The organism is Ralstonia sp. RL (assembly GCF_001683835.1).
GTDB classification, from domain to species: domain Bacteria; phylum Pseudomonadota; class Gammaproteobacteria; order Burkholderiales; family Burkholderiaceae; genus Ralstonia; species Ralstonia mannitolilytica.
The window spans coordinates 1-57671 of the sequence record NZ_LWRX01000169.1; the positions used below are offsets into that span (position 1 = coordinate 1).

Annotated in this window: 45 protein-coding genes and 1 pseudogene (1 of these 46 running past the window's edge); 24 read left to right on the top strand and 22 right to left on the bottom strand. The window is 67.6% G+C overall.

Annotated elements, in window-relative coordinates:
- Positions 1-2818, bottom strand: a 2818-nt coding sequence (locus tag A6M56_RS16285) for a diguanylate cyclase domain-containing protein (protein ID WP_286758245.1), incomplete at its 3' end; no start/stop codon positions are given.
- Positions 2819-3111: 293 nt separating this feature from the next.
- A complete protein-coding gene (locus A6M56_RS16290; RefSeq protein ID WP_157774024.1) occupies positions 3112-3258 on the bottom strand; it encodes a hypothetical protein in 147 nt (48 codons plus the stop codon).
- A gap of 79 nt (positions 3259-3337) precedes the next feature.
- Between A6M56_RS16290 and A6M56_RS16295 the strand changes: the two genes are divergently transcribed.
- The 5 genes from A6M56_RS16295 to A6M56_RS16315 all read left to right on the top strand — a co-directional run bounded on the left by A6M56_RS16295 (position 3338) and on the right by A6M56_RS16315 (position 8528).
- Positions 3338-5194, top strand: coding sequence for an ABC transporter ATP-binding protein (locus A6M56_RS16295; protein WP_062738762.1), 1857 nt, complete (start codon positions 3338-3340; stop codon positions 5192-5194).
- 381 nt (positions 5195-5575) lie between these two features.
- Positions 5576-5887 (top strand): FeoA family protein, encoded by a 312-nt coding sequence (locus A6M56_RS16300; protein WP_045219442.1) that lies wholly within the window; start codon positions 5576-5578, stop codon positions 5885-5887.
- A 44-nt stretch (positions 5888-5931) separates the two neighbouring features.
- Complete coding sequence (feoB, locus tag A6M56_RS16305) at positions 5932-7797, top strand: ferrous iron transport protein B (protein ID WP_102079101.1); 1866 nt, start codon at positions 5932-5934, stop codon at positions 7795-7797.
- Positions 7794-8114, top strand: a complete 321-nt coding sequence (locus tag A6M56_RS16310; protein WP_102079102.1) for a DUF6587 family protein — start codon at positions 7794-7796, stop codon at positions 8112-8114. The genes feoB and A6M56_RS16310 overlap by 4 nt, the downstream gene beginning before the upstream one ends.
- Positions 8115-8222: 108 nt before the next feature.
- Positions 8223-8528 carry a hypothetical protein gene (locus A6M56_RS16315; protein ID WP_063394073.1) on the top strand — a complete coding sequence of 102 codons (306 nt, stop codon included), beginning with the start codon at positions 8223-8225 and terminating at the stop codon, positions 8526-8528.
- Between the two features lie 4 nt (positions 8529-8532).
- Here the strand turns inward: A6M56_RS16315 and A6M56_RS16320 are convergent, their stop codons facing one another.
- The 5 genes and pseudogenes from A6M56_RS16320 to A6M56_RS16340 form a co-directional block, all read right to left on the bottom strand.
- Positions 8533-8778, bottom strand: coding sequence for a hypothetical protein (locus A6M56_RS16320; protein WP_045219434.1), 246 nt, complete (start codon positions 8776-8778; stop codon positions 8533-8535).
- 98 nt (positions 8779-8876) lie between these two features.
- Positions 8877-9314: a ferric iron uptake transcriptional regulator gene (gene fur / locus A6M56_RS16325; protein WP_045219432.1), complete on the bottom strand. Its 438-nt coding sequence runs from the start codon at positions 9312-9314 to the stop codon at positions 8877-8879.
- Positions 9315-9755: 441 nt separating this feature from the next.
- Complete coding sequence (locus A6M56_RS16330) at positions 9756-10982, bottom strand: CynX/NimT family MFS transporter (RefSeq protein ID WP_102079103.1); 1227 nt, start codon at positions 10980-10982, stop codon at positions 9756-9758.
- Entirely contained in the window at positions 10979-11512 is a 534-nt protein-coding gene (locus tag A6M56_RS16335) for a nucleoside deaminase (protein ID WP_308304159.1), read from the bottom strand. The genes A6M56_RS16330 and A6M56_RS16335 overlap by 4 nt, the downstream gene beginning before the upstream one ends.
- A pseudogene (locus tag A6M56_RS16340) lies at positions 11451-12115 on the bottom strand (ankyrin repeat domain-containing protein). Before A6M56_RS16340 ends, A6M56_RS16335 begins: the two are co-directional and overlap by 62 nt.
- Before the next feature lie 99 nt (positions 12116-12214).
- Here A6M56_RS16340 and A6M56_RS16345 point away from each other — a divergent pair.
- Entirely contained in the window at positions 12215-13102 is an 888-nt protein-coding gene (locus tag A6M56_RS16345) for a LysR family transcriptional regulator (RefSeq protein ID WP_045219425.1), read from the top strand.
- A gap of 64 nt (positions 13103-13166) precedes the next feature.
- Here A6M56_RS16345 and ahpF read toward each other — a convergent pair whose 3' ends face one another.
- Both ahpF and ahpC read right to left on the bottom strand, forming a co-directional pair.
- Positions 13167-14741 carry an alkyl hydroperoxide reductase subunit F gene (ahpF, locus tag A6M56_RS16350; protein ID WP_102079105.1) on the bottom strand — a complete coding sequence of 525 codons (1575 nt, stop codon included), beginning with the start codon at positions 14739-14741 and terminating at the stop codon, positions 13167-13169.
- 124 nt (positions 14742-14865) lie between these two features.
- On the bottom strand, positions 14866-15429 hold the full coding sequence (ahpC, locus tag A6M56_RS16355) for an alkyl hydroperoxide reductase subunit C (RefSeq protein ID WP_045219422.1): 564 nt from the start codon (positions 15427-15429) through the stop codon (positions 14866-14868).
- A 400-nt stretch (positions 15430-15829) separates the two neighbouring features.
- Between ahpC and glgA the strand changes: the two genes are divergently transcribed.
- From glgA to A6M56_RS16415, 12 genes are all read left to right on the top strand, one after another.
- The gene (gene glgA / locus A6M56_RS16360; protein WP_102079106.1) at positions 15830-17461 is read left to right on the top strand and encodes a glycogen synthase GlgA; all 1632 of its coding nucleotides are present in this window, start codon (positions 15830-15832) and stop codon (positions 17459-17461) included.
- A gap of 30 nt (positions 17462-17491) precedes the next feature.
- Positions 17492-21070 carry a maltotransferase domain-containing protein gene (locus A6M56_RS16365; protein ID WP_102079107.1) on the top strand — a complete coding sequence of 1193 codons (3579 nt, stop codon included), beginning with the start codon at positions 17492-17494 and terminating at the stop codon, positions 21068-21070.
- Positions 21067-24552, top strand: coding sequence for a maltose alpha-D-glucosyltransferase (gene treS, locus A6M56_RS16370; RefSeq protein WP_045219418.1), 3486 nt, complete (start codon positions 21067-21069; stop codon positions 24550-24552). Before A6M56_RS16365 ends, treS begins: the two co-directional genes overlap by 4 nt.
- Positions 24549-26852: a 1,4-alpha-glucan branching protein GlgB gene (gene glgB / locus A6M56_RS16375; RefSeq protein ID WP_102079108.1), complete on the top strand. Its 2304-nt coding sequence runs from the start codon at positions 24549-24551 to the stop codon at positions 26850-26852. The genes treS and glgB overlap by 4 nt, the downstream gene beginning before the upstream one ends.
- Positions 26853-27128: 276 nt before the next feature.
- Entirely contained in the window at positions 27129-29414 is a 2286-nt protein-coding gene (gene glgX, locus A6M56_RS16380) for a glycogen debranching protein GlgX (RefSeq protein WP_102079109.1), read from the top strand.
- On the top strand, positions 29411-31252 hold the full coding sequence (gene treZ / locus A6M56_RS16385; protein ID WP_102079110.1) for a malto-oligosyltrehalose trehalohydrolase: 1842 nt from the start codon (positions 29411-29413) through the stop codon (positions 31250-31252). Before glgX ends, treZ begins: the two co-directional genes overlap by 4 nt.
- Positions 31253-31268: 16 nt before the next feature.
- Positions 31269-33554 carry a 4-alpha-glucanotransferase gene (malQ, locus tag A6M56_RS16390; protein WP_102079111.1) on the top strand — a complete coding sequence of 762 codons (2286 nt, stop codon included), beginning with the start codon at positions 31269-31271 and terminating at the stop codon, positions 33552-33554.
- Positions 33551-36364 carry a malto-oligosyltrehalose synthase gene (treY, locus tag A6M56_RS16395; protein ID WP_102079112.1) on the top strand — a complete coding sequence of 938 codons (2814 nt, stop codon included), beginning with the start codon at positions 33551-33553 and terminating at the stop codon, positions 36362-36364. The genes malQ and treY overlap by 4 nt, the downstream gene beginning before the upstream one ends.
- Before the next feature lie 131 nt (positions 36365-36495).
- Positions 36496-37743: an MFS transporter gene (locus A6M56_RS16400; RefSeq protein ID WP_045219404.1), complete on the top strand. Its 1248-nt coding sequence runs from the start codon at positions 36496-36498 to the stop codon at positions 37741-37743.
- A 55-nt stretch (positions 37744-37798) separates the two neighbouring features.
- Positions 37799-38704 carry an amidohydrolase family protein gene (locus A6M56_RS16405; protein ID WP_102079113.1) on the top strand — a complete coding sequence of 302 codons (906 nt, stop codon included), beginning with the start codon at positions 37799-37801 and terminating at the stop codon, positions 38702-38704.
- Between the two features lie 97 nt (positions 38705-38801).
- Positions 38802-39554, top strand: coding sequence for a class I SAM-dependent methyltransferase (locus A6M56_RS16410; protein WP_045219400.1), 753 nt, complete (start codon positions 38802-38804; stop codon positions 39552-39554).
- A 206-nt stretch (positions 39555-39760) separates the two neighbouring features.
- A complete protein-coding gene (locus A6M56_RS16415; RefSeq protein ID WP_045219397.1) occupies positions 39761-41152 on the top strand; it encodes a sensor histidine kinase in 1392 nt (463 codons plus the stop codon).
- A 6-nt stretch (positions 41153-41158) separates the two neighbouring features.
- Here the strand turns inward: A6M56_RS16415 and A6M56_RS16420 are convergent, their stop codons facing one another.
- Complete coding sequence (locus A6M56_RS16420; RefSeq protein WP_082062937.1) at positions 41159-41614, bottom strand: acyl-CoA thioesterase; 456 nt, start codon at positions 41612-41614, stop codon at positions 41159-41161.
- A gap of 171 nt (positions 41615-41785) precedes the next feature.
- Positions 41786-43435, bottom strand: coding sequence for a diguanylate cyclase domain-containing protein (locus A6M56_RS16425; RefSeq protein ID WP_102079114.1), 1650 nt, complete (start codon positions 43433-43435; stop codon positions 41786-41788).
- 360 nt (positions 43436-43795) lie between these two features.
- Between A6M56_RS16425 and A6M56_RS16430 the strand changes: the two genes are divergently transcribed.
- The 5 genes from A6M56_RS16430 to A6M56_RS16450 are packed head-to-tail and all read left to right on the top strand — an operon-like array spanning position 43796 to position 49251.
- The gene (locus A6M56_RS16430) at positions 43796-44602 is read left to right on the top strand and encodes an ABC transporter substrate-binding protein (protein ID WP_373271729.1); all 807 of its coding nucleotides are present in this window, start codon (positions 43796-43798) and stop codon (positions 44600-44602) included.
- Between the two features lie 53 nt (positions 44603-44655).
- Entirely contained in the window at positions 44656-45366 is a 711-nt protein-coding gene (locus tag A6M56_RS16435) for an amino acid ABC transporter permease (protein ID WP_082076382.1), read from the top strand.
- Positions 45363-46136 (top strand): ABC transporter permease subunit, encoded by a 774-nt coding sequence (locus A6M56_RS16440; RefSeq protein ID WP_102079447.1) that lies wholly within the window; start codon positions 45363-45365, stop codon positions 46134-46136. The genes A6M56_RS16435 and A6M56_RS16440 overlap by 4 nt, the downstream gene beginning before the upstream one ends.
- A 46-nt stretch (positions 46137-46182) precedes the next feature.
- Entirely contained in the window at positions 46183-47661 is a 1479-nt protein-coding gene (locus tag A6M56_RS16445; protein WP_045219389.1) for an AMP nucleosidase, read from the top strand.
- A gap of 21 nt (positions 47662-47682) precedes the next feature.
- On the top strand, positions 47683-49251 hold the full coding sequence (locus A6M56_RS16450) for a M20/M25/M40 family metallo-hydrolase (protein WP_102079115.1): 1569 nt from the start codon (positions 47683-47685) through the stop codon (positions 49249-49251).
- A 150-nt stretch (positions 49252-49401) separates the two neighbouring features.
- On the opposite strand, the gene A6M56_RS16455 is transcribed toward A6M56_RS16450, so the two are convergent.
- The 8 genes from A6M56_RS16455 to A6M56_RS16490 form a co-directional block, all read right to left on the bottom strand.
- Positions 49402-49623, bottom strand: coding sequence for a hypothetical protein (locus A6M56_RS16455; RefSeq protein WP_045219387.1), 222 nt, complete (start codon positions 49621-49623; stop codon positions 49402-49404).
- A 118-nt stretch (positions 49624-49741) separates the two neighbouring features.
- On the bottom strand, positions 49742-50533 hold the full coding sequence (locus A6M56_RS16460; protein ID WP_045220397.1) for a phytanoyl-CoA dioxygenase family protein: 792 nt from the start codon (positions 50531-50533) through the stop codon (positions 49742-49744).
- 129 nt (positions 50534-50662) lie between these two features.
- Positions 50663-50989 (bottom strand): copper-binding protein, encoded by a 327-nt coding sequence (locus tag A6M56_RS16465; protein ID WP_102079116.1) that lies wholly within the window; start codon positions 50987-50989, stop codon positions 50663-50665.
- A gap of 35 nt (positions 50990-51024) precedes the next feature.
- Positions 51025-51513: a cupredoxin domain-containing protein gene (locus A6M56_RS16470; protein ID WP_102079117.1), complete on the bottom strand. Its 489-nt coding sequence runs from the start codon at positions 51511-51513 to the stop codon at positions 51025-51027.
- 47 nt (positions 51514-51560) lie between these two features.
- Positions 51561-52859 carry a copper oxidase gene (locus A6M56_RS16475; protein WP_102079118.1) on the bottom strand — a complete coding sequence of 433 codons (1299 nt, stop codon included), beginning with the start codon at positions 52857-52859 and terminating at the stop codon, positions 51561-51563.
- A gap of 2 nt (positions 52860-52861) precedes the next feature.
- Positions 52862-54271, bottom strand: coding sequence for a TolC family protein (locus A6M56_RS16480; protein WP_102079119.1), 1410 nt, complete (start codon positions 54269-54271; stop codon positions 52862-52864).
- A gap of 9 nt (positions 54272-54280) precedes the next feature.
- Positions 54281-54622 carry a hypothetical protein gene (locus A6M56_RS16485; protein ID WP_102079120.1) on the bottom strand — a complete coding sequence of 114 codons (342 nt, stop codon included), beginning with the start codon at positions 54620-54622 and terminating at the stop codon, positions 54281-54283.
- Positions 54623-54718: 96 nt separating this feature from the next.
- Positions 54719-55102, bottom strand: a complete 384-nt coding sequence (locus A6M56_RS16490; RefSeq protein WP_102079121.1) for a hypothetical protein — start codon at positions 55100-55102, stop codon at positions 54719-54721.
- Positions 55103-55271: 169 nt separating this feature from the next.
- Between A6M56_RS16490 and A6M56_RS16495 the strand changes: the two genes are divergently transcribed.
- Positions 55272-55784 carry an acyl-CoA thioesterase gene (locus A6M56_RS16495; RefSeq protein WP_045220394.1) on the top strand — a complete coding sequence of 171 codons (513 nt, stop codon included), beginning with the start codon at positions 55272-55274 and terminating at the stop codon, positions 55782-55784.
- A 155-nt stretch (positions 55785-55939) separates the two neighbouring features.
- Here A6M56_RS16495 and A6M56_RS16500 read toward each other — a convergent pair whose 3' ends face one another.
- The 3 genes from A6M56_RS16500 to A6M56_RS16510 form a co-directional block, all read right to left on the bottom strand.
- A complete protein-coding gene (locus A6M56_RS16500) occupies positions 55940-56344 on the bottom strand; it encodes a carboxymuconolactone decarboxylase family protein (protein ID WP_045220392.1) in 405 nt (134 codons plus the stop codon).
- A gap of 29 nt (positions 56345-56373) precedes the next feature.
- On the bottom strand, positions 56374-57159 hold the full coding sequence (locus tag A6M56_RS16505) for a sulfite exporter TauE/SafE family protein (protein WP_102079122.1): 786 nt from the start codon (positions 57157-57159) through the stop codon (positions 56374-56376).
- Positions 57160-57253: 94 nt separating this feature from the next.
- On the bottom strand, positions 57254-57671 hold the 3' portion of the coding sequence (locus A6M56_RS16510; RefSeq protein WP_102079123.1) for an NAD(P)H-dependent oxidoreductase. It continues 359 nt past the right edge of the window; 418 of the gene's 777 nt are visible here — the last part of the coding sequence; the start codon falls outside the window, past its right edge; it ends in the stop codon at positions 57254-57256.

Consider the following 57671-nt stretch of genomic DNA (forward strand, 5'->3'; position numbering starts at 1 on the left):
ACAGCAGCCGGAACTGGCCGTGCTCCAGTGCGGCCCGGATCTGGTGCTCGAGGTTCAGGCGGTACGACACGCCAATGTCCATCTCGGGCGCGAAGAACTCCAGCCGGTTGCGACCGTTCTGCTTGGCCGCGTACATCGCCATTTCTGCGTGGCGGATCAGCGTGTCGGCATCGGGGCCGTGGGCAGGATATTCCGCCACCCCGATACTGGCGGTGACGAACACCTCGTGGCCTTCCGCCCGGATGGGTTCGGCAAACAGGTCGAAGCCGAAATCCACGCCGCGCGAACCGGCATGCGAAATCACCAGCGCAAAGACATCGCCGCCAAAGCGCGCGACGGTGTCCACCGAATCGGCGGCGTCGCGCAGGCGCTCGGCCACGCGGCGCAGGACTTCGTCGCCCAGCAGGTGGCCCAGGCTGTCATTGACAACCTTGAAGCGGTCGATGTTGACGAGCGCCACGTAGAACCGGCTGCGCTGGCGCGCCGCCATCTCGACCGCCTGCTGCACGCGGTCGGCCAGCAACGTGCGGTTGGGCAGGCCGGTGAGCGGATCGATCGTGGCGTGCTGCGCAAGGCGCGCGCGCGTCATCTCCTGCTCGGTCACGTCGTCCTGAATGCCGACGTAGTGCGTCACCACACCCTGCGTATCACGCACGGGCGAGAGCAGGAAATTGTTCAGGAACGCGTGCCCGTCCTTGCGGAAGTTGCGCAGCAGCACGCGGATCTCGCTGGCGTCGCGCAACGCCGCGCGGACTTCATTGAGCGCCGGCTGCCCTGGCTCGGACGAATGCAGGAAGCGGCAATTGCGGCCGAGCACCTCTTCAGCGCGATAGCCGGTCATCCGCTCGAAGCCCGGGTTCACATAGACGACGGGAAGGTCCGGCTGCTGGGCATCGGCCACGGTGATGCCGGACGGCACCGATTCGACCACACGGCGCAGCAGACGCAGCTGCTCGTCGGATTCGCGTCGCTCGGTGATGTCCTGCATGGTGCCGAACAGCGCGACGACTTCGCCCTGCTCGTTGCGCTCGATGTTGCCTCGCGAGAGCACCCAGCGGCGCTCGCCATCGCGGCGGATCATCTCCAGTTCCAGCGAGTACGGCTGGCCTTCGGTAACGGCGCGGCTCGCGGCCTCGCGCAGGCGGTGGTAGCTGTCTGCGGTGAAAAACTGCGCCTGCTGCGCAAAGGTCGGGGGTGCGCCAGGCGGGGTTCCCGTCAGCACGTACATGCCTGAAGACCACGTGGTGGAGTCGCGCAGCACGTCCCAGCGCCAGCTGCCGAGCTGGGCGATCTGCTCGGCCACGCGCAGGTTCGCCTCGCTTGCGCGCAGCTCCTGCTCGATGGCGGAGCGCTGCGAGATGTCCGTCACGCCGCCCACCATGCGCAGGGCGCGGCCATCTTCTGCGCGATACAGGCTCGCCCGAATTTCCACCGTGCGCGTGGTGCGATTGGCGTCGATCACTCGGCAGACCTGGTGCCAGCTGTCGCGATCGGAATTCAGTGCCGCGCGCAGTGCAGCGCCAAACGCCTCGACATCGTCCGGATGCACGAACTGCTGGAACGTCAGCGTGCGCGAAACGCCGTCCCCCTCGCTGGGCCCGAGCAGCGCATCGCTGCCGAGCAGGCGGTGCAGGCTGGCATTGGCCCACGACTCTCCGGTGGCGATATCCCAGTCGAAGATCCAGTCGTTGGTGGCGCGCGCCACGCGCTGGAAGCGCTCGGTCAGGCGGTGGACCGTGGCGTCATGGCGCGCGATGGCAGCGCGCATCTCGTTGAAGGTGCGCTCGAGCAGCGAGAGCTCATCGCGCGCATCGCCATGCTCGGTGACCCGCGCCGAGAAGTCGCCGCGCGTGTAATGGCGCGCCGCGTCGACGAGCGCATCGATGCGGGGCATCACGAGCCGGCGCATCGCGCCCTGGATCAGCGCAAGCAGCAGCGCCACCATCAGCAGGATCGCGCCGCCGCCGGCCAGCGTGATGTTGCGCTGCTGGCGGACGATATCGCTGGCATCCAACCCGCGCACGACGTGCAGGCGGCCGGCGGCTGCGTGCGGCGGCACCGCCATGGCGGCATAGGCGCGCGGCACACCGTCGGCGTCGTTGGTCAGCAGGGGCCGGCCGGCTGGACCAGGCATGACGGACAGCGCCTCGCGCACAACCGGCGGCATGCCCGCGCGCGCGGGTTCGCCCAGGTGCGAGAGCACGTTGCCGGCTGCATCGACGAGGTAGACCGGTGCGCCCGGCTCGCCGTCCACGGCGGCGGCCATCAGTGCACGCTGGTGCACCGCCGCGTAGGCCACGCCACGTACCTTGCCGTCGCTTCCGACCAGCGCACGGGCGGTGACCAGAACGGGCTGGTGCGATACATGCCCCGTCACAAACGGCGACAGCGCCGGCTTGCCGCTGGCCAGCACGTCTCGCACGTACTGGCGGTCGGACACATCGAGACCAAGCCTGGACGCATCGGGCGCGCAAACGACCTTGCCGTTCGCATCGACGATGCCCAGTCCGGCGAGCGTGTCCTGATTGCGGAAGACGCGGCTGACGAAGCGGCTGCATTCCGTGGCTTCCATGCGCAGCGCCGAATCGTCGGCCACCAGCACGGAAAGCAGCGCGTCGGCATTGGACAGCACCATGCCTACACGCGCGGCGGCGGCTTCGGTCTCGTGGGTCAGGCGCTGGGCGAGATGGTCATTGAGCCGGTCACGGTAGAGCGCCACGCCGGCCGTCGCCACGATGATGGCCGGCAATGCGGCCACCGCGGCCAGAGCGAGCAAGCGGCCGCGCAGCGTGGTGGGAAAAAAAGCGTGCTTCGGCACTTGAATGACCGGTAGAGCCTGATATGGAGAGAGTGTGCACCCTGCATTGGCACGATGCGCGGCTCAACGACCGTTCGAGCGCACGATGCCGATGCGGCATCGTGCCGAAAAACGTTTGACGCAGTGCGGAGGCATTTTGCTTGCAATTCCTATCGCACGCAACTTGTGGATAGCCAGCACACAACTGTGCCCCAGCGCCGCAAGGCGGGGCCAAACAAGCCCCGTGCCCGTACCGCCGGCAGCCAGGCCCTGTACTGGGCAGCGGCGGCATCAGGCGGCTGGCCGCAGAATCGTTAAAACCGTGCGGCGACCGATGGGTCAACGTGCGCGTCGATGGCCCACCGGATCTTGAACACGATGCGCTCGGCGGTCGATGCGGCGCCTGCGACAGCCTCGCTGGCGGCCGTGCTGACGGGCGGCTGCCGAGCAGCGTCCGACACGGAAACCGGGAACGAGTTACCCTTTCCCCCGATCTCCGGCACAGTCTGCCGCGTTTTTCCCCTGCCTTCGGAGGCTCCTTTGCTCCGCGCGTTCGAACACCTGCTCGACCCCTTCCCGCCCGATGAGCCGCCGCTGCCGCCCAAGGGCCTGGCCGCCTTCCTGTGGGCCTGCACCCGCGGCACGCGCCGCTACATCGCGGCACTGGCGTTGCTCAGTGCCGGCGTGTCGGTCTATGAGGCGTGGCTGTTTTCGTTTCTTGGGCAGGTGGTCGACCTGCTGTCGGCATGGCAGGCCGGGCACGAAGCCGCCGCGCAGGCGCAGCGCGTGCTGTGGGGCATCGGCATCGTGCTGGTGGTCAGCGTCGGCCTGGTGGCGCTGCGCACGATGGTGCAGCATCAGGTGCTGGCCATCAATCTTCCGCTGCGGCTGCGGTGGGATTTCCACCGCCTCATGCTCCGCCAGAGCCTGTCGTTCTTTTCGGACGAGTTTGCCGGGCGGGTGACCACCAAGGTCATGCAGACGGCGCTGGCCGTGCGCGAGGTGCTGTTCACCTTCATCGAGATCGTGCTCGCCATCGGCGTGTACTTCATCACCATCATTGCGCTGGCGGGCGGTTTCGATCTGCGCCTGATGCTGCCGTTCATCGCCTGGGTGGTGCTGTTCGGGCTGGCCATGCGCTACTTCGTGCCGCGTCTTGGCAAGGTCGGGCAGGAGCAGGCCCATGCGCGCTCGTCCATGACCGGGCGCGTGACCGACGCCTACACCAACATCACCACCGTCAAGCTGTTCTCGCACACGCGCCGCGAAGCCCATTTCGCCCGAGCGGCCATGGAGGATTTCAAGGACACCGGTTTTCGCCAGATGCGGCTGGTGAGCCAGTTCGAGATCGTCAACCAGACGCTCGTGGTGGCGCTGATCGCGGCGGCGGGCGGTTATGCGCTGTGGCTCTGGCGGGCGGGCGAAGTCGGCACCGGCGCGGTGGCGGCCGTGACGGCCATGGCCCTGCGGGTCAACGGCATGTCGCACTGGATCATGTGGCAAATGGCTTCGTTGTTCGAGAACATCGGTACTGTGCAGGACGGCATGGCCACCCTCACGCGCGTGGCAAAGGTGCAGGACGCACCCGGCGCGCCCGCGCTCCATGTCACGCGCGGCGAGGTGGAATTCGACAACGTCAGCTTCAACTACAACGGCGAACGCCAGGTGATCGACGGCCTGAGCCTGAAGGTGCGCCCCGGCGAGAAGATCGGCCTGGTCGGCCGCTCGGGCGCCGGCAAATCGACGCTGATCAACCTGCTGCTGCGCTTCTACGACGTCGACAGCGGCCACATCCGCATCGACGGCCAGGACATCGCCCAGGTGACGCAGGACAGCCTGCGCAGCGCGATCGGCATGGTCACGCAGGACACATCGCTGCTGCATCGGTCCATCCGCGACAACATCGCCTACGGCCGGCCGGACGCCACCGACGCGGAGATCCGCAACGCCGCCATCCACGCGCAGGCCGAGGAGTTCATCCGCCAGCTCAGCGACCCGCACGGCCGGACGGGTTACGACACTCTGGTCGGCGAGCGCGGTGTGAAGCTCTCGGGCGGCCAGCGCCAACGCATCGCCATCGCGCGCGTCATGCTGAAGAACGCGCCGATCCTGCTGCTCGACGAAGCCACCAGCGCGCTGGATTCGGAAGTCGAGGCCGCCATCCAGGAAAGCCTGGACGCGATGATGGAGGGCAAGACGGTGATCGCCATCGCGCACCGGCTGTCGACCATCGCTGCCATGGACAGGCTGATCGTCATGGACCAGGGGCGCATCATCGAAGAGGGCACGCACGCTGCCCTGCTGGCCCGGAACGGCACCTACGCGCGGCTCTGGCGCCACCAGAGCGGCGGCTTCCTCGGCGAGGAGCAGGATGAGATGTCCGACGCCATCCAGTAGCGCGCGGCCAATATGACGGCGGCGAGCCGGGCCAAGCGGCAGCGGCCATGAAAAAAGCCACCGGATAGCGGTATCCGGTGGCCTCAAGAATACGCTTTGAACGGGGAAGTTCAGCGCGTTTGAAGCATAGGCAATGGCCCTCACCCGCGCCAATACCTAGGATTGGGTAATTTGGAAAAAACCCTGCCTGCGCAGCGGTTTTGCGCCACACATCGGTCCGTGTGTGTGCCTTCGGCGCAACGCCGCCACCCCACGTGGATATCCACCCCGGCGACCGGGTGCCGCAGTCCCGCCACAGTCCGGTTGCGATATAATGAAAACGATTCGCATTTACGTGGCTCTCGCAGCTGCCTTCCAGTTATCACGTTAACGATACGCACGATGCGGCTTTCCGAGCTCTCCCGCCGGGCGACGGCGGTGGTGGATCACGTTGAAGACCGTGAGCCCGCCGATCCCATCAGCCAACGCCTGCGCGAACTCGGCTTCGTGACGGGCGAACCGGTGCGCGTGGTGGCCGTGGGACCGTTCGGCGGCGACCCGCTGGTCGTGCAGGTCGGCTTCACGCGTTTTGCGCTGCGCCGCCAGGAGGCCGATCGCGTGCGCCTGCGCACCGAGGCCGCCGCGCAGCCCGCCACCCCATCGATCACCGCCGCCGAGACGGCGCCGCCCGCCAAGGTGCGCGAGGCGGCCTGAGCCGCCCACGACTGGCCGCGCCCGCCGCCGGCTTATCCGGCTTCATGCAGATGCACGCTTCCTCCTCCTCTTCTTCCTCGACCGCATTGCGCGTTGCGCTGGTGGGCAACCCGAATTGCGGCAAGACCGCGCTGTTCAACCTGCTGACGGGCAGCCGCCAGAAGGTGGCCAACTACGCGGGCGTGACGGTCGAGCGAAAGGAAGGCCGCTTCACCGCGCCCTCGGGCAGGCACGTGCAGATTCTCGATCTGCCGGGGGCCTACAGCCTGGTCGCCACCAGCCCGGATGAGGCCATCACGCGCGACATCTGTCTGGGCACGTTCCGCGGTGAAGCGCGCCCCGATCTGCTGGTCTGCGTGGTCGACGCCACGAACCTCCGTCTGCACCTGCGCTTCGTGCTGGAACTGCAGCGCCTTGGCCTGCCGATGGTGCTGGCCCTGAACATGGTGGATGCGGCGGAGCGCCGCGGCATCCGCATCGACCGCGCCAGGCTGGAAGCGGCGCTCGGTGTGCCCGTCGTGCAGACGGTGGCCATCAAGCGCAATGGCGCGGCCGAACTCGTCGCGCACATCGATCAGGAGCAGTTGCCGGCGGCGCCGGTGGGGCTGCCCGCCGACGCCGACCCGCACGTCGAGGTCAAGCGCCTGCTGGACGCCGCCGTCAGCATGCCGCGCAGCACGGCCGAGCTGGACGACCGGCTCGACCGCATCGTGCTGCATCCGGTGCTGGGCCTGGCGCTGCTCGCCGTGCTGATGTTCCTCATGTTCCAGGCGGTGTTCTCGTGGGCACAACCGCTCATGGAAGGCATCCAGCGCGCGGTGGAAGCCGTGGGCGCGTGGGTCGGCACGGTCATGCCAGACGGCATGCTCAAGAGCCTGCTCGTCGACGGCATCATCGCCGGCACGGGCAGCGTGCTGGTATTCCTGCCGCAGATCCTGATCCTGTTCCTCTTCATCCTGTCGCTCGAGGAATCGGGCTACCTGCCGCGGGCTGCATTTCTGCTCGATCGGCTGATGGCGGGCGCGGGATTGTCGGGCCGGTCGTTCATTCCCCTGCTCTCGAGCTTTGCATGCGCGATCCCGGGGGTGATGGCGACACGGACGATACAGGACCCGCGCGACCGTCTGGTGACGATCCTCGTCGCGCCACTGATGACGTGCTCGGCCCGGCTGCCGGTGTATGCACTGCTGATTGGCGCGTTCATTCCGGTGCGCCAGGTGTGGGGCGTGTTCAACCTGCAGGGGCTGGTGCTGTTCGGGCTGTACATGGCCGGCATCGTCTCGGCGCTGATCGTCGCCTACGTGCTGAAGTACCTCAAGCGCGACCGCAGCGAGCATCCGCTCATTCTTGAGCTGCCGTCCTACCGGCTGCCCAGCGTGCGCAACCTGGCGGTGGGGCTGATCGAGCGTGCGCGCATCTTCCTGCGCCGCATCGGCACGGTCATCCTCAAGATGATGGTGCTGCTGTGGTTCCTGTCCACGTTCCCGTCGCCGCCGGCCGGCGCAACGGGTCCGGCCATCGACTACAGCTTTGCCGGCTACATCGGCCGCGCGATGGAAGTCGTGTTCGCGCCGATCGGCTTTACGTGGGAGATGTGCATCGCGCTCATTCCCGGCATGGCCGCGCGCGAAGTTGCCGTGAGCGCCCTGGCGACGGTGTACTCGCTGTCGGCCACGCACGAAGATGCGGCCGCGCAGCTGGCCCCGGTCATCGCGCAGCAATGGTCGCTGGCCACGGCGCTGGCGTTCCTCGCGTGGTTCGTCTACGCGCCGCAGTGCATCTCGACGCTGGCCACCATCCGCCGCGAGACCAACTCCTGGAAGGTGATGGCGGGCACGGCGGGCTATCTGTTTGCGCTGGCCTATCTGGCCGCGTTTGCCACCTACCAGATCGCACGGGTGCTGACATGAGCGTGTATCACGTGGTCGAAACCGGCGTCGTCGCCACCGTCGTGGCGCTCAGTGCGCTGTCATTGACGGGCCGATATGCGGCGGACATGCGTGCCCGCACGATGGCGCGTATGGCTGGCTGGTGTGACCGTCCGTCGAGGCCGGCATGGATGCGTGCGTTCGGCCAGCGCTTGCTGACCCCCGGCGAGGCACCATCGTGCCATTCGGACCCGCTCTCGGGCAGCGCGTGCGGCAGTGGCTGCAGCGGCTGTGCCTCGGGCGAATCATCATCGCATGCCACCGTCGAACAGCCGATCCGCTTCGTACGCCGCAAATAGCTGGCGTCGACGCCACATCACAACACAACGGGCCCGAATCACGCGGGCCCGTTGTGTTTTTGGAAAGCGCAGGCGTAGACTGGTCCAAACCTGAACGGGGGACGCGTCATGACCGAAGAACTGCTGGTCCAGTTGATTGCGGAAGTCGAGAAGGAAGACCCGGTGGATTTTGCCAACCTGCCCTTCGACGAGCAGATGTTGCGCAACCTGGTCTGCAAGCTGGTGTCGCGCCAGCTGACGCAAATGGAAGATGCCCACTTCAGCCAGGACGAGGTGATCGTCTCGCTCACGGCCAGCATCGCCAAGCTTGTGCTGGAAAACCTCGTGTTGAATGCGCGCCTGCTGGCACAGCAGGGTCACACCGAGACCGCGCGCGAACTGCTCGACCGGATCGCCCGGCAGGCAAGGGGATAGCGGTTCAGCGCGCGACGTTGTACTGCGTGCGCGCCCGCATCAGCAAGCGCTTGGCAACGGACAGGCCGCGGATAGCCGCTTCATCGTCGTCGGTGCGGACATCGAACTCGGCGCTCCAGTTGCAGCCGGTATGGTCGGGGCGATGGATGCACATCGCGCGCAACTCGCATTGCGCGCATTCCGGATGTTGCTGAACGCAGCGGGCCAGCAAGGTCTTGAGTTCGTCTTCGGACTTCAAACGGCGTCGCATCGGCATCTCCTGGGTAACACGGTCTGTTGGAACCGCTGCCGCCAGATGAGTTTCGCCACGATCGCCCCGATGATGTTTCAGGGCGTTACCGCGTCACATCAGTGTGAAGTGCCTGCCGGCGGCTGGCAGGCCGGACACACGCCATACAGCGCCAGCGCGTGGTCGCGCAGCACGAAGCCGCGCTCGTTGGCGACGCGCTCTTGCCGGGCCTCGATGGCATCGTCGTGAAACTCCTCGACACGGCCGCACGACATGCAGATGAGGTGGTCGTGATGCGCGCCCTCATTGACTTCGTAGACCGCATGACCCGCCTCGAACGTGTGGCGCAGCAGCACGCCGGCATCCACCAGCTGGTTGAGCACGCGATACACGGTCGAGATACCGATGTCGAGCTCCGATGTGAGCAACTGGCGGTAGACATCTTCCGCGCTCAGGTGGCGGCCGTGCTCCGTACCGGCAGCGAGGATTTCCAGGATCTTGACGCGCGGCGACGTGGCTTTGAGCCCGGCCCGGCGCAGGTCGGTCGAGTTTGGCATGGCGTTGGGGGCGTGAATGAGGTACGACCGAGGGGGCGGTACTGCAGGCAGAACCAGAAACGGCGGGATCGCAATCCTTCACGCGCAGTCGCTGCGTTCTGAAAAAAAACGGCATGGCTGGCAGCCCGGGAAAGACGCAGTCGGGAAAGCGGGGTCTGAGTGCTTTCCCGACTGTCGGGCGGCTTGCTACGGCCAAACGCTCTGTGTGTCAGAGCGGTCCCCACAAAAGATCGGTTGCCGGGTGCGCCCACCTGATGGAGCACGGCGCACGCGGCGGAATTCGGCTCGACGCGCCGTGCGATGGAGAGGCCGTAGAGACGTTTCCACCGACTGCAGCGCCGTCGATGGACACACTATAAATGCGAATGATTCGCATTTCAAGAATTTCTTGGTGGCCGCGGAAGACCATGCGCCGGGTGGGGTCACCCGGTCGCGCGCAAGTTACACCGGCCCGATTGCGCGGGCATAGCCTGTCGGCGAGAAGCGCAGCGTGGTGGCCATCGACACGACGATGACGCCGATCAGCAGCAGCCACGGCGTCTGGAAGCTTCCCGTAGCCGCGCGCAGCCAGCCGACGACGTAAGGAATGATGCCCGTGATGATGAAGCCGATGCCCTGCACGAACGCGGCGAGGTAGCCGGCGGCACGCGCGTCGGGCAGATGATCGAGCGTGAGCGCCAGGCACAGCGAGAACATCGAGCCCAGCCCGCCCCCGATGAGCGCCACCCACAGCGTGGTCCCCGCCGTTGGAGCGAGCAGCAAGCCCAGCATCCCCCCAAGTTGCAGGACCAGCATCGCCAACAGCCACGGGCGGCGGTCTGGCCAGCGCCGCGCCAGCACCGGCGCCGTGAAGGCACCCAACACCCGGAACATCGTCATCACGCCGATCAGGCCGCCGGCATCCTGCGCGCTCCAGCCCAGTTGACGATAGAACATCGGCAGCCACGCGATCATGCTGGTGTAGCCGCCGTTGGTCACGCCAAAGTAGACGGCCAGCAGCCATGCGCGGCGATTGCCGAAGAAGTTCAGCACCGGCCCGCGCTGCACGGCGGCAGCTGCCTCGCGGGGCCGCGCCGTCGTCCACAGCATCAAGGCGGCCAGCGCAGGCACGGCCCACACCCCCAAACCGACGTGCCAGTCGGCAAGGTGGGCGATGCGCGGGCTCAGCGTGGCGGCAAGACCGCCGCCGGCCATCAGCGACGCGGAATACAAACCCAGCGCCATCGGCACGCGCCGCGGGAACCATCGTTTGACGATGCCGGGCACGAGGGCCTGCACGATGGCGACGCCGGTGCCGGCCAGCGCTGCGCTGGCGATCAGCGACAGGCCATCACCCGCCCACAGGCGCCACGCGCATGCGCCTGCAATGGCGAGCAGGCTGCATGCCACGCCGCGATGTTCGGGCAGCCAGCGCGCGAGCCACGGCAGGAACAACGCCACGCTGCCCATGCACAGCACCGGGATCACGGTCAGCAGCGACGCACCCTGCAGGCCGAGGCCCGTGCCTGAGCGAATCTCCGCCAGCAGCGGCCCGATGGTCGTGAGGATCGGCCGCAGGTTCAGCCCGAGCGCAATCACCACCGCCATGCCGATCCATCCGGCATCGGCCCACGCGGATGGCGCGGCCGATGCGGCCGAGGCCGCGCCCCGTACGGCCGCGTCACTCATGCCTGGCGCGCCTGCCACGCGTCGTAAAGCCCGTGCTCACCCGCAGGTTTCAGCGGGCGCAACTGCAGCTCGCCTGCTTCCGGGGCACGGCGGATCTCGGCGTACATGGCGGCGGTCGACATGCCGAACGCCTCGCCGTCTTCGTTCGAGTACGCAAAGTACGCCGCGCGGATACCGCAGCGGTGCATGGCCGCAAAGCACATCGGGCACGGATGGCCGCTTGCGTACATCACCGCGCCAGTCAGGTCGGACGTGGCCAGCGCGTGGCTGCCCTGGCGAATCGCCTGCATTTCGGCATGCGCGGTTGGGTCGTTGGTCGTGTGCACCTCGTTGACGGCGCGCGCGACGATCTCGCCGTTGCGTACCAGCACCGCGCCAAACGGCAGGCCACCTTCGTTGACGTTGGCGCGGGCCAGCGCGACGGCCTCGCGCATGTGTTGTTCATGGGTCATGGGTTTCTCCAAAAAGTCATCGGGCGCTGGCAGGGACCAGCATGTCGGCGATCGCCTTCTGGCCGCGCGCGCGTGCATGCTCCAGGGGGTCACGCCCCGGCCGTCGGCAAGGTTGACGTTGGCGCCGCGCTCGAACAGCAGACGCACGATTTGCTGATGACGCGGGCCGCCGTCGCCGAACAGGATGGCTTCGAGCAGGCCCGTCCAGCCAAGGTTGTCGACGTGGTTCACGTCGATGCCGGCGTCGAGCAGCGCCCTGACGACCGCCACGTGGCCGCGCTCGCACGCCGGGATCAGTGCGGTGCCGCCGTAGCGGTTGGTGCTCTTGAGGTTGGCGCCGTGTGCGAGCGTCATGCGCAGGATGTCGAGCCGCCCTTCCGCGCCAGCCAGCAAATAGGCGCTATCGAGCCGCGTGTTCTGCGCGTTGACGTTGGCGCCGGCGTCGATCAGCACGCGCGCCGTGTCGACGTGGTTGCCTTGCGTGGCCAGCAGCAGCGTGTTGCCGCCACCGTCGCGCACGTCCACGGGCACGCCCTGCTTCAATTGCTCGAGCACCTTGGCAGTGTCGCCCTGTGCCGCGGCCTTGAGCAGCCATGCGGGCTCGCCGGCTGCCGCGCCGCCTGCGGCCGCGCCCCATGCGCAAGCCAGGACGATCCATCGCTTCCAGACATGCAACGCCATGCTGCAGCCTCGCGCATGTAGTCAACAAGCGGACGATTATGGTTGCGCCCCTACATATGTTCAAATTAAATAGTTGAATCGCACCCAGTGGGTTTCCAAATGATCGATCTGGTCTTGCTGCGCAGCTTTGTCACCGTGGTGGATACGGGCAACTTCACGCGCGCAGCCGAACACCTGCACCTGACGCAGTCGACCGTCAGCCAGCAGATCCTGCGGCTCGAGCAGCAACTGGACTGCCGCCTGCTGGACCGCAGCCAACGCCAGGTGCTGCCCACGGAAGAGGGCGACCGCCTGCTCGGCTACGCCCGGCGGCTGCTGCGGCTGGCCGACGAAGCCAGTGAGGCGCTGAGCCCCGAGCACACCGAGGGGGTGCTGCGCCTGGGCGTGCCGGAAGACCTCGGCAGCGGTGCGTTGATGCCGCTGATTGCCAGCTTTGCGCGCGAACGCCCGCGGCTGCGCCTCGAAGTGGAAAGCGGCCTCTCGCATCACCTGCTGCGCCAGTACCGCAATGGCGATCTGGACTTGCTGCTCGTCAAGCAATGGGGCACCGACAGCGACTGCCATGCACGCTGGGCCGAGCCGATCTGCTGGATTGACAGCGCCGAGCGGCCGCACATGCTGCTGCCCGGGCCATCGCAACCGTCGCTGCCGCTGGTGGCGTTTCCGGTAGGCGCGCTGTATCGGCAGGAGATGCTGCACGCGCTGGAATCGATCGGGCAGGCGTGGCGCATCACGTATTCGAGCCCGAGCCTGGCAAGCCTGTGCGCGGCCGTCAGCGCGGGCCTGGGCGTAAGCCTGCTGCCGGCCAGCTGCGTGCAGCCCGGGCACCGCGTGCTCGGTGCGGCGGATGGCTTTCCGGAAATCGGCGGGCTGGAACTTGCGCTGTTTGCGCGGCCCGACCTCGACAGCGCGGGCCGCGTGCTGCGCGATCGCCTGGTCGACATGTGCAGCGCACGCGCACAGGCGTTGCTCTGCGCCGCAGGCTGAACGCCAAAGAAAAAGCCGGACCCGCTTGTCGCAAGGTCCGGCTTCGTACGGCTTGGGCGCAGGCTTATGCCGCCTCGGCCAGCGGCACGCGGATGAGGTGGTCGAATGCCGACAGCGCGGCCTTCGCACCATCGCCGGTGGCGATGATGATCTGCTTGTACGGCGTCGTGGTCGCATCGCCTGCGGCAAACACGCCTTCCGCGCTGGTCTGGCCGCGCGCATCGACGACGATCTCGCCAAAGCGGTTGCGCTCCACCGCGCCATCCAGCCATTCGGTGTTGGGCACCAGGCCGATCTGCACGAACACGCCTTCGAGCGCGATCTCATGCTCGGCGCCGTCCACGCGGCTCTTGTAACGCAGGCCGTTGACCTTCTGGCCGTCACCCGTGATCTCGGTGGTCTGCGCGTTGGTGACGATGGTCGCGTTCGGCAGGCTTTGCAGCTTGCGCACCAGCACGGCGTCCGCCTTCAGCTCGCCGGCAAACTCGAGCAGCGTGACGTGGCTGACCAGGCCGGCCAGGTCGATGGCCGCCTCCACGCCGGAGTTACCGCCGCCGATGACGGCCACGCGCTTGCCCTTGAACAGCGGGCCATCGCAGTGTGGGCAGTACGCCACGCCCTTGTTCTTGTATTCCTGCTCGCCCGGCACGTTGACGTTGCGCCAGCGCGCGCCGGTCGACAGGATGACCGAACGGCCCTTGAGCACCGCACCGTTGGCCAGCGTCACCTTGGCAAAGCCGCCCGGCTTGTCCGCAGGGGTCAGCTTGACCGCGCGTTGTGCGTTCATGATGTCGACCTCGTACTGACGCACGTGCTGCTCCAGCGCGGCGGCAAACTTCGGCCCTTCGGTCTCCTGCACGGAGATGAAGTTCTCGATGCCCAGCGTGTCGAGCACCTGGCCGCCAAAGCGCTCGGCCACCACACCGGTGCGCACGCCCTTGCGCGCCGCATACACGGCCGCAGCGGCACCGGCCGGGCCACCGCCGACGATCAGCACGTCAAACGCTTCCTTGGCAGCCAGCTTCTCAGCGTCACGCGCGGCGGCGCCGGTGTCGATCTTGGCCAGGATCTCTTCCACGCCCATGCGGCCCGTGCCGAACATCTCGCCGTTCAGGAACACGGTCGGCACGGCCATGATCTGGCGCGCCTCGATCTCGCCCTGATACAGCGCGCCGTCGATGGCGACGTGCTGGATGCGCGGGTTGATGACCGACATCACGTTCAGCGCCTGGACCACGTCCGGGCAGTTCTGGCACGTGAGCGACATGTACGTCTCGAAGCGGAAATCGCCTTCGATGTTGCGGATCTGCTCGATGACGTCGGCATCGAGCTTGGGCGCATAGCCTCCCACCTGCAGCAGCGCCAGCACGAGCGAGGTGAACTCGTGGCCAGTCGGCACGGCCGCAAAGCGCACGCTCACGTCGGCGCCGGTGCGGCGGATCAGGAACGACGGCGCGCGCTCGGCGGCATCGCGTTGTTCGGTGAGCGAGATCATGCCGGACTGCTCGGCCACGTCGCGCAGCAGCTCCATCATGTCGCGGGAGCCCTCGCTGTCATCGACGTTGGCGACCAGCTCAATGGGCTGCACGAGGCGTTCGAGGTAGGCCTTCAGTTGGGCCTTGACATCAGCATCCAGCATGACGACTTCCTTTTTGTTCGTTGAATCCGTGACAGGGCGCGGCACATGCCTGCGCCCTTAAGCAAACGGCCGGCAGAGCCGGCCGTTTTTTCTGCTGCATTCCTGCAGCAAACAGCCTCACAACTCAGATCTTGCCGACCAGGTCCAGCGACGGCTTGATCGTCTTCGCGCCTTCGTTCCACTTGGCCGGGCACACTTCGCCCGGGTGGCTGGCGACGAACTGGGCAGCCTTGAGCTTGCGCAGGGTTTCCTTCACGTCGCGGGCGATGGCGTTGTCATGCACTTCCATCGTCTTGATCACGCCTTGCGGGTCGATCACGAAGGTGCCGCGCAGGGCCAGGCCTTCTTCGGGGATGTGCACGCCGAAGGCGTTGGTCAGTTGGTGCGTCGGGTCGCCCACCAGCGGGAACTGAGCCTTACCCACGGCCGGCGAGGTTTCGTGCCACACCTTGTGCGAGAAATGCGTGTCGGTCGTCACGATGTAGACCTCGGCGCCGGCCTTCTGGAACTCGGCGTAGTTGTCGGCGGCGTCTTCCACTTCGGTCGGGCAGTTGAAGGTGAATGCGGCCGGCATGAAGATCAGCACGGACCACTTGCCCTTGAGCGACTCTTCCGTGACTTCGATGAACTTGCCGTTGTGGAACGCTTGGGCCTTGAACGGTTGGACTTGAGTATTGATCAGCGACATAGTGGTTTCAGTAGGTTGCTTGGTTGACAACGGGAGTGATCGTATCGCCGTTCCGTCAATTGCACAAGTTGATTGATCTTATTTTTCTGATTGTTTTTTTCTATCAAAAGACAACCGTGGCACCCGGACTCGTTGGCCCTCCGCGCCCAAGCGCGGTTGCCATGGCATGGAGGAAATTACACAACGCATACCCAGGTTGCACACGCTGCACGTGCCGGCTCCGCGGCACGTTTCATGCAGCCGCAAGGCGCCGCGCGGAGCGGATCGCAGCCTTGTCAGCGTCTGTCTGACTGGCATAGGTCTTGCGCGAAGGGGGAGATCGCAAACCTCCGTCACGCACCGGAGCCGTGCCATTGCTCATGCAGTTGGCCGATCCGGCGATGGCGGTTCCCCCGGGAGCATGACCTTGTCGCTGAACGTCCTTTTTGTCGCTTCGGAAGCTGTGCCGCTGGCCAAGACCGGCGGGCTTGCAGATATGGTCGGCGCATGCGCCGTCGCGCTGCGCCGGGCCGGTCTGCAGGTGACCGCGATGCTGCCGGGCTATCCCAACGCCATCGCCCAACTGCAGCAACCCCGCACGCTATGTGAATGGACCGACCTGCCCGGGGGGCCCGCGCGGCTGCTCAGCGGGCACGTGGGTCCGCATGCGATTCCGGTGCTGCTGTTCGATGCGCCGGCGCTGTTCGGGCGGCTGGGCAATCCGTATCTGGACCACCACGGCGAGCCGTACGACGACAACGCCTTGCGCTTTGCTGCATTCAGCCATGCAGCAGCGCGGGTGGCCGCGGGCGTGCAGGGCGCGGGGCGCTTCGACGTCGTGCAGGCGCACGACTGGCATACCGGGCTCGTGCCGCTGCTCGTCAAGCGCGCGGGCGCGCGGGCCAGGACGGTCTTTACCGTGCACAACCTGGCCTTCCAGGGCAATTTCCCGATGAGCGTGGTGCCGCAGATCGGCGTGCCGGCCGATGCGGCGCACGAGGCCGAGTTCTGGGGACAGTTCAGCTTCCTGAAGGCGGGCCTGCTGTGGGCCGACCGCATCACCACCGTAAGCCACGCCTATGCGCGCGAAATCCTGACCGAGGCGGCCGGCTGCGGCATGGAAGACCTGCTGCGCGCGCGCCAGCAAGACCTCGTCGCCATCCTCAACGGCATCGACAACGAGGTGTGGAACCCGTCGAAGGACCCCCTGCTGCCGCAGCCGTTCGCGGCATCGAACCTCACCGGCAAGCACACCGCCAAGCGCGTGCTGCAGCAGCGCTTCGGCTTGCCGGAGGATGCGCAGGCGCCCCTGCTCGCCGTGGGCAGCCGCCTGACGCATCAGAAGATGGCCGATGTGACGCTCCAGGCGTTGCCGCAGCTGCTCGAATCGAACCCGCGCCTGCAGGTGGCGGTGCTCGGCTGCGGCGAACACCAGTACGAGAGCGGCATGGCCGAACTCGCGGCACGCTACCCGCGCCAGATGGCCGCGAAGATCGGCTACACCGAGGCCCATGCCCACCTGCTGCACGCGGGCGCCGACATCCTGCTGCACGGCAGCCGCTTCGAGCCATGCGGCCTGACGCCGCTGTACTCCATGCGCTACGGCACGGTGCCGGTGGCCTCCCGCGTGGGCGGCCTGATCGACACCATCACAGACCTTGGGTCGCCGGAGGCGGCGCTGCATGGCGCCACGGGTTTCCTGTTCGACGGCGAGACGGCCGACGCGATGGTGGCGGCGGTGGACCGTGCGCTGCGCGTCTTCGCACAACCGCAAGCGTGGCGCGTCCTGCAATACAACGGCATGACGACTGACTTCGGCTGGTCGCAGCCCGCGCGCGAGTACGTCGCGCTGTATCGCACGCTGGCGCCCGCGGCCACGCCCATGCCGTCGGTGGCGCTGGCGCAGGCCCCCGCCACGCCGGAGCCGCTGCCGACCCATCGCGCCGATGCGCCCGCGCGCGCGCCGGCACGGCGGCGTTCGACGGGCTTGTCCGATGAGGTCCGCGCCCACGCGGTGGCACGCGCAGCCAGCACCGAAAAGATTCGCGCCTGATCGTATCGGCGCCCCGCCCCGGTTTCACGCATGCCCCAGACCAAGAAGCCCAACACCACCGCACCACGCAAGAACACCGCAGCGCTCAAGGCTGCCAAGCCCCCGGGCAGCGAAGCCCGGGCGGTGGCCCGGACGGCGGACCGGCCTCGCACCGCCCCGCTTTACGCGCCTGCCATCTGCTATCTGCATCCGCTGCAGCTGCGGCGGCTGGACCGCTGGGAAGGCGTGCTCGACCGCATTGCGTCGCTGGGGTTCGACCACGTGTTGATGGCCCCGCCGTTCCAGACCGGCGCGGCGGGCAACGTGTTCGTCACGCGTGACCACGCGCAGTTGCATGACGCGCTGGGCGGCGGCCCGGCCGATGCCGCACTGGCGACGCTGGCGCAGGCGTGCCGCGCGCGCGGCCTGACGCTGCTGCTCGATCTCGTGATCGACCGTGTGGCGACCGATGCGCCCTTGCGCGCCGACCACCCCGACTGGTTCGCCAGCCACGCAGAAGACGGCGACGCGCTGGACCCGCGCCTGCCGCCCTCGCACCTCGAGGTGGCCTGCTTCCGCCACGACAACCCGCACTGCGGCGACGCCATCCTCGCGTGGTGGACGCAACAGCTGCGTGCGTGGGCCGCGCTCGGCATCGGCGGCTTCCGCTGCGAAGCACCGGCGCGCCTGCCCGCCGAGCGATGGCAGGCGCTGATAGCCGACACCCGTGCCGCGGCCCCGCCAGACCCAGGCCTGCGCTTCCTGGCCTGGACGCCCGGCATGGACGCCGCAGCCGTTGACGCCTTGGCCGGTGCCGGCTTTGACGCCACGTTTTCGTCGCTGCGCTGGTGGGATTTCCGCGCCAGCTGGATGGTGGAAGAACACGCACGGCTGGCGGCCGTGGCACCGCCCATCGCCACCGTGGAAGCGCCGTTCGGCACGCGCTACGGCCAGGCATTCGGCGACGCGATGGTGCGCGAACGCGCGTATCGCCGCATCCTGCATGTGGCCGACACGCTCGATGCGGGCTGGCTGATGCCGCTCGGCTTCGAGCGCGGCGCGCTGCTGCCCATGCTGGCCGACCGCGGCGATCCGTCCGATCAGCAATGGATCGACGCGCACGCTGCCTTCGACCTGAGCGATGCCGTGCGCGACGTCAATGCGACCATCCGTGCGGCGCGGGATGCCGGCACCGTGGCGCCGCACGCCGAGCTGCGCATGCTCACCGGGCCCGATGCGCCGGCCACGGCCATGCTGCGTGCCGACGGGCCCGACCTGCGCGCCGGCGATGCAGCCACCCTCGTCGTCATCAACCCCGACCTGCACATAGGCGTCTCGGTGCACGCAGACCACTTCCTGCCCGGCGTGGCAGGCGGTTTCACCCGTGGCGTGGCGCTGGACCTGCTCACCGAACCCATCGGCAGTTGCGACGACGCACTGCGCCCGAAGGCCCGGCCCCTGGCCGAGATCGACCTGCTGCCCGGCGACGTGCAGGTCTGGCGTGTGTTCCGCAGCGCGCCCGTACGGCATCCGGCGGCAGAGAAGACCGCGAAGCGCGCGCGCACGAAAGGCGACGATGCAAAGGCACCGGTCAACGCTGCCATTGCGGCGCCGCGCATCGGGATCGAACACGTGCAGCCGGCCGTCGACGATGGCCGCTTTGCCGTCAAGCGCCTGGTGGGCGATGACATCGTCGTCGAAGCCGATGTGCTGATGGACGGACACGACCAGCTCGCGGTGCAGCTGCTGTGGCGCGCGCAGGATGAAGACTCCTGGCAGCAGGTGCCGATGGTGCCGCTTGGCAATGACCGCTGGCGCGGCGTGTTCCGGCCCGAACGGCTGGGGCGGCACGTGTATGCGGTGGCTGCGTGGCGCGATGCGTTCGGTACGTACCGGTCGGAGCTCGAGAAGAAGCACGCGGCCGGGGTAGACGTCACGCTGGAGCTGGAAGAAGGCGCGCGGCTCGTCGCGCAGGCGGCCGAGCATGCGCCCGCCGATGCGCCCGCCGGGGCGCTGCACAAGCTGGCGCAACTGCTCGCAGATGCCGATCCGGCGCATCGCCTCAAGCTGCTGCTGGATCCGCCCACCGCACACGTGATGGCACAGGCCTCGCACTATCGGCCGTTCTACGTGGAGACCGCGCCGTACCCGCTCGAGGTCGAACGCGGCGGCGCTGCGTTTGCGAGCTGGTACGAACTCTTTCCGCGTTCCGCCTCGGGCGACGAGCACCGGCACGGCACCTTCGACGACGTCATCCGCCGGCTCGGCGCCATTCGCGGCATGGGCTTCGACGTGCTGTACTTCCCGCCCATCCACCCGATCGGCCGCACCAACCGCAAGGGCCGCAACAACAGCCTCCAGGCCGCGCCGGACGACCCGGGCAGCCCGTACGCCATCGGCGCGGAGGAAGGCGGACACGATGCCATCCATCCGCAGCTCGGCACGCTGGAAGACTTCCGCCGCCTGCGCGACGCTGCCCGTGAGAAGGGCCTGGAACTGGCGCTGGACTTCGCCATTCAATGCTCGCCCGATCACCCGTGGCTGCGCGAACACCCGGGCTGGTTTGCGTGGCGGCCCGACGGCAGCATCAAGTACGCAGAGAACCCACCCAAGAAATACGAAGACATCGTCAACGTCGACTTCTACGCGAATGACGCCAAACCCGCGCTGTGGCTGGCGTTGCGCGACGTGGTGATGTTCTGGGCCGACGAAGGCATCCGCCTGTTCCGCGTCGACAACCCGCACACCAAGCCGCTGCCGTTCTGGGAATGGATGATCGGCGAGGTGCGCGCGCGATACCCCGACGCGGTGTTCCTCTCCGAGGCCTTTACGCGGCCGAAGGTGATGTACCGCCTCGCCAAGGTCGGGTTTTCGCAGTCGTACACGTACTTCACGTGGCGGCACACCAAGCAGGAGTTCATCGATTACCTGACCGAACTCACGCGCACGCCGGTGCGGGAATATTTCCGCCCCCATTTCTTCGTCAACACACCGGACATCAACCCGGTGTTCCTGCAGACCTCCGGCCGGCCGGGCTTCCTCATTCGTGCCGCGCTGGCGGCCACGCTGTCTGGCCTCTGGGGCGTCTACAACGGCTTCGAGCTGTGCGAGGGGCGCGCGATACCGGGCAAGGAGGAATACCTCGACTCCGAGAAGTATCAGCTGCGCGCGTGGGACCACAACCGCCCCGGCAACATCGTCAAGGAGATCGCGCTGCTCAACCGCATCCGCCGCGCCAACCCGGCCCTGCACTCGCACCTGGGCGTGACGTTCCAGCCGGCATCGGGCGAGCACATCCTGTTCTTCAGCAAATCGACGCCGCCCGTGCTGCCGACCAACCCGGCGGAACTCGCCAATGCGTTGCAGCATGGGCAGCAGGACCGCTTTGGCGACAACACGCTGTTCGTGGCCATCAACCTCGACCCGCACCACGCGCATGAGTCCGACATCGAACTGCCGCTGTGGCAATGGGGCCTGCCCGATCACGGCGCCCTGATGGCCGAGAACCTCGTCACCGGCCACCGCACGGTGTGGCGCGGCAAGTGGCAGCACATCCGCCTGGAGCCCGAGCAGCCGTTTGCGATCTGGCGCGTACGTCCGGCACTGCCCTCGGAGGAACAACCGTCATGACGCGCAACCCGACCGCGCTGCTGGTGGACGATCCGCTCTGGTACAAGGACGCCGTCATCTATCAACTGCACGTCAAGTCGTTCTGCGATTCGAACAACGATGGCGTGGGCGACTTCCCCGGCCTGATCTCCAAGCTCGACTACATTGCCGAGCTTGGCGTGGACGTGATCTGGCTGCTGCCGTTCTACCCATCGCCGCGCCGCGACGACGGCTACGACATTGCGGAATACCGCGGCGTGCATCCGGACTACGGCACGATGGCCGACGTGCGGCGCTTCATTGCCGAGGCGCATGCGCGCGGCTTGCGGGTCATCACCGAACTCGTCATCAACCACACGTCGGACCAGCACCCGTGGTTCCAGCGCGCGCGACGCGCCAAGCCGGGCTCGGCGCTGCGCGATTTCTACGTCTGGTCGGACAACGACAAGAAGTACGCCGGCACGCGCATCATCTTCATCGACACCGAGCCGTCCAACTGGACGTGGGATCCGGTGGCCAATGCGTACTACTGGCACCGCTTCTATTCGCACCAGCCCGATCTCAACTTCGACAACCCGCGCGTGCTCAAGGCCGTGCTGGGGGTGATGAAGTTCTGGCTGAACCTCGGTGTGGACGGCCTGCGGCTGGATGCGGTGCCCTACCTCGTCGAGCGCGAAGGCACGTCCAACGAGAACCTGCCCGAGACACACGCCGTGCTGCGCAAGATCCGCGCGGCAATGGATGCGGAATTCAAGAACCGCCTGCTGCTGGCCGAAGCCAACCAGTGGCCGGAAGACACGCAGGAGTACTTCGGCAACGGCGACGAATGCCACATGGCGTTCCACTTCCCGCTGATGCCGCGCATGTACATGGCGATCGCGCGTGAAGACCGCTTCCCGATCACCGACATCATGCGGCAGACGCCCGAGGTGCCGCCCAACTGCCAGTGGGCGATCTTCCTGCGCAACCACGACGAGCTCACGCTCGAGATGGTGACCGACGCCGAGCGCGACTACCTGTGGGAGGTCTACGCCAGCGACCGCCGCGCGCGCCTGAACCTCGGCATCCGCCGGCGCCTCGCGCCGCTGCTCGAGCGCGACCGCCGCCGCGTGGAGCTGATGAACAGCCTGCTGTTCTCGATGCCCGGCACGCCCGTCATGTACTACGGCGACGAGATCGGCATGGGCGACAACATCCACCTGGGCGACCGCGACGGCGTGCGCACGCCCATGCAGTGGTCGCCCGACCGCAACGGCGGTTTCTCGCGCGCCGACCCCGAGCAGCTCGTGCTGCCGGCCATCATGGGCTCGCTGTACGGCTATGAATCGGTGAACGTGGAAGCGCAGAGCCGCGATGCGCATTCGCTGCTGAACTGGACACGCCGGCTGCTCGCCACGCGCAAGCGGCATCGCGTGTTCGGGCGCGGCTCGATCCAGTTCCTGCAGCCGGCCAACCGGAAGGTGCTGGCGTATATCCGCGCGCTCGAAGGGGAGGCGCCGATCCTGTGCGTGGCGAACCTGTCGCGCGCTTCACAAGCGGTGGAGCTCGATCTTTCGGCATTTGCGCAGCGCGTGCCGGTAGAGCTGATCGGCGGCACGGCGTTCCCGCCGATCGGGCAACTGTCGTACCTGCTCACGCTTCCGCCGTATGCGTTCTACTGGCTGGAGCTGCGCGAGAACGAGCCCGGCCCCACATGGGCGCAACCGGCCGCCGAGCAGTTGCCCGAGTTCACCACGCTGGTGTTGCGCGCGGGGCTGGATACGCTGGCCGACACGCGCCAGCGAGAAGCACACCGCCAGCTGATCGAGCGCGAGATCCTGCCGACGTACCTGCCCAAGCGCCGCTGGTTTGCCGCCAAGGACAGCGTGCTGCGCAGTGCAAAGTTCGCGTGGGGTGCGACGGTGCCGGTCGATGCAGCGTCCACGAACCGTCCGCTGGCCGGCGCGACACGGCCCGAGGTGTTCTTCAACGAAGTGGCCGTCACGCTGGGCGGGCCCGACGGCTCGGAGCGCGTCGAGCGCTACCTGCTGCCGCTGTCGATCGCCTGGGAATCGGCCACGCTGCCCGCGCTGCCGATCCAGCTTGCGCTTGCGCGCGTGCGGCGCGGCCGCCATGTCGGCTACCTGACCGACGCCTTCACCACCGAGACGTTCGCGCGAGCGCTGCTGACCAACCTCGTGCGCGGCACCACGCTCGAAGCCAACGACGGCGCGGTGCGCTTCGAGCCGGAGCCGAACATCGCCGAGCTGGACCAGCCGCCCGAAAGCACCGAGACCGGCGCGACGCCACTCGCGGCGCTGCCGCTGTCGCCGGATGCGCCCATCCATTGGCTGGCTGCCGAGCAGTCGAACAGCTCGCTGGTGATCGGCGAATCGGTGATCGTCAAGCTGATCCGCCGCATCGCCCCGGGCGTGCACCCCGAGGTCGAGATGACGCGGCACCTCACGCGCGTCGGTTACGCCAACACGGCGGCGCTGATCGGCGAAATCGCGCACGTGAGCGCCGACGGAGAGCGCGCCACGCTGGCCGTCATGCAGAGCTTCGTCCCGAACCAGGGCGACGCCTGGACGTGGGCGCTCGACTACCTGCGGCGCACCATCGACGAGTTGGCGGTCGTCACGGAAGGCGTGACGCGGGGCGACGGCGAATCCTCTCCGGTGGCCGTGACGGAAGCGCGCACCGACACCGACGAGGCGCTGGCCGGATACGTCGCTTTCATGGGCACGATCGGCACGCGACTGGGCGAGCTGCATGCCGCTCTCGCCGCCCCCACTGAAGATCCGAACTTCGGGGCGCGCCTTGCCGACCCCGACGACGCCAACTACTGGACGGCCCGCGTGCACGAGCACCTGACGCGGGCGCTGGACCACCTGGCGGCGTGGCAGCAACAGAACGCGCCGCATGCAGACGTGCAATGGCTGCTGTCTGAACGGCAGGCGCTGCTGGACGCCGCCAGCGAGCGCGCGCAGGCGGGCATCGGCGCCAGGCTGTCGCGCATCCACGGAGATTTCCACCTGGGTCAGGTGCTCGTCGCGCAGGGCGACGCCTTCCTGATCGACTTTGAGGGCGAGCCGTCGCGCCCGGTGGAAGAGCGCCGCCGCAAGACCAGCCCGCTGCGTGACGTGGCCGGCCTCATGCGTTCGCTCGACTACGTGGTCGGCGCCATGCGGCAAGGCCCCGAGCACGTGGCGGGGCCCGCACAGGAACGGCGCGACCACCTGCTCGAGCTGTTCCGCTCCGCGTCTACCGAGCGCTTTCTGGAAGCCTATGCGGCGGCCATCCGCGGGCCCGACCTGAACACCCTCCACGCGCCCGTGGTGGACCTCGATCTGCTCGACCTGTTCCTGCTGGAAAAGGCCGCGTACGAGGTGAACTACGAAGCGGCCAACCGGCCGGCCTGGCTACCGATTCCGCTCGCCGGCCTCACGCGCGTGGCACGCCGCCTGCTGCATGCCGAACCACCCCAACCTGCTGCGGAAGACTCGACCGGAGGCCCACCGTGACCGCGCTGGACTTTGCCAACCCGCCCAAGGCGGCCGCGCCCGAGCCGGCCGTCGTGCTGCCGCCCGGCGTCGACCAGGCGCAGGTGGACGCGCTCACGCACGGCCGCCTGGGCGATCCGTTCTCCGTCCTGGGGCCGCATCGCGTGGACGGCAGCGAGGGCCCGCGGTGGGTCGTGCGCGCCTTCTACCCCGGCGCGCGCCGCGTGCAGACCATCGATTCACGCGGCCAGACGATCACCGAGATGACACAGGTCGGGCGCACGGGCCTCTTCCACGGGCCGATGCAGGCCGATGCACAGGACGTGTACGGCCACCCCGAGGCCTATCGGCTGCGCATCATCTGGCCCGCCGGCACCGGCCACGAGGCCGTGCAGGAGACCGAAGACCCGTATGCCTTCGGCCTGCTGCTCGGCGACGACGACCTGCGGCAGATCAACGAGGGCACGCACTGGCGCCTCGCCGACTGCCTGGGCGCACACGCGGTGAAGATGGACGGCATGACGGGCGTGCGCTTTGCCGTGTGGGCCCCCAACGCGCAACGCGTGTCCGTGGTGGGCGACTTCAACCAGTGGGACGGCCGCCGCCACCCGATGCGGCTGCGCCACGAGGCCGGCGTGTGGGAGCTGTTCCTGCCCAGCGGCCTTGGTATCGGCCCCGGTGCGCGCTACAAGTTCGAGCTGATCGGCGCCGACGGCCACCTCGTGGTCAAGGCAGACCCCGTTGCGCGCCAGACCGAGCCGCCGCCGGCCACGGCGTCCGTGGTGGCGGACCCGTCGGCATTCCGCTGGGGCGACGATGCATGGATGCAGACGCGCGCCGAGCGCCAGCAGCCCGAGGCGCCCATCGCCATCTACGAGGTGCACGCCGGTTCCTGGCTGCGTGACCTGGAAGACGGCCGCCGCAGCCTGCACTGGGACGAACTGGCCGATCGGCTGATCCCGTACGTAAGCGCCCTCGGCTTCACGCACATCGAACTGCTGCCGGTGGCCGAGCACCCTTTTGGCGGCAGCTGGGGCTACCAGCCGCTCGGGCTCTTTGCGCCATCTGCCCGCTTCGGCGCGCCGGAGGCGTTCGCGCGCTTCGTGGATCGATGCCATCAGGCCAACCTCGGCGTCATCGTCGACTGGGTGCCCGCGCACTTCCCCACCGACTCGCATGGCCTTGCCCGCTTTGACGGCACCGCCCTCTACGAGCACCAGGACCCGCGCGAAGGGTTTCACCAGGACTGGAACACGCTCATCTACAACTTCGGCCGCAATGAAGTGCGCGGCTTCCTGATCGCCAGCGCGCTCGAGTGGCTGGAGCGCTTCCACATCGACGGCCTGCGCGTGGATGCCGTGGCGTCGATGCTGTATCGCGACTACTCCCGCCGCGCCGGCGAATGGGTACCCAACCGCTACGGCGGCCGCGAAAACCTCGAAGCCGTGGCCTTCCTGCAGCAGATGAACACGCTGGTGCACGAACGCTGCCCCGGCGCCATCACGATCGCGGAGGAATCCACCGCGTGGCCCGGCGTGACCGCGCCCGTCGAGTTCAACGGCCTGGGCTTCGACTACAAGTGGAACATGGGCTGGATGCACGACACGCTGCACTACATGCAGCGCGACCCGGTGTACCGCCAGCACCATCACGACGGCATGACGTTCGGGCTCGTCTATGCATTCTCCGAACGTTTCATCCTGCCGATCTCGCACGACGAGGTCGTCCACGGCAAGGGTTCGCTGCTGGGCAAGATGCCCGGCGACGAATGGCAGCGCCTGGCCAACCTGCGCGCCTACCTCGCCTTCATGTGGATGCACCCCGGCAAGAAGCTGCTGTTCATGGGATGCGAGTTTGGGCAGGTGGGCGAATGGAATCACGATGCCTCGCCCGAATGGCACCTGCTGGACGACCCGAGACACCGCGGCGTACAGCGGCTCGTGCACGACCTCAACGCGCTGTACCGCAGCGAACCTTCACTGCATGCGCGCGACTGCGCGCCGGAGGGCTTCAACTGGGTGATCGGCGATGACCGCACCAACAGCGTGTTCGCGTTCCTGCGGCTGGACGGCGATGGGCGGCCGATGCTGGTGGTGGCCAACATGACGCCCGTGCCGCGCGAAGGCTACCGGATCGGCGTGCCGCCGGCAGACGGCGCCGTGCAGTGGCGCGAGGTGCTGAACACCGATGCCGCCGTGTATGGCGGAAGCGACCTCGGGAATGGCGGCGCGGTGGATGTGGACCATGTCCGGTCGCATGGGCAGGGGCAGTCGCTGGTGTTGAGGTTGCCGCCGTTGGGGGTCGTGGTGTTTAAGGTTTGAGGTTTTCGGGTTGTTGGTTTTGGTCGGGGTTGGGGGTTTTTGTTGTTGGGGCATTTCTGTTTCACCCCCTGCCGCGGCTGACTCACTGTCTTTGTCTTGCCAAAGAGAAGCAGGTCGGCCACAGCAGGGGACGATACGAGGCATGCACCACAAGCACCCGCCCCGGCAAGGCGAGAACCAAGGGACGCACCACAAAAAAAATAGCTCCACTCCACCAGAGCAATCCAAAGGGGACAAAACCACCAGGCAAAAAACAACGCCTCACGCACTCAACCAATGCTCCGCCTACCAAGCACGCTAGCCCCCGGCAAACCCTTCCCCTTAGGCGCCCACTGGGATGGCCTTGGCATCAACTTCGCTGTCTTCTCGGCCAATGCGAGCAAGATCGAACTCTGTCTGTTCGACCCCACCGGCCGCAAGGAGCTGACCCGCTTCGCCCTGCCCGAATGCACGGACGAGGTCTGGCACGGCTATCTGCCCGGCGTGGAGGCCGGTCTCGTCTACGGCTACCGCGCCTATGGCCCCTGGGAGCCGCATCACGGCCATCGCTTCAATCCGCACAAGCTGCTGCTCGATCCGTACGCGCGCCGGCTGGTGGGCGGCTTGCGCTGGTCCGATGCGCTCTTCGGCTATCGGCTGAACTCCAACCGCGGCGATCTCTCTTTCGACCGCCGCGACAGCGCACCCGCCATGCCCAAGGCCGTGGTGACCGACGAATCGTTCAACTGGGGCAACGACGTGCGGCCGAACACGCCGTGGTCGCGCACGATCATCTACGAAGCGCACGTGCGCGGGGTGTCGATGCTGCGCGACGACCTGCTGCCGCCCGAGCGCGGCACCTTCAGTGCGCTGGGCGACAGCGTGTTCATCGAGCATCTGCAGAAGCTCGGCGTGACGGCCATCGAGCTGCTGCCCATCCATGCGTTCCTGCAGGACCAGTTCCTGGTGGAGCGCGGGCTGCGCAACTACTGGGGCTACAACACGCTGAGCTTCTTCGCGCCCGAGCCGGCCTACCTGTCGACGCCGTCGCTGCACGAGCTGAAGGTGGCGATCCGGCGGCTGCATGCGGCGGGTATCGAGGTGTTTCTCGACGTGGTCTACAACCACACCTGCGAGGGCAACGAGCTGGGGCCGACGCTGTCGTTCCGCGGGCTCGACAACGCGAGCTATTACCGCCTCGTGCCCGGCCAGGAGCGCTACTACATCAACGACACCGGCTGCGGCAATACGCTGAACCTGTCGCACCCGCGCGTGCTGCAGATGGTGATGGACTCGCTGCGCTACTGGGTCAACGCGTTCCACGTGGATGGCTTCCGCTTCGACCTCGGCGTCACGCTCGGGCGCGAGGGCAGCGGGTTCGACCCGGGCGCGGGCTTCTTCGATGCCATCCGCCAGGACCCGGTGCTGTCGACGGTCAAGCTCATTGCCGAGCCGTGGGACGTGGGCCCCGACGGCTACCAGGTCGGCAACCATCCGCCGGGCTTTGCGGAGTGGAATGACCGCTTTCGCGACGGCATCCGCCGTTTCTGGCGCGGCGATTCCGGCCAGCGCCCAGATCTGGCCGCGCGCCTGACCGGCAGCGGCGACCTGTTCGACCGGCGGCACCGCAGGCCGTGGGCGTCGGTCAACTACGTCGCCTCGCACGACGGCTTCACGCTGCGCGACCTCGTCACCTATGCCGAAAAGCACAACGAGGCCAACGGCGAAGACAACCGCGACGGCCACAACGACAACTGCAGCGCCAACTGGGGCACCGAAGGCCCTACCGAGGACGCCGCCATCGTCGAGACGCGCGAACGCGTCATGCGCGCGATGCTCGCCACGGTGTTCTTCTCCAACGGCACGCCGATGCTGCTGGCAGGCGACGAATTCGGCCGCACGCAGGCGGGCAACAACAACGCGTATTGCCAGGACAACCCCGTGTCGTGGCTCGACTGGTCATTGCTGCAGACAGACGCGGGGCAGGCGCTGGCGCGCTATACCGCGCGGCTGATCGCGCTGCGCAAGGCCAGCCCCGCCCTGCGCTGGCCCCACTATGTGCACGGCAACACCGAGATCCTGCCCGGCGTGCAGGACATCGCCTGGTTCGACGAACGCGGCCAGATGCTCTCGCCCGAGGCCTGGAACGACAGCGAAGCCCGCGCACTGACGCTGCGCCGCGCCTGCATCGAAACCATCGACGGCCAAGGCGAGGAACAACGCCCGCACGTGGCGCTGCTGCTCATCAACGGCGCTGCCACCGACCTGACCTTCACGCTGCCGGAACCGGCCATGGACTGGCTGCTGGCCCTCGACAGCGCGGCGCCGGAGCGTGACGCCCGCCCGCACGCCGGCAGCACGCTGCAGGTGGCCGGGCGCAGCGTGGTGCTGCTGCTCGCCACGCAACTCGCCAGCATCGCGCAGATTGCCGGCCACCCCGAAGCCGACGCCCGTGGCGAAACCGTCGGGCATGTTCCCGAAGCCGGCAGCAGCGCACCGAGCGAAGCGCCGGCGCAGCCGGCCGAAGACGAGCGCACCACGCCCACCGCCGGCAACGCACCCACCGGAGACGCCGCACCATGAACGAACCTGCCCCGCGGTTTGCGCACGACATGCCGTTCGGCGCCGCCGTCCTGCCCGACGGCACCACGCGCTTCCGGCTCTGGGCGCCCGATGCGGCCAACGTGTGGATCGACGTCCAGAACATCGACGGCAACGTGGCCTTTCCCATGGAGGCCGAACCCGGCGGCTGGTATGCGGCCGTGGTGCCCGTGGGCGCCGGCACGTGCTACCACTATCGCGTCACCAACCGCGAGGGCGTGACGCTCTCGGTGCCCGACCCGGCCTCGCGCGCGCAGTGGCAGGATCTGCCCGGTCCCAGCCTCGTCGTCGATCCGCAAGGCTACCGCTGGCAGCACCCCGACTGGCAGGGCCGCCCGTGGCATGAAACGGTGCTGTATGAACTGCACGTCGGCGCGCTGGGCGGCTTCAACGGCGTGCGTGCGCGGCTGCCGGAACTTGCGCGACTGGGCATCACGGCCATCGAGCTGATGCCGGTGGCGGAGTTTCCCGGCGCGCGCAACTGGGGCTACGACGGCGTGCTGCCCTTCGCGCCGGAGGCCAGCTACGGCACGCCGGACGATCTCAGGGCACTGATCGATACCGCGCATGGGCTCGGCATGATGGTCTTCCTCGACGTGGTCTACAACCACTTCGGGCCCGACGGCAACTATCTGCACCACTACGCGCGGCGCTTCTTCCGCGACGACGTCCAGACCCCGTGGGGCGCGGCCATCGATTTCCGCGTGCCCGAGGTGCGCGAATTCTTCATCCAGAACGCGCTGATGTGGCTGATGGAGTATCGCTTCGACGGGCTGCGGCTCGATGCGGTGCACGCCATCACCGAGCGCGACTGGCTGGGCGAGCTGGCCGGCCGCGTCCGGACGGCGACGGAGCCCGGCCGCCATGTGCACCTGGTGCTCGAGAACGAGCACAATGCCGCCTCGCTGCTGCGCGATACCGAGCGCCACGGCGATTTCGAAGCGCAGTGGAACGACGACGGCCACAACGTGCTGCACGTGCTGCTCACCGGCGAGCGCGAAGCGTACTACGCCGCCTACGCCGACGCCCCCGCCCAGCATCTCGCACGCGTGCTGCAGGAAGGCTTCTGCTACCAGGGCGAGCCGTCGCCGATCCACGACAACGTGCCGCGCGGCGAGCCCAGCGCCCATCTGCCGCCCACGGCCTTCGTGCTGTTCCTGCAGAACCACGACCAGATCGGCAACCGCGCCTTCGGCGAGCGCCTGACCCACCTCGCCAACGCCGATGCCCTGCATGCGGCGCAGGTGTTGCTGCTGCTGTGTCCGCAGATCCCGATGCTGTTCATGGGCGAGGAATGGGGCAGCCTGTGCCCGTTCCTGTACTTCACCAGCCACCACGGCACCCTGGCCGAAGCGGTACGGGACGGACGCCGCCGCGAGTTCGCCAAGTTCGCCGCCTTTGCCGACCCGCAGCAGCGCGAGCGCATTCCGGACCCGAACGACGAGCGCACGTATCTTGCGTCGTGCCCCGGCAAGGCCGATGAGAGCCATCCCGAATCGCTGGGCTGGCTCAACCGTACGCGCCAGCTGCTGACGCTGCGCAACGGGCAGATCATTCCGCGCCTGCCCGGCACGCGCGCGCTCGATGCGGTGCCGCTGGGCAAGGCGGGCGCCATCGCACGGTGGCGCCTGGGCGACGGCAGCGTGCTGACAATCGTGCTGAACCTGGCCGACCAGGCCGTCGCCGTGCCGACGGTGCTGGCGGGCAACCCGGCCGATCTGCTGCATGAATCGCGCGAAGGCGCGGCCGCCGCCCTCGCCGGCCATCGCATGCCGGAACGCGCGTGCGTGGCCCTGCTGCAGGCACCGTCGCACAGCTGAACCTGTTCAACGCACCATGGATCGCACCCCCCACGCACCCCGTTCACCGTTCACGCCGCTGCAGCAGCTGGCCAGCGATGCCGGCCTGATGGTCGACTGGGAAGACGCGGCCAGCCGCCCGATGCGCGTGGCCGACGACGTGCTGCGCGCCGTGCTGCAGGCGCTGGGCCTGTCCGCCGGCACACCAGCCGAGGTGGAAGAGAGCCGCGCGCGCCTGCGCGCCGAGACGGACGCGTCCGCCATCCCGCCGCTCGTCACCGGCGTGGTGGGCCAGCCGATCGTTGTGCCCACGTCAGCCGCCCACGCGGCACGACTCGGTGGGCAGACATACCGCATCGATTTCGAGCACGAGGGCCGCACAGAAGGCAAGTTGGGCGTGAGCGCCGACACGCAGCACGCCACGCTGCGGATCGCGCCCGTGCAGGTGGCGGGGTACCACCGCCTGTGCATCGATACCGGGGCCGGCGCCGCCATGGAAGCGACGCTCGCCATTGCGCCGCCACGCTGCTACGGCGTCGCCGACGCGCTCGGGCAGCACGATCGGGCGGCAGACCGGCGGCTGTGGGGCGCCTCCGCCCAGCTCTATGGGCTGCGATGCGGCGGCGAACACGCGGCGTGCAGCGCAGGCCTGGGCGACTACACCGCTGCCGGCACGCTGGCGCGCCATCTCGCCCGGCATGGGGCGGATGCGCTGGCGCTCAGCCCGGTGCATGCGATGTTCACGGCCGACCCGCATCGCTACTCGCCGTATTCGCCGTCGAGCCGCCTGTTCCTGAACGCGTGGATGATCGACCCTGCCGCACTCTTTGGCGAGCAAGCCGTGCGCCAGACGGTGATCGACTGCAACCTCGTCGACGACTACGCCCGCCTGGAAGCCACCCCGCTCATCGACTGGCCGGCCAGCGGACACGCCCGCATGACGGTGCTGCGGGCATTGCATCGGCGCATGCGGCAGCCGGCGTCGGGCGACCATGCCGCACAGGCCCTGCTGGAGGACTACCGCGCGCACTGCGCCGCGGCCGGCCGCAGCCTGCTCGATCATGCGCACTTTGAAACGCTCCACGCGCACCTGGGCCCGGCGCACTGGAAGCAATGGCCCGTGCAATTCCAGCACCCGGCGTACCTGGCCGTCGAGTCGTTTGCGCGCCAGCACCAGGAAGCGGTGGATTTCCATCTCTTCCTGCAGTGGGCCGCGTCCCGGCAGCTGGCCGCGGCGCAGCGTGCCGCCGAAGAGGCCGGCATGGCCATTGGCCTGATCGCCGATCTGGCCGTAGGCACGGACAGCGCGGGCAGCCACGCGTGGGCCTGCCAGAAGGACTTGCTGATCGGCGTGACGGTTGGTGCGCCGCCGGACGTATTCAATGCGCACGGCCAGGGCTGGGGTCTGACCACGTTCAGCCCGCGCGCGATGCGCTCGCAGGGCTTTGCCGCGTTCATCGACATGCTGCGCGCGGTGATGGCCGTGCCCGGCGGTGTGCGCATCGACCACGTGCTCGGCCTCATGCGGCTGTGGGTGATTCCGGACGGCGCACGCCCGCTCGACGGCGTCTACCTGCGGTATCCGCTGCAAGACCTGCTGCGGCTCGTGGCGCTGGAATCGTGGCGCAACCGCTGCATCGTCATCGGCGAAGACCTGGGCACCGTCCCCGCCGGCCTGAGGGACCAGCTCGCCGACGAGGGCCTGCTCGGCATGCGCATCCTCTGGTTCGAGCGCGACTACACGCGCGAAGACGCACCCTTCCGCGCGCCGGGCACCTGGGCACCGGCATCGGTGGCGATGACGAGCACGCACGACCTTCCGCCGCTGGCCGGCTGGTGGGTCGGCAACGATCTGCGCTGGCAGGGCAAGCTCGGCCTGCTGCCGATCGGCATGAGCGAGCGCGAGGCGAAGGCGCGCCGCATGGAAGACCGCGCGGCGCTGGTGGCCGCGTTTGCGGAATACAACCGCGGGGCTTCCGCCGATGACCGCACGCCCGTGATCGAGGTGGCGCCCTTGCTCGCTGCGCTGGAACAGGCACGCGCGGCCGACGACGACACCGAGGCCGAAACGATCCTCCAGGCCACGGCGCAGGACTTCGTAACGGCCGCCGGCATCTTCACAAGCGCCGCGCCGACGCCGCTGGCCCTCGTTCCGCTGGAAGACCTGCTCGGCCTCGTCGAGCAGCCGAACCTGCCCAGCACGGTGGACACGCATCCCAACTGGCGCCGCCGCCTGCCCGGTCCGCTGGACGCACTGCTGGACGGGCCTGCCGTGCAGGCACGCATGTCGGCGCTGGCAACCGCACGCAACGAGACGCCATGACCACGCCCACCGCAGCGCCGACACCGCAAGCCTTCCCCCGCGCCACCGTGCGGTTGCAATTGCACCAGGGCTTCACGTTCGACGACGCGCGGGCACTGCTCGACGACTTTGCCGCGCTCGGCATCTCGCATCTGTACACGTCGCCCATCACCACCGCGCAGCCGGGCTCGATGCACGGCTACGACGTGACCGACCCGACGCGCGTGAACCCTGAACTCGGCGGTGAAGCCGCGCTCGAGCAACTGGTCGAGGCACTGCATGCGCGCGGCATGGGGCTGATCGTCGACATCGTGCCCAACCACATGGGCGTGGGCGGTGCGCACAACGCGTGGTGGCTCGACGTGCTCGAATCGGGGCCCGACAGCGCCTACGCCAACTTCTTCGATATCGACTGGCAACCCGCCAACCCGGCGCTGCGCAACAAGGTGCTCGCGCCCTTCCTCGGCGAGCCCTATGCCGATGCGCTTGCCGGCGGCCGGCTCACGCTCGAGTACGACCGCACCGCCGCGCGGCTGGCGGTGGCGTATTACGACCACCGGTTCCCGATCGCCCTGGATGATTACGCCGCGCTGCTGCGCACCGGCAACGCAGACACCGCCATGCACGCGGTGGCGGATCGCTTTGCCGCCGTCGGCACGCCGCGCTCCGTGCGCACGCGCCGCGAGCGCGCCGAAGAGGCCCGCGAAGCGCTGCGCCACCTTGCCGCCACCGAAGCCGGCGCCGCGCACATCGCCGAAGCGGTGCGCGCGATCAACGCACGGCCCGATCAGCTCGATGCGCTGATGGCGCGCCAGCACTGGCGCCTGAGCTACTGGCGCACCGCCAACGACGAGATCAACTGGCGCCGCTTCTTCGACATCAGCTCGCTGGCCGGCCTGCGCATGGAGCGCCCGGAGGTGTTCGAAGCCACGCATGCGCTGCTGTTCCGGCTCTATCGCCAGGGCTGGATCGACGGCGTGCGCATCGACCACGTGGACGGGCTGGCCGACCCGGCCGCCTATTGCCGGCAACTGCGCCGGCGCCTGGAGGCCGAACACGCCGCCCGCCCTGCCGACCGGCGCACGGGGCAGCCGTGGATCGTCGTCGAGAAGATCCTGGCGCACGACGAAGCCATGCGCACCGACTGGGGCGTGGACGGCACCAGCGGCTACGACTTCATGAACCAGGTCGGCGCGCTGCTGCACGACGCACGCGGCGAACATGCGCTGACCTTGGGCTGGCTCGAATGGATCGACGCACCGCCGTCGGAGGCGCCGTTCTCGGCCACGGCGCTGCGTGCGCGGCGGCAGATCCTGCACGAGCACTTTGCGGCGGAACTCGATGCCGCAGCCACCGCGCTGCACGCCGTGGCGCAGCAGCGGCGCGACAGCCACGACATCACGTGGCATGCGATCCGCCGCGCGCTGGCCGAGCTGGTCATCCATTTTCCGGTGTACCGCACGTATGCGCATGCGCAGGGGCGCGACGCGCAGGACACGGCCATCGTGCGCACCGCCATGGCCGGGGCCGCCGCGCGGCTGCGCCGCGTGGACCAGCCGGTGCTCGATTGGCTCGATGCCTGGCTCGGCGCGCAGCCGGCAGGGCCGGACCGGTTGCGGCAGCTGGCACTGAGGCGGTGCCAGCAGTTGTCATCGCCCGTGGCGGCCAAGGCGGTGGAGGACACGGCCTGCTACCGCTACGGGCGGCTGCTTTCCCGCAACGAGGTCGGCGCAGACCCCGGAGCATTCGCCATGAGCGCGGCTGCCTTCCACGCCGCCATGCAGGTGCGCGCCCACACCTGGCCGCGTGCGATGCTGACCACCGCCACGCATGACCACAAGCGCGGCGAAGACGTGCGGGCACGGCTGGCCGTGCTGTCGGAGCGGCCAGCGCAGTGGCTCGCCGCGGCGCGCCAGTGGCGCAGCGAACACGCGCGGTGGGTGCAGCCCTTGGCCAGCGGCCCGGCGCCTTCGCCCTCCGCGCAATGGATGCTGTACCAGACGCTGGTGGGCGTATGGCCCGCGGCATTGGACTGGCGCGACGCCGATGCCGTCCACACCCTGGCCGAGCGCGTCGCGCTCTGGCAGGAGAAGGCGCAACGCGAAGCCAAGCAGCGCACGGACTGGTTTGCCCCCGATGCCGAGTACGAGGCGGCCAGCCGCGCATTCGTCTTCACGCTGCTCACGGGCGAGGCCGCGGCCACGTTCCTGCCATCGCTCGCCGCGTTCGTGGAGAGCCTGGCGCCCGCCGCGGCCGTCAACGGGCTCGCCCAGACGCTGCTGCGCGCGACCGCGCCCGGCGTGCCCGACCTGTATCAGGGCGCCGACTTCTGGGACACGAGCCTCGTCGATCCCGACAACCGGCGGCCGGTGGATTATGCGGCGCGGCATCGCGCGTTGCGGGCGCTGCATGCGCATGCCGGACACAGCCTCGCCTCGCTGCTCGGCCACTGGACGGACGGCCGCATCAAGCAGGCCGTACTGGCCCGGGCCCTGGCGCTGCGCGCCGCCCTGCCTGCGGTGTTCAGCTCGGGCGACTACCAGCCGCTGGCCGTGACGGGCAGCGGCGCAGAGCACGTGCTGGCATTCGCGCGGCAGCATGAAGGGCAGGCGATCGTCGTGATCGTGCCCCTGCACGCGTCCGCGCTGCTGGGCCACGCCGCCACACCGGCCTTTCCCTCCGGCGCCTGGCGCGACACCACGGTCTGCCTGCCGGCGGCGCTCGCCCACGCCACCCTGCATAGCGCGTTCGACGGCCAGATCCTGCGCACGCCGCGCCTGGCGCTGGGACAGGTGCTGGCGCAGTTGCCGGTCGCCCTGCTGCACACCTGACGCACCACGCCTCTTCACGGGTTAACACCGACTGCGTCGGCCCTTCGCGCGTCTTACAATTCATCTATTCATATAGATGACTAGAGCAATGTGTGATGAGCACATCGCTTGCGTCGCCCGGAGGAGACCGCATGTTCGGCTGGTTCAAAGAAATTTCGAAAGGGGAAAAGCGCACCTTCTGGGCGTGCTTCGGCGGCTGGGCGCTCGATGCGCTGGACGTGCAGATGTTCAGCCTCGTCATCCCCACCATCATCGCGGCATGGCACATCGGCAAGGCGGAGGCCGGGCTGGTGTCGGGCGTCACGCTCGTCGCATCTGCACTGGGCGGCTGGATTGCCGGCGCGCTGACCGACCGCTTTGGGCGCGTGCGCACGCTGCAGATCACGGTGCTGTGGTTTTCCATTGCCACGTTTGCCTCGGCATTTGCACAGAACTTTGAGCAGTTCCTGGTGCTCAAGGCCCTGCAGGGCTTCGGCTTCGGCGGCGAATGGGCAGCGGGCGCCGTGCTGATGGCGGAGAGCATCCGCGCCAGCCATCGCGGCAAGGCCATGGGCACCGTACAGAGCGCGTGGGCCGTGGGCTGGGGCGGCGCCGTGCTGCTGTATGCGCTCACGTACTCGCTGGTGGAACCCGACCTTGCGTGGCGCGTGATGTTTGCGGCGGGCCTGCTGCCGGCGCTGCTCATCATCTACATCCGCCGCGGCGTGCAGGAGCCCGTGCCGGCCGTCAAGCCAAGCGCGAGTGCATCGGACATGCCGGTCTCGCGCTTTCCGCTGCTCGACATCTTCCGTCCGCAGGTGCTGCGCATGACGCTCATCGGCGGGCTGCTCGGCGTGGGCGCGCACGGCGGCTACTACGCGCTGATGACGTGGCTGCCGACGTACCTGAAGACCGAACGCCACCTGTCGGTGCTGGGCACCGGCGGCTACCTGGCGGTCATCATCTTTGCGTTCTGGTGCGGCTGCGTGGCCAGCGCGTGGCTGCTCGACGTCATCGGCCGGCGCGGCAACATCCTGCTGTTCTCGTGCTGCTGCGTGGTCACGGTGCTCGTGTACCTGCTCGTGCCGCTCTCCGATGGCGCCATGCTGGTGCTCGGCTTTCCGCTGGGCTTCTTCGCGGCGGGCATCCCGGCCAGCATGGGCGCGCTGTTCAACGAGCTGTATCCGCACGGTGTGCGCGGCACGGGCGTGGGCTTCTGCTACAACTTCGGCCGCGTCGTGTCGGCCGCGTTCCCGGTGCTGGTGGGCAAGATGAGCGCGTCGATGTCGCTGGGCACGGCCATCGGCATCGACGCAGCCATCGCGTACTCGATCGTCGCGCTGGCGGTGCTGATGCTGCCCGAAACACGCGGCCGCGACCTGGCCGCCGTGACCGCCTGATCCGTCCGTTCCGCTTTGCCATGACGACCCGCACAACACCACACCAGGAGACTCCATGCCATCGCGCCGCACCTTCAACACCGGGTTGCTCGCCATGCTAGGTTCCACTGCCCTTGCGGGCTGCGCAGGCACCGGCATGCGCGAGACCACGCGCATCACGGCCATCGACACACACGCGCACGTGTTCGAGCGCGGCCTGCCGCTGGCCAACGCGCGCCGCTATGCACCTGCGTATGACGCGCCGCTGTCGGCGTATCTTGCGCAGCTCGATGCGCACGGCGTGTCGCACGGTGTGCTGATCCAGCCCAGCTTCCTGGGCACCGACAACAGCTACATGCTGGCCGCCCTCAGGCAGGCCCCGCAGCGGCTGCGCGGCGTGGCGGTCATCGACCCGACCGCGCCTGACACCTTCCTCACGCAGCTGAACGCCGAGGGCATCGTCGGCATCCGGCTGAACCTCATCGGCGCGCCGGACCCGCAGTTGAAATCGCCCGTGTGGCAGGCCGCGCTGGGCCGCCTGCACGCGCTCGGGTGGCACGTCGAACTGCACGTGGAAGCCCGCCGCCTGCCTGCGCTGCTGCAGCCGCTGCTGGAAGCGCAGGTCAATGTGGTGGTGGACCACTTCGGCCGGCCGGACCCCGCGCTCGGCGTGGACGACCCTGGCTTCGCGGCATTGCTCGCCGCCGGCCGCACGCGCCGCGTCTGGGTGAAGATTTCCGGCGCCTACCGGAACGGCGCCAACCCGCGCGGCGAGGCCATCGCACAAGCCGCCATGCCCCGCCTGAAAGACGCGCTGGGCCTGGACCGCCTCGTCTGGGGCAGCGACTGGCCGCACACGCAATTCGAATCGCAGATCGATTACGACAAGGCATGGGCCTTCGCCAGCGTGTTGCTGCCGAGCGCGGCGGACCGCCAACAGGTGTTGGTGGATACGCCGGCGCAGCTGTTCCGCTTCGCCTGAACCCGCGATACCGGCCTTCGCCAACCACGAATTTCGCCGCGCGGACCGCGCTCCTACACTGGCCGCTCCTCGTCCCCACCTCAAGAAAGGAGCCGCCATGCAGCAGCATCGACTCGTCGACCGGCAATTCGGCCAGGTCGCCCAGGCCTACTTCACCAGCGCCGTGCACGCACAGGGCGCCGACCTCGACGCGCTGGCCGCGCTGGCGCAGTCCATCCCGCAGGCCAAGGTGCTCGACCTCGGCTGCGGCGGCGGGCATGTGAGCTTCGCCATGGCACCGCACGTGGCCACGATGGTGGCGGTCGACCTGTCTGAAGCCATGCTGGCCGTGGTGGCCGCCGAAGCCGCACGCCGCGGCCTCCGGCAGTTGCACACGCAAGCCGCGCGCGCGGAGGCGCTGCCGTTCGACGATGCCGCCTTCGACATCGTCGCCACGCGTTTTTCTGCCCACCACTGGTACGACGTGCGCCGCGGGCTGGCCGAGGCGCGGCGCGTGCTCAAACCCGGCGGCAAGCTCGTCGTCGTCGATATCGTCGCGCCGGAGGTGCCGCTGCTCGACACGCTGCTGCAGACGGCGGAAGTGCTGCGCGATGCGTCGCACGTACGGGACTACCGCGTCTCGGAATGGCAGGCGATGCTGGCCGAAGCCGGCTTCCATCCGGGCACGCCGCGCACCTGGAAGCTGACGATGGCGTTCGACACCTGGATCGCGCGCATCCGCACGCCGCAGGTGCGCGCCGACGCCATCCGCCACCTGTTGGACCACGCCGCCGACGAGGCACGTGTCTACTTTGCCGTGGCGCCCGATCATTCGTTTGCGATTGACGCAATGATGATCGAGGCCACCTGAGCCGTCTCATCCTTTTTGCCCCCCCTCTTTGGAGGGAGTGCCGCGCGAAGCTCGCGGCGAAGCGCTTTTTCAGGTTTCGCTTAATCCTGAATGAAAAAGAAGTGAAATCGGAACATGTGTGGGCCAGGCGAGATTGCCCTTACCCTTGAAGGTCGTCCGCGCATCGTCGGCAATACCGCCATTGGCCGCGACCAGCTTCCGATTCCATGTACGCACTCCTTCCGGCATTCGTCTCGTCGCTGTTTCTGTTCTACGGCATCTATGTGCTCGGTACGCGCGGCCGCACGCGGGCGAGTCTGGCGTTTTTCGGCATGGCGGTGCTGACCAGCCTGTGGCAAGGCTTGTGGGCGTTTCTGTTTCAGACTGCCGATAGCAGCGTCGCGACCCTGCTCACAAAACTGGGGTGGGTCGCGATCCTGGTCGTGCCGACGGCGTTCTACCATTTCATCGCCGAAATCTCCGAACGCGCCGAAGAGCAGCGGTGGATCGTCGCCTCCTATGCGGTCGATGGCGTGCTGATCGTTTTGCTGCTCACCACGGATTGGGTGATTGCAGGCGTATGGCACTTTCCGTTTGGGTTCTACCCCAAGGCCGGTCCGCTCGAGGCAGTACACATCAGCCAGACCGTGCTGCTCGCGCTGCGCAGTGCATGGCTGCTGTATGCAGCACAACAGCACACCACAGCGGAAAAACGCAAACGATTGTGGGTCTGTTTGCTGGGCCTCGGTCTTTACACGCTTTCTGCCGCCGACTACGCGGTGAACTACGGCTTGATGTTCTACCCGCCGGGTGTACTGTTCATTGCCGCAAGCCTGGGCATCATTGCTGTTGGCGTGGTGAAGTTCGATCTGATGCACCCGTACGCGTTGGCGGCCACGGTAGCGCATGAAGTGCGCACGCCTTTGACGACAATCCGCTTGCAAGCGAGTGAGATCGCCCGCGCGTGGCCTGAGCTGTTCCACGGCTACCAGCTCGCCGTGCACCATGGCCTGTGCAGCGACCGCGAGCCGCTGTCTCCGGCGGTACTGGAACGTGTTTCCAAGCTGGCACAGGCCATCAGCGCGGAGGTGTCGAGCGCCCACAGCGTCATCGAGATGGCATTGGCTTCCGTCACGCTGGAGCGTCTGGACCGGCGTACCTTCAGCGCTCACTCGCTGCGGGAGTGCGTCACCATGGCACTGGAACAGTACCCGTTTCGCCCCGGTGAACGGGAGCGGATCAAAGTCAGCGAGTTTGATCCGAACTGGCGATTCATCGGCTCGGAAACGCTGCTCATGTACGTGCTGTTCAACCTGATCAAGAACGCGCTGCACGCCATCCAGCTCGCACGCAAGGGCCAGATCGTCATCTCCGCGCGGGACGATGGGGACGCTTACGTGCTGGAGGTCCGGGACGACGCAACCGGAATTCCACCAAGGGTGTTGCGCCGCATCTTCGATCCGTTCTTCTCCACCAAGCATCACGGCAAGGGCGCAGGTGTGGGGCTGACCTTCTGCCGCCGCGTCATGCATGCATTTGGCGGCCATATTGAATGTGAGTCCGTGGTTGGGGAATACACGCTGTTCTCCATGCGGTTTCCCCAACCGTCAGTGCATTAGCGCAATTTACGCGACAACGGGCGTGCGCGGCCTCAGTTCATACTCCTTGGCGCGCTCCATGATGTGTGTTGGCAGCCGCTGAATCGTGCGATCCGCACCTGCAATCACAATCTGCTGATAACCCAGCGACACCAGTTGCCCTGCCGACTCGAACCGGAAAAGCAGATAGGCCGAGCACGGCCGGACCTGGAACGTATTCAGGTAGCAATCGATGCGCTGGAACGGGAATGTCTCTTCAACGAACTCCTGGTGCGCTCGCTTGGTAATGAAGATGACGTTCCCTCCCACGAGGTTTGCATCGACACACTCGTAAAACCATCGTTCGCGCGCCACGCCCTGCCACTCGAAATACCGGGCAAAGTACGTGTTTGCGAAGGCGTTGGAATCCTTCAAATACACATCGAACGTGTGGTGAAACGTCAGGTCGGCCGAGAATGCGGCAGATTGCGTGCCCGCGCGCATGTACTGGGAAATCACCGACTCAATCGGATTGCCTGCTGGCATTTGTGTACTCCATGAACGGAAAGCTGCTGGCGGCAGCCGCGCATGTGAAGTCAATCCCTCACATGCATCCATTCTTCCGATGCCAGCATCACTCCGTCACGATCCGATGCAATCGCCTTCCCGGCCTCGTCATTCCCCCCCTGCCACGCTGCGCAGCCCCACCCCTGCCACATCGAGCCGGAACGCATTCCGCCCGCCGCGCTTGGCTGCGTACAGCGCCGCGTCTGCCCGCTCGAACAGCCCATCGAGGCGCTCGGCGTCGGGCGTGAGCGTCACCGCGCCGGCTGACAGCGTCACGTACGGCGCAACCGGCGATGCGGCATGCGGCTGCGCCTGCTCCGCGACCTTTGCGACGGCGCGGGCCACCGCCTGGCGCGCCTCGTCCCGCGTCAGGTCGAAGAGCATGGCGACAAACTCCTCGCCGCCCACGCGCGCGATGAAATCGTCGGGGTGGCGGCACGCCTTGCCAAGCACGTCGGCCACCATGCGCAGGCACTCGTCGCCCTGCAGGTGGCCGTAGGTGTCGTTGTATTGCTTGAAGCAGTCGATGTCGAAGAGCGCCAGCGTGACCGAGCGGCGATCGCGGCGCGCATGTTCGAGCAGGCGCGGGGCCTGCGTCTCGAAGAAGCGGCGGTTGTGCAGATGCGTCAGCGCATCGCGGTTGACGTCGTTCTCGAGCACGCTCAGCTTGGCCTGCGTGCGCTGCAGTTCGCCGCGCAGAGCGTCCTGCGCGCTGGCCATGCCGGCACGCTGCAGTTGTTCGGCCGTCACGTCGCGCAGCAGCAGGAAAACGCCGACGCGCCTGCCCCGCGCGTCGCTCAGGCCATCCAGGGTGATCTCCAGCGTGCGGCCCGCGTCCGGCAGCCAGACCTGGTGACGGTTGGGCACGCGCGTGCGATCGAACTCACGCAGCAGCGCGGGGGTCTCCAGCTCCGCCGGCGGCATCGCGTATAGCCGCGCCGTGGGCAACAGGTGCCGTGCGGCGGCGTTCATGCTGGCGATCGTGCCGTCTGGCGCGAGGACGAGACAGCCATCGCGCATGGCGTCGAGGATCTTGCCGCGCGCATAGGCAGCGGTATCTCGCAGGCGCGGCAGCAGCACCAGGCCGCCCACGAGCGCCGCGCTGGCGGCAAAGGTGGCGGGCGTGAGGTCGCCGCCCAGGGCAACCGTCCAGCGCTGCAGGTAGGCCAGATGCGCAACGAGCGGCAGCAACTGCCCGATCACGAGCGCAAGGCGCACACGCGTGCCGGATGCCCCATGCAGCACCGTCGCGGTGGCGCCGGCAGGAAGCGTCAGCAGCACGAGGCTGGCCGCGAGCAGCGCATAGTTGTACGCCGTGGCGATCCAGAACATCGGCCCATGGTCGAACACGGCGCGCTGCACACCGCCCATGACGACGAACCGCGCATCGAGCCACACGAGGTGGTGCAGCTCATTGGTCGCCACCAGCCCCATGAAGCCGGCGCCTACCAGCAGCGCCAGCACCGAGCCCGCGCGCACGAGCGGCAAGGCGTTCAGTTCTGGCCGCGTCAGCCCGATCACCATGCGCAGCCACGCCGCCGGCACGATCATGATGCCGAGGTAGGCCACCTTGGCCCAGCCCACGCGCGCGGGCATGTCCAACGTGACGACTTCCATGAGCCGTGCGCCGCTCCATAGCGCGGTGCCGAGGACGAGCAGCATGAACGAGGCAACCTCGGCGTCGTCGCGGCGTGACCATGACAGGCCGATCAGCGCGATCGAGACGAGGGCAGCACAAGCCAGTGCGGCGATCAGCATGATCCGCACTCCCCGCGCCCACGGCGATACCGGCGGTAGGCCCGGCCAGCCGGTCGATCCACGTTGCACTCCCCGTTCGGTGTTGTTCTTTTCCCAGGGAATCGATGGCGAAACAGCATCGCCAGATGCCCTGTCAAGCATTATCGGCGGCAAATGTAAAAACTGAAGGGCCAGCCGCATCCCCAGACGCCGCCGTGGTTCACCGCGCATATCGATCTGCCAACGAATTCGTTTGCACGGCCGGGCGTCGGCCCTACGCTTGGACCCCTCAAAATCTTCAGGGGAGTTGTCATGCAGGCAGGCTTTTCAGGGCGGCTGTTGTTGCGGGGACTGACGCGCGCATCCCGGCAGGCGGTGGGCATGGTGATCGGGGCGGCGCTGGCGGTCGCGGTACTGCACGCGCCGGCCGCCCGCGCCGACCGGCTGGACGACATCCGACGCGCGGGCGTGCTGCGCGTGGGCGTGTTCGATGCCAACCCGCCCTTCGGCTATGCCGACGCCAGGACTGGCCAGCCCGTCGGCCTCGATGTCGATTACGCGCAGGAGATCGCCAGGAAGCTGGGCGTGAAGCTGGAACTGCGCGCCACCAACCCGGCCAACCGCGTACCGCTGCTCACCTCGGGCAAGGTCGACATCGTGGCGGCCAACTTCACCATTACGGACGAGCGCAAGAAGCAGATCGATTTCAGCACGCCGTACTTCGCCAGCGGCCTGCAGTTCATCGCGAGGAAGGGTTTCCTCAAGCAACCGGAGGACCTGAAGAAAGACGGCATCCGCCTGGGCGTCGACAAGGGCACCACGCAGGAGACCACGCTGCGCGACGGCTATCCGAACGCCCGCGTGATCGCGTATGACGATTCGCCGCTCGCGCTCACCGCGCTGCGCAGCGGCGCCATCCAGGCGTTTGCGCAGGACGGTGCGAAGCTCGGCGCGCTGCTCGCGACGCTGCCCAACCGCAACGAACTCGAGATCTCGCCGTTCGTGCTGACACGCGAGTACATGGGCATCGGCATTCCCAAAGGCGAAGCGCGGCTGACCGCCACCATCGACCAGATCCTGCTCGGCCTCGAGAAGGACGGCACCGCCGCCCGCATCTACGACCGCTGGTTCGGCCCGAAGAGCGCGGCACCGCTTGCGCGCGACTTCGTCATCGGCAGTACGAAGTGAGCTTGAGCCTGCCAGCCTTCCTCCAGCCCCTGCCGCCGCGTTATCTCGGCTGGATGCTGGAGGGCTTTGGCATGACGCTGCTGGTGTCGGCGGCCGCCATCGCGGGGGGATTGATCATCGGCCTGCTGCTGACGGGGCTGCGGGCCAGCACCCTGCCGTGGCTGCATCTGCCGGCACGCGCGCTGGTGGCCTTCGTGCGCAAGACGCCGCTGCTGGTGCAGTTGTTCTTCTGGTATTTCGGAGCCGCGCAGCTGCTCGGCGAGCACGTGATCGGCGCCATCACGGGCTGGAACGGGATCGCGCTGGGCAATTGGCGGCTGCCTGCGCCATCGTTTGAATTCCTGGCGGCGGCGTTCGGCATTGCGCTGTATGCGGGCGCATTCTTCTCGGAGGAGTTGCGCGCCGGCCTGCGCGCCGTGCCGCAGGGGCAGCGGGAGGCCGCCCTGTCGCTCGGCTTTACGCCGCGCGCCGCCTTCCTGCGCGTGGTGCTGCCGCAGGCGTTGCGCGTGTCGGCCCTGCCGCTGCTCGGGCAGTGCGCCAACACCATCAAGAACACGTCGCTGGCCATGGGCATCGGACTGGCGGAGCTTTCGTACAGCGCGCGGCAGGTGGAAACCGACACGCTGCTCGCGTTCCAGGCCTTTGCCGTGGCGACGGTGCTGTATGCCGCCGCGATCCTGCTGCTGCAATGGGCGGCGCCGATGCTGCTGCACCGACTCGGATGGGCGCGTGCCTCGGCAACGCCGGCCGGCGCCCCCGCATGACGATCGACGCCGTGCTGCTGCACCTGCGCTACCTGCTGGTGGGCCCGTACCCGAACGGGACACTCGCGGGCGCCGCACTCACCCTCTGGATGGCCTTGTGGGCCTGCCTGGCCGCCACGGCGGCAGGCGTGGGCGCCGCGCTGCTGCTGGACCGGCTCGATGCCGCCCCCGGCCTCGCCTGGCTGGCGCGCCTGCTGCGCGGTCTGCTGGCAACGCTGCGCGCCGTTCCGGTGCTCATGCTGATGTTCTGGGCGTACTTCCTGATCCCGATGGCGCTGGGTGTGGCGGTGCCTGAGACCGCCACGGTGGTCACCGCACTCGCCGCCGTGGGCGCGGCCTACATTGCACAAAGCATGGCAGCCGGGCTGCACGCCGTCGGCACGGGACAGCGCAACGCGGCGCTGGCGCTGGGCATGCGACCGACGCAGGCGCTGCTCACGATCGTGCTGCCGCAGGCGTGGCGCATCATGCTGCCGTCGCTCGCCAACCAGTGGGTGTCGACGGTCAAGGACACGTCGCTGGCCTACATCGTGGGTGTGGTCGAGCTGTCCACCGCCGCGAGCCAGGTCAACAGCCGCACGGTAGCCTATCCGGCCGAGGTGTTCGGCGCGGTGGCGGTGCTGTACTTCCTGCTGTGCAGCGGCATCGAGGCGCTGCCCAATGGGCTGCGCGCGGACACGGGCAAGGCCGTCGCGCACCGCTCCCCCATGTCGACCTGGCAGCGCTTTTTGCGCTGGCGCGCGCGTCCGGCATCCGACGCCGTCACCTAGGCAACGCCGCTATCTCAGGTTCACAAAACGCCGGTATCATCGAAACATGACCGATACCCGCGCCACTCACCTCTATCCCGCGCAAGACCTGGCCATCTGCACCGATGCCAACACCGCCGTCGAGCGCATCACCGCCATCTACGAACGCTCGGCGCAGGCCGTCCGCGATCGCTTCCACGCATTTGCGCGAGGCGAAGACTGCAGCGAGGCCGCTGCCGCGTGCTACCCGTACCTGGGCATCACCGTCGACCCGAAAACGCTGGTGAGCGATGCGCGCCCGGCGTGGGGCACGGTGGCATATCCGGGCGTCTATGGCACGACGCTCACGCGGCCGGATCTCTTCCGCGATTACTACCGCGTGCAGATCGAGCGCCTGCTGCACTACCACAACAGCCCGGTGGTCGTGGGCGTGAGCAACCGGCCGATTCCGCTGCCCTTCGTGGTGGAGGCCTCCACCGTCGACATCACGCCCGAACAGGCGCGCGCGCTCGGCAGCGCGTTCACGCTGCCCGATCTGTCGATGATCGATGACTCCATCGCCAACGGCACCTACCGGCCGATGGGCGACGAGCCGCAGCCGCTGTCGATGTTCACCGCCGAGCGCGTCGACCTGGCGCTGCAGCGCCTGTACCACTACACCGCCACGCACCCCAAACACTTCCAGCGCTTCGTGCTGTTCACGAACTACCAGCGCTACGTCGATGAATTTGCCGCGCTGGGCCGCAAGCTCATGGAAGACGGCAACGACGAGGGCTACATCCGCTTTGTCGAACCCGGCGACACCGAGCACGACCTCGGCATGCCCGCGCCCGATGACGCGCACCGCATCAAGGGCCTGCCGCAGATGCCGGCCTACCACCTCGTGCGCGAAGACAAGCTGGGCGTGACGCTGGTGAACATCGGCGTGGGCCCGTCCAACGCCAAGACCATCACCGACCACCTGGCCGTGCTGCGTCCGCACTGCTGGATGATGATCGGCCACTGCGGCGGGCTGCGCCGCTCGCAGCAGCTCGGCGATTACGTGCTCGCCCACGCGTATGTGCGCGACGACCACGTGCTCGACCAGGATCTGCCGCCGTGGGTGCCCGTGCCGCCCATCGCAGAGATCCAGGTGGCGCTGCAAGAGGCGGTGGCGCGCATCACTGGGCTCTCGGGCGCCGACATGAAATCGCGCATGCGCACCGGTACGGTCGTGTCCACCGACGACCGCAACTGGGAGCTGAAGTACCAGGCGCTGTACACGCGCTTCAACCAGTCGCGCGCGATCGCCATCGACATGGAAAGCGCCACGATTGCCGCCAACGGCTTCCGCCTGCGCGTGCCCTACGGCACCCTGCTCTGTGTATCGGACAAGCCGCTTCATGGCGAGCTGAAACTGCGCGGCATGGCCAACCTGTTCTACCGCCAGCGCGTGAGCCAGCATCTGGACATCGGCATGGAAGCCGTGCGCCTGCTGCGCGCCACCGGCGTCGAAGCGCTGCACTCGCGCAAGCTGCGCAGCTTCGACGAGCCAGCGTTTCGCTGACCCACCCCCGCCCCTACGAACATGCCGGCACCGCACGCCGCCTCGCAAACGCTGTCACGCAAGAACCCGCAGCGCCGCACGTGGCTTGCCGCGCTCCTGCTGGGCGCCGCCGGTGCGGCCAGCGCGGCCGACCTGTCCACCGCGGACGCCGAACGCTATGCGCAGGGCACCTACCGTGAATACTTCGAGGTGCTCTCCCTGCCCAACGACGCCATCGCGCCGGAGGACATCCGCAAGAACGTCGACTGGCTCGAGCAGGCGTTCCGCAAGCGCGGCTTCACGACACGGCAGCTCGCAAACGACGGCAAGCCGATGCTCTTCGCCGAGCTGCCGAATGCGGACCCCGCGCGCAAGACCGTGCTGTTCTACATGCACCTCGACGGGCAGCCGGTGATTCCCGCGCAGTGGGCGCAGAAGAGCCCGTGGACGCCCGTACTCAAGCGCAAGACGGCGCAGGGCGGCTGGGAAGAGATCGACCCGGCGCAACTGTTCAACGGGCCGCTCGACCCCGAGTGGCGCGTGTTCGGCCGGGCATCCGCCGACGACAAGGGCCCGATCATGATGATGCTGGCCGCCATCGATGCGCTGAAGGCCCAGGGCGCGCAGCCGGCGGTGAACGTCAAGGTCATCCTCGACAGCGAGGAAGAGAAAGGCTCGCCGTCGATCAGCAAGATCATGCAGGCCAACCGTGACCTGCTGCGCTGCGACGCCATCGTCATCCACGATGGCCCGATGCACGCGACCAACCTCCCGACGCTGATCTTCGGCAACCGCGGTGCGGCCGAAGCGCGGCTCACCGTCTACGGCGGCAAGGTGCCGCTGCACAGCGGGCACTACGGCAACTACGCGCCCAACCCGGCGCAGCGCCTGGCAACGCTGCTGGCATCGATGAAGAGCGACGATGGCCGCGTCACCATCCCGGGCTACTACGACCACGTGAAGATCAGCGAGGCCGACCGCCAGATCATGGCGGCCGTGCCGGATGACGAAGCCGCGCTCAACAAGCGCCTGGGCATTGCGCACGCCGACAAGGTCGGCGCCAACTACCAGGAGGCGATGCAGTACCCCTCATTGAACGTGCGCGGCATGGGCGCCGCGGCGGTGGGCGACAAGGTGGCCAACATCGTGCCCGACAAGGCCGTCGCCGAACTCGACCTGCGGACCACACCCGACTCCACCGCAGACTACCTCGGCAAGCTGATCGAGCAGCACATCGTCCGCCAGGGCTATCACCTTGTGAAGAATGCGCCGACGGACGAGGAACGCAGCCGCTATGACAAGCTCGCAAGCTTCTGGTACCAGAGCGAAGGCGCGGACGCCGCCGGCTCGCGAATCGATTCCGCCGTGGGAAAGTGGGCCTATCAGTCGCTGGCGGACACGTTTGGCGCCAAGCCCGCGCCGGTGCGCATCCGCATGATGGGCGGGACGGTGCCCACCGCAGAAATCGTGCGCGTGCTGCAGGTGCCCTTCGCGATCGTTCCGCTGGTGAACGCGGACAACAATCAGCACGCCGCGAATGAAAACCTGCGCATGGGCAACTACGTAAGCGGTGTGCGCACCATCCATGGCCTGATGACGCATCCGCTGTGACGGCAGCGCGCCACGCGGCGCGCCAACGAGGAAGGTGCCGGGCGCACCTCGCAAACGATCCGCCGGGTGCACGCGGCAGGCGCTACCGGAGATCGCACCCCGTACAAAGAAAACACCCGCCGGGGTGGCGGGCGTTTGCGGTTCCTGGCGCTAGTGCGGCAAGCTGGACAGGCGGTGTTCTGCCAGCAGCACACTCGCGCTCAATGCGAGCTGGGGCGAGATGAAGCCCTCGGGCATCTCGACATCTTCCCAGTCACACACGACATGGCCGGCCCGGCAGACCTGAAAACGCGCCGTCCAACGACGGTCATCGCGCTGCAGCGGATCGATGAAGATGACATGCGCTCCGTGTGTCACTTCCTGAATCGGCATGGTGTTTCCCCCGCTCATGATTGTTGAGCATTCACCATAGCAAAGGCATGTGACATAAATCTGTCCGCCGCCCACCTACAAATGGGTGAGGCCGGGTGATGCATCGAGCGTAGGCCGCTCAGCCGACCAGCGGATCAGGCCGCGCAGACGAGCGCGTACCGGGCAGCGGGTGGTTGCCGGGCCCGTAATACGTGAACACCGCCGAGAACTTGACCTGCCCCGTCTGGTTCGCGCGTGCAGCGTGGAAGGTGTTGCAATGAAAGAGCAGCACGTCTCCCGGCAGAAGGGGCACCGGGCGGGCGGTGTCGATGAGCTCCCGATTCTCCGGCAAGTCCTGGCGCAGGAACAGTTTTTCGTCGAAACGTTCGGCGGGCAGGTTCAGCGTGTGGCTGCCCGGGATCACCCAGAGGCAGCCGTTGTCGACCGTTTCTTCCACCAGCGCCAGCCACGACGACACCAGCTCGTTGCGTGCAAACGACCAGTAGCGGCTGTCACGATGCCAGTGCGTGGCCGTGCCGAATGCCGGATGCTTGGTCATCACGCAGTTGTGATGCGCGAGCGAAAGATGCACGGGGCTTCCGATCAGCTGCGCAATCGCGCCGGCCACGCGCCGGTCGCGGGCCCACTCGGTGTAGGGCGTGCCCCGTGAATCGGCATCGAGCAGGCGGCGCACGGTCTGGCCGCCTTCGGCTTCGCGCGAAGCGGGCGCGCCGGCATAGCCGACATCGGTTTCCAGCTCCAACGGGGGCACCGCGTTGGCCAGCGCCTCCTGGGCCGCCGCGAGCAAGGCCGCGCATTCCTGCTGGCTCGCAAGACCGCGCAGCACGACGTAGCCGTGTTTCTGGAAGAAGGCTTGCTGCTCGTCGGAGAGCGGTTGTGGATGGGAAGTCGTGGAAGCGGGCGCGGTCATGGCGAAACGAACGTACGAATACGGCAATCGATATGCGGCGAAAGATGGTGAGTGTAGCGCGCCACCCCGTCGCTTGCAGGCCGGCCGCGGTACCAGACCGCGCGCGGCCTGCGCAGGATCAAACCAGCTTCAGTCCACTTCCAGTGCTGTCACCGTCAGCACGCCGTTGATCTTCTCGGCGACAAAGCGGACCTTGCTGCCCGGCCGCACCTTGGACAGCATGGCCGGGTCCTGCACGCGGAAGACCATCGTCATGGGCTCCATGCCGAGGTTCACGAGCGGGCCATGCTGGATGGTCAGCTTGCCGGCAGCAGCATCGACCTTCCTGATTTCGCCTTCGGACATGGGTACGGCCGTCGTGGCCGCGGGCGCGGAAGCGGAAGCGGCATCATCGGCTGCGTGAACGAACGGCGCGCCGAGGAGCAGCGCGGCCAGCATCAGGGCATAACGAATCATGTCGGCCTCTTTGTCGAATGAAGGGGTTGGAGAGATCAGGACTGGCGGCCGCGCACGTGCACGGCGCCGCGCATACCGGCCTCGAAATGGCCGGGCTGCAGACAGCCAAACTCGACCGAGCCGGGGCGCGTGAAGTGCCACACGATTTCGCCGCGCTGGCCTGGGTCTACGGTGACGGCGTTGGCGTCGGCATGCTCCATCTCGGGGTGCCGGCGCATCTGCTCGGCGTGGGCGACGAGGTCGGCCGGCGTGCCCAGCGTCATCTCGTGCCGTACCTGGCCGCTGTTGACGACTTCGAAGCGGATGGTCTCGCCGGGCTGAACGCTGATCTGCGCGGGCGTGAAGCGCATGGTGTCGGTCATGTCGACGCGCACCGTGCGCGTGATGCGGGCGGCGTCGCCGGGTTCACCGATGGCGGCATCGCCATGGTCATGCCCGCCGACGTGAGCGCCAGATGCGTGCGCGATGGCGGCCATCGACATCAGCGCGGCCAGGAAGGTGGAACGGATCAGATTGCGTTGCATGTTTGGTCTCGGTCTACGTTTCGTATGGGATGTGGATTCAGGATCGATCAGTCGTCGATGCCGGTGCCGGTGTATTCGTAGGCGACGGTGCCCTTCGGGTGCCTGTACCAACCGGGGTCGGCATAGCTGTTGCGCGGCAGATCGCGGCGCACCTTCATCACGGTGAACATGCCGCCCATTTCGATGGCGCCGAACGGGCCCTGCCCCGTCATCATGGGCAGCGTGTTGTCGGGCAGCGGCATTTCCATCTCGCCCATGTCGGCCATGCCGGCCTGGCCCATGCCCATGTAGTCGGGCACCAGCGCGTTCATCTTCTTGGCGAGGTCTTTCTGCTGCACGCCAATCATGGTCGGCACGTTGTGCCCCATGGCGTTCATCGTGTGGTGCGACTTGTGGCAGTGGAAGGCCCAGTCGCCGGGGTTGTCGGCGACGAACTCGATCGCGCGCATCTGCCCGACGCCGATGTCCACCGTCACCTCCGGCCAGCGCGCGCTGGGCTGCACCCAGCCGCCATCGGTGCCCGCCACTTCGAACGTATGGCCGTGCAGATGCATCGGGTGGTTCGTCATGGTGAGGTTGCCCATGCGGATGCGCACGCGGTCGCCCAGACGCACGGGCAACGGGTCGATGCCGGGAAAGACGCGGCTGTTCCACGTCCACATGTTGAAGTTGGTCATCTCGGCCACGCGCGGGGTGTAGGAGCCGGGGTCGATGTCGTACGCGGCGAGCAGGAAGACGAAGTCGCGGTCGACGCGATGCTGCGCCGGGTCTTTCGGATGCACGACGATAAAGCCCATCATGCCCATCGCCATCTGCACCATCTCGTCGGAATGCGGGTGGTACATGAAGGTGCCGGACTTCTTCATCTCGAACTCATAGACGAAGGTCTTGCCGGTTGGAATGTGCGGCTGCGACAGGCCACCCACGCCGTCCATGCCGGCGGGCAGAATCATGCCGTGCCAGTGCACCGTGGTGTGCTCGGGCAGCTTGTTGGTCACGAAGATGCGCACGCGATCGCCTTCCACGCATTCGATCGTCGGGCCGGGGCTCTGGCCGTTGTAGCCCCAGAGATGGCCCGTCATACCGGGTGCGAATTCGCGCTCGACGGGCTCGGCCACGAGGTGGAACTCCTTCCAGCCGCCGCGCATGCGCCACGGCAGCGTCCAGCCGTTGAGCGTGACGACGGGGTTGTAGGGCCGGCCGTTGGGCGGCGCAAGCGGCGGCTGCGTGGCGGGCTTCGATTGCAGCGGTGCTTCGGGCAGCGAGGCCGCGCCGGCGCGCGAGACCATCGCTGCGCCCAGCATGGCCGCGCCCGTGCCACCGAGAAATTGACGTCGGGAAACCATGTTCAATGTCCTTGAGGAGAGTTCGGCGCTGTGGTGGCCGCATTCGCTTCAGCCGGCGGCAGCTTGCCGCCCAGCGCCATCTGCAAGTCGGTCTGTGCAATCCAGTAACCGCGCAGCGCGTCGATGTAGCCGCTCACGGCATTCACCTGCTCGCGCGCATCGGCCAGCAGTTCGAACACGCTCACGAGCATGGCGTTGTAGCGCAGCAGCATCTCGTCGGAGATGCGCTTGCGCACGGGCACGACCTCGTCGCGGTAGTGGCGCGTGAGGTCATATGCCGTCTGGTAGCGCACGTACGATTCGCGCACTTCCGAACGCGCACGCACGGCCGTGTCGGCAAGCTGGTCGGCCGCCTGCATGTAGATTGCCTGCGCGCGCGCCACGCGGGCACCGCCCCAGTCAAACAGCGGGATCTCGATGCTGATCTCGTAGCCCGTTTCACGGGGCTCGTTCGATTTGCTGTTGCGCACGTAGCCGAGATCCAGCACGTTGATGAAGCGCGTGGCCTGCGTGAGCCCCAGCGACGATGCCAACCCCTCGACCTGCAACTTGCCCGCCAGGATATCGAGCCGGTTGCGCAACGCATAGGCCTCGATCTGCTGCAGTTCAGGGCGATCCTTCGGCAGGTCGGGCAGCCGTTCCGGCAGCTTGAAGCCGGTATCTGCGCCCCACACACCCAGCAGGCGGATCAACGCTTCGCGCTCGGCCTGCGCCTGCTGCCGCGCGCGCGCCAAGGTGGCGGTGGCCTCTGCATAGAAAGCGTGCTCACGCGCGCGATCCAGCTTGCTGAAGTTGCCCGCAGACGCCAGGCGCTTGGCGAACTCGGCCCCGGCTTCGGCAGCTTGCTGAACCTGCTCCGCATAGCGTGCAGATTGCTCGGCAGCGACGGCATTGACGTATGCGCGGCGTGTCTCTGCGGCCACCTGCAGCATCTGGTTGGCGACCAGCAGCTTGGTCTGCTCGAAGTAACGGCCTTCGATGCGTGTGGCCATCGGCAGCGTCAGCAGGTTCAGAAACGACAGCGAGAACGTGCGCTCGATCGACACGTCGTCGCCGCTGCGCGTGCGCTTGAAACTGAAGCCGGGATTCGGCAGGCGGCTGGCCTGCACGAGCGCGGCTTCCGATAGCCCCAGCTCCGCATACGAAGCCTGCAGGCCACGGTTGTTCAGCAGCGCGATCTGTACGGCGCTGTCCATCGTCAGCGGCTGGGCCAGCAGCTCGCGCGTGCGTTGCGCGGCGCTGTCGCGTGCTTCCGGTGAACGTTGCCAGGTGGCGTCCTTGCCCAGCCGGTCGCGCGCCACATCGGCAACGGTCTTGAAGCCGCTGTCTTGCGTGACGGTGGCGCAGCCGCTCAGCAGCAGCGTGCCCGCCAGCGCGCACAGGGCGAGTCGGCGGTTGGAGAGTTTGAGCATGGCGCCGCCTCAGTGGTGGTGCATGCCGGGCATGGGCTCGCCGGCAGGCTTGTTGGAGGAGGCGGCCGGCGCGCTCGCGGGCATGCTGTGCGCTGCGTGGCCGCCATGCGCGGCGGCGCCCGGCTCAGGGCTCACGGCTGCGTTGGTCTCGCGCCAGGGCGCAGGACCGGTATCGCGATAGGCGTGGTAACTGTCGAATGTGCGCGGCACGGCGACGGCCGGCACAGCGGCGTTCGCGTTCAGCGGATCAGGCGGAGATGCCGCCGGCGCAGATGCGGCGCCCTGCGCGACTGCCCATGGCGGCGCCAGCGCCAGCAGCGCGGCGGCCACGAACCATCGTGTGAAAAGCATGAGAAACCTCGTTCAGGCGTGATGACGTACGGCCGCATGCGGTGCATGGAGCCGTCAAACCAGAGGCCAGCCCGTTCTATGGACGGACTGGTGGCGTCAAACGCGAATCGAGGGTGGACGTTGCAACGCTTCAGGAATGAAGCTGCGGAAGAAAACAGCGCGGCCGCGCGGCGCATCGGCCGGCAGCTCGAGGAGCGGCACGCCAAGGCTGGCAGCCAGGGGAATGACCGAGCCGAGCGAGCACGCGGCACAGACCGGGCAGGTCTTGCAGTGCGACGGGACGGGCATCTTCGTACCCGCCTCTTCGTGGTCATGGCAGCCATCGGCCATGAAAGCACCGTCGTCGGAAGGCATTGCCGCGGCAGCGACAACCTCGTCCATCGCACCGGCGCGCGCCATCATGGTGGTCGCGGCCAGGCCCTGCAGGGGCAGTGCCAGGACGACCAGCCAAAGCAGAAGGCGTGTCAGGAAGCGGTGCATGGAAGAAACGGTGCGGCCAGGAAGGCAGGGCACGAAAGCCGATAGTGTAGCGCGATGCCATCAAATGACGCGCAATGCAGCACAAGCTGAGGCGGACACGGCACAATGGCGGGCCATTGCGTACCCATTTCTGCGCGCCGCTTTTCTCATCGTTCCGCTTCGACGCTCCATGAACACCCTATCCCACCAGCTCAGCATGACCGTGCTGATGACGCCCGACATGGCCAATTTTTCCGGCAATGTGCATGGCGGCCACATTCTCAAGCTGCTCGACCAGGTCGCCTACGCGTGTGCCAGCCGCTATGCCGGGCGCTACGTGGTGACGCTGTCCGTGGATCAGGTGGTGTTCCGCCAGCCGATCCACGTGGGCGAGCTGGTGACGTTCCTGGCGTCGGTGAACTACACGGGCCGCACGTCGATGGAGATCGGCATCAAGGTGGTGACCGAGAACATCCGCAACCAGGTCGTGCGCCACACCAACAGCTGCTACTTCACCATGGTGGCCGTGGACGACAACGGCAAACCCGCCGACGTGCCGCCGCTGGTGCCTGCCAACGCGGAAGAAAAGGAACGCTTCGAAGCGGCCCAGCAACGCCGTGCGCTGCGCCAGGAAATGGAAGCCCGACACAAGGCCATCAAGGCCGCGTATGGCACCCCGGGTACATCGGATACCGTCAGCTAGAACAACACGGCGCCAACGCTGCCTGCCTACGCCGTTGGCAAGCCAGTGCCCACCGCGTTGTATCGCCATCCGGCAACGTTATCCACAGGCTTACCCACTGTTTCTGTGGATAACGCGCCGGCCCGGCGTTTGCGCAAAGTACGCGGCTGTGTCTGTCAGCGGTCTTCTTCGATCGTGATGCCCAGCTCGTTGAGCACCTCGCGCGCCGACCGGAAGGCCTCGATGGCCGCCGGCGCTCCCGCATAGAGGGCGCTGTGCAGCAGCACTTCGCGGATCTCCACGGCTGTCGCCCCGTTGTTGATGGCGCCGCGCACGTGGCCTTTCAGTTCCGTGCTGCGGCCAAGCGCAGCGAGCATGGCGCAGGTGCACAGGCTGCGCGTCTTGAGGTCGATGCCGCCCGGCACATCGCGCAGCCACGTGCTGCCCCACGCGTGCTCGTTGAGCCAATCCTGCAACGGCGCTGAAAACGCATCGAGCCCGCTCATCGCGCGTTCCACAAACGCCTCGCCCATCACCTGTGCGCGCCGCGCACGCCCTGCTGCCTTGTCCTGTTCTGCCACGATGCTTGCTCCTTGCTCAAAAATGCGCATTACACCGGCTTGACGCACAACATCATCAACGCCGTGCCGAGCAGCACAGCGCAGAACGCAAGCCGCAGTCGGCGCGCAGAAAACCGGTACGCCAGCGCCACGCCCCACGACACGCTCAGCATTCCGCCCACGGCGAGCGGAATGCCCGTGCCCCAGTCCACGTGGCCCGCATGCGCATAGGTGCCCAGCGCGATGAGCGAGCCCGGCACCACCAGCGCCAGCGCCATGCCTTGTGCACGCGTTTGCGGCATGTCGAAGAACGTCACGAGCGCGGGCACCACCACCAGCCCGCCGCCCACCGTAAAGATGCCCGACATGGCGCCGCTGGCCAGGCCCATCAGCGGCAGCGCGGCGGCAGGCATGGCGTGCTGCGTGGCAGCGGCGGCATCGTATGCGAGGCCCGGATTCTCTCTGGGCTGCGAACCGAAGTACACCGCCAGCGCGATCAGGAACACGGCAAACGCCGTATGCAGCAGGTGGGCATCCAACCCCGCTGCAAAGCGGGCCGCCACGTACGTCGCCACCATCGAGAACACGCAGATCAGGGCCACGGACCGCAACTGCACCGGATGCCGCTGGTGGTACCGCAGGAAACCGATCAGCACATTGGGCGCGATCATCACGAGCGCGGTGCCCTGGGCCAGGTGCTGGTCCATGCCGTACAGATAGCCGAGCACCGGAATGGCGATCAGCCCGCCGCCGATGCCGAGCAAGCCGCCCGCCACGCCCAGGCCCATGCCAAGCAGCAGATTGATGAGGCCGGTGGTAACCGCGTGGAACGTCATGCCCGGATGCGATGCGCAGGAGAAACGAACACGGCGGCGCGCCATGCTCAGCACAGCGCGCCGCCGGAAATGGGAACGGGAAATTGTAGTCGCCCTAGGCGATGTGCGCGGCAAAACCGGATGCGGCTGGCGCGATGTCGGGCCGCAGCGTGAGGGCCGGGATCTCGTAATCGCCGGCGTTCTGCTTGCGGAAGGGAATCGGCGCAGCGCTGAACAGGGTGTCAAGCCGACGGCCGAGCGCGTCGGTCAGCCGCGCAAAGCGGGCCGCATCCATCTGTCCCGTGCGGTACGCCACGAACGGCGGCAGGACATCAAAGCCGGGGTAGTACAGGATGCCGTGCTGGATCGGGAACAGGAGGTCGTCGATCGGGCCGTTGATGCCGCGCGCGCTGTAGTGCGATTCCCAGCCGCCCGTGGTGACGACGAGCATGGCCCGCTTGCCGACCAGCGTACCTTCGCCGTAGCGGTCGCCCCAGTGGGTGTCGGAGTGCTCGCCCACGCCATAGGCGAAT

What these genes read in the sequence shown, in the direction of transcription:
- A6M56_RS16480 (WP_102079119.1), bottom strand. Translation starts at nt 54,271, where the DNA reads ATGCTCAAACTCTCCAACCGCCGACTCGCCCTGTGCGCGCTGGCGGGC.
- A6M56_RS16330 (WP_102079103.1), bottom strand. Translation starts at nt 10,982, where the DNA reads ATGAGTGACGCGGCCGTACGGGGCGCGGCCTCGGCCGCATCGGCCGCG.
- A6M56_RS16345 (WP_045219425.1), top strand. Translation starts at nt 12,215, where the DNA reads ATGATCGATCTGGTCTTGCTGCGCAGCTTTGTCACCGTGGTGGATACG.
- glgX (WP_102079109.1), top strand. Translation starts at nt 27,129, where the DNA reads ATGCTCCGCCTACCAAGCACGCTAGCCCCCGGCAAACCCTTCCCCTTA.
- A6M56_RS16440 (WP_102079447.1), top strand. Translation starts at nt 45,363, where the DNA reads ATGACGATCGACGCCGTGCTGCTGCACCTGCGCTACCTGCTGGTGGGC.
- glgA (WP_102079106.1), top strand. Translation starts at nt 15,830, where the DNA reads ATGACCTTGTCGCTGAACGTCCTTTTTGTCGCTTCGGAAGCTGTGCCG.
- malQ (WP_102079111.1), top strand. Translation starts at nt 31,269, where the DNA reads ATGGATCGCACCCCCCACGCACCCCGTTCACCGTTCACGCCGCTGCAG.
- A6M56_RS16430 (WP_373271729.1), top strand. Translation starts at nt 43,796, where the DNA reads ATGGTGATCGGGGCGGCGCTGGCGGTCGCGGTACTGCACGCGCCGGCC.
- fur (WP_045219432.1), bottom strand. Translation starts at nt 9,314, where the DNA reads ATGCCAAACTCGACCGACCTGCGCCGGGCCGGGCTCAAAGCCACGTCG.
- A6M56_RS16415 (WP_045219397.1), top strand. Translation starts at nt 39,761, where the DNA reads ATGTACGCACTCCTTCCGGCATTCGTCTCGTCGCTGTTTCTGTTCTAC.
- ahpF (WP_102079105.1), bottom strand. Translation starts at nt 14,741, where the DNA reads ATGCTGGATGCTGATGTCAAGGCCCAACTGAAGGCCTACCTCGAACGC.
- treS (WP_045219418.1), top strand. Translation starts at nt 21,067, where the DNA reads ATGACGCGCAACCCGACCGCGCTGCTGGTGGACGATCCGCTCTGGTAC.
- A6M56_RS16495 (WP_045220394.1), top strand. Translation starts at nt 55,272, where the DNA reads ATGAACACCCTATCCCACCAGCTCAGCATGACCGTGCTGATGACGCCC.
- A6M56_RS16365 (WP_102079107.1), top strand. Translation starts at nt 17,492, where the DNA reads ATGCCCCAGACCAAGAAGCCCAACACCACCGCACCACGCAAGAACACC.
- A6M56_RS16300 (WP_045219442.1), top strand. Translation starts at nt 5,576, where the DNA reads ATGCGGCTTTCCGAGCTCTCCCGCCGGGCGACGGCGGTGGTGGATCAC.
- A6M56_RS16420 (WP_082062937.1), bottom strand. Translation starts at nt 41,614, where the DNA reads ATGCGCGCGGGCACGCAATCTGCCGCATTCTCGGCCGACCTGACGTTT.
- feoB (WP_102079101.1), top strand. Translation starts at nt 5,932, where the DNA reads ATGCAGATGCACGCTTCCTCCTCCTCTTCTTCCTCGACCGCATTGCGC.
- A6M56_RS16505 (WP_102079122.1), bottom strand. Translation starts at nt 57,159, where the DNA reads ATGACGTTCCACGCGGTTACCACCGGCCTCATCAATCTGCTGCTTGGC.
- treZ (WP_102079110.1), top strand. Translation starts at nt 29,411, where the DNA reads ATGAACGAACCTGCCCCGCGGTTTGCGCACGACATGCCGTTCGGCGCC.
- A6M56_RS16435 (WP_082076382.1), top strand. Translation starts at nt 44,656, where the DNA reads ATGCTGGAGGGCTTTGGCATGACGCTGCTGGTGTCGGCGGCCGCCATC.
- ahpC (WP_045219422.1), bottom strand. Translation starts at nt 15,429, where the DNA reads ATGTCGCTGATCAATACTCAAGTCCAACCGTTCAAGGCCCAAGCGTTC.
- A6M56_RS16410 (WP_045219400.1), top strand. Translation starts at nt 38,802, where the DNA reads ATGCAGCAGCATCGACTCGTCGACCGGCAATTCGGCCAGGTCGCCCAG.
- A6M56_RS16470 (WP_102079117.1), bottom strand. Translation starts at nt 51,513, where the DNA reads ATGCAACGCAATCTGATCCGTTCCACCTTCCTGGCCGCGCTGATGTCG.
- A6M56_RS16460 (WP_045220397.1), bottom strand. Translation starts at nt 50,533, where the DNA reads ATGACCGCGCCCGCTTCCACGACTTCCCATCCACAACCGCTCTCCGAC.
- A6M56_RS16450 (WP_102079115.1), top strand. Translation starts at nt 47,683, where the DNA reads ATGCCGGCACCGCACGCCGCCTCGCAAACGCTGTCACGCAAGAACCCG.
- A6M56_RS16465 (WP_102079116.1), bottom strand. Translation starts at nt 50,989, where the DNA reads ATGATTCGTTATGCCCTGATGCTGGCCGCGCTGCTCCTCGGCGCGCCG.
- A6M56_RS16445 (WP_045219389.1), top strand. Translation starts at nt 46,183, where the DNA reads ATGACCGATACCCGCGCCACTCACCTCTATCCCGCGCAAGACCTGGCC.
- A6M56_RS16485 (WP_102079120.1), bottom strand. Translation starts at nt 54,622, where the DNA reads ATGCTTTTCACACGATGGTTCGTGGCCGCCGCGCTGCTGGCGCTGGCG.
- A6M56_RS16310 (WP_102079102.1), top strand. Translation starts at nt 7,794, where the DNA reads ATGAGCGTGTATCACGTGGTCGAAACCGGCGTCGTCGCCACCGTCGTG.
- treY (WP_102079112.1), top strand. Translation starts at nt 33,551, where the DNA reads ATGACCACGCCCACCGCAGCGCCGACACCGCAAGCCTTCCCCCGCGCC.
- A6M56_RS16400 (WP_045219404.1), top strand. Translation starts at nt 36,496, where the DNA reads ATGTTCGGCTGGTTCAAAGAAATTTCGAAAGGGGAAAAGCGCACCTTC.
- A6M56_RS16475 (WP_102079118.1), bottom strand. Translation starts at nt 52,859, where the DNA reads ATGGTTTCCCGACGTCAATTTCTCGGTGGCACGGGCGCGGCCATGCTG.
- A6M56_RS16455 (WP_045219387.1), bottom strand. Translation starts at nt 49,623, where the DNA reads ATGCCGATTCAGGAAGTGACACACGGAGCGCATGTCATCTTCATCGAT.
- A6M56_RS16405 (WP_102079113.1), top strand. Translation starts at nt 37,799, where the DNA reads ATGCCATCGCGCCGCACCTTCAACACCGGGTTGCTCGCCATGCTAGGT.
- A6M56_RS16315 (WP_063394073.1), top strand. Translation starts at nt 8,223, where the DNA reads ATGACCGAAGAACTGCTGGTCCAGTTGATTGCGGAAGTCGAGAAGGAA.
- A6M56_RS16335 (WP_308304159.1), bottom strand. Translation starts at nt 11,512, where the DNA reads ATGCACGCGCGCGCGGCCAGAAGGCGATCGCCGACATGCTGGTCCCTG.
- A6M56_RS16425 (WP_102079114.1), bottom strand. Translation starts at nt 43,435, where the DNA reads ATGCTGATCGCCGCACTGGCTTGTGCTGCCCTCGTCTCGATCGCGCTG.
- A6M56_RS16320 (WP_045219434.1), bottom strand. Translation starts at nt 8,778, where the DNA reads ATGCGACGCCGTTTGAAGTCCGAAGACGAACTCAAGACCTTGCTGGCC.
- A6M56_RS16490 (WP_102079121.1), bottom strand. Translation starts at nt 55,102, where the DNA reads ATGCACCGCTTCCTGACACGCCTTCTGCTTTGGCTGGTCGTCCTGGCA.